We start from the raw sequence: 47,769 nt of genomic DNA, 5'->3' as shown, positions 1-47,769 counted from the left end.
TGCAGAGGCTTTCACCTGCCACACAAAGCCGGTAAGGTCGGCGCGACTGCAACCTCGCGGAGACTCACCCCATGCCTGCTCCCGTACTGACCGGCCCGCAATACCTCAGCGAAGGCCTGAAACTGGTCCTGAGCCCTGGCTTGCGGCTGTTTGTGCTGCTGCCCCTGACGATCAACCTGATCCTGTTTATTGGCCTGATTTACCTGGCCTTGCAGCAGTTTGGCGGCTGGGTCGATACCTTTATGCCCAACCTGCCGAGCTGGCTGAGCTTTCTCGAATATGTGCTGTGGCCGCTATTCGTGGTGCTGGTACTGCTGATGGTATTTTTCACCTTTACCCTGCTGGCCAATATCATCGCCGCGCCGTTTAACGGCTTTCTCGCGGAGAAGGTCGAGGTGGTGGTGCGCGGCCAGGACGACTTTCCGCCGTTCAGCTGGGCTGAACTGATGGCCATGGTGCCGCGCACCCTCGGCCGCGAGCTGCGCAAGCTGGGCTACTTTCTGCCGCGCGCCATCGCCCTGCTGATCCTGAGCTTTATCCCGGTGCTCAACCTGATCGCCGCACCGCTGTGGCTGCTGTTTGGCATATGGATGATGGCGATTCAGTACATCGACTACCCCGCGGACAACAACAAGATGAGCTGGCAGGACATGCTCGCCTGGTTGCGCGAGAAACGCTGGCAGAGCCTGGGCTTTGGCGGCATCACCTACGCCGCCTTGCTGGTGCCGGGGCTGAATATCCTGATGATGCCGGCGGCCGTGGCCGGCGCCACGCTGTTCTGGGTGCGCGAGCGCCAGGAGCAGGCGCTCACATCCACTTCCTAAGTAGTCACCCCGCAGGCTCGCTGCGCTCCAGCACCGCGCGTAGCGCCTGCATCGAGGCCTGGGATTCGCGCTCGATACGCCGGTTCAGCAGCAAGTGGTTGGCCAGGCGCATCAGCACACCGTCGAAGCCGTATTCCAGGGTACGGACGAACGCGCAACCGCCCTCCACTTCTATGCACTCGTAGGTCAGCAGCAGCCCCAGACCGTGATCGCCACGGGCGCTGGCCTGCCAGCGGCGTGCCGGTTGATAGTCGAGCACATCCCAGCACAGATGCCCGGCGCGGCCACCGGCGTGAATGTCTTCTTCAAAAACTTCCCCGGCGAGCAACGCGCCCTCGCGGCCGTAGATGCGCAACGACGATGGGTGCCACTCGGGCCAGTGCGCTGGCGCGGCGGCATAGCTCAGCACCTCGTCGGCCGAACGGGCGATATGCACGCGATGCTGCTGGCGGTTCTGCTGATAAGTCGGCTCAGGTTCCCAATGCAGGGTGCCGTAGAGCCAGTCCATCAGCGGATGGACGATGCCGAAGTTGCGCGCATGCATCAGCTCACGGCGGTGATGCAACGCATGCAGGCGGCGCATCTGGCGAATCCACGGCAGTCGCGCAACCGGGTGCTCGGCCGGCAGATGCTCGCAGGCGTGCACCAGCTCGTAGCTCATATAACCCAGCAGCATGCTGGCGGCGAACAGCGCGGCGAGGTTGCCGTCGAGTTGCGCCAGCAACCACCAGATACCCAGCAGCGGCAGGCTGTAGAGCACGATCAGCCAGGCGGGAAAGAGGATCACCCGCCAGTCGCGCGGGGTCTCGTAGCGCATCTGCCCTTCGACGAAAAAGCTGTGGTGATCACCGGTGTGGCGCTTGTAGAACAGCTGGCCGAAGCGCGTCTTGTTGTGCCCCAGGCGCTTGTGCACCTGATACTCGCCCCAGCTGAAAAACACCAGACTCAGCGGTACCAGCAGCCACTGCCAGAGCGCCACCGCATCCAGGGTGCGCCACAGCAGGCTGATGCAGGTCAGGCCGTAGGCCAGCACGAAGGCGGCATGCAGCCAGGGGTTGTACAGCGGGTGGATGGCCTCCCGATAACGTGCGCGGAAAGCCTGGGCACTGTCGTTGTTATAGGCCACGGCATGACTCCTGTGCGGATTGACAGCAGTCTAGGCGCGACCGGATCATTCGAATAATGGATATTTAAAAAGAGCATTATTCTTGATAACGAATTTGCGTCAGCTCGACCTCAATCTGCTGCTGGTCTTCGATGCGCTGATGCAGGAAGGCAACCTGACCCGCGCCGCCGAGCGCCTGCACCTGAGCCAGTCGACCGTGAGCAATGCCCTCGCCCGCCTGCGCCAGCAACTGGGCGAAGAGCTGTTCCTGCGCACCGCCCGTGGTCTGACCCCCACCGCCCGCGCCCAGACCCTGTATGTGACGGTGCGCCAGGCCCTGCGCCTGCTGCAGACCGGCCTGGGCCCGACCGAGCCGTTCGACCCGCAGACGCCGCACGCCTTCAGCCTGTCGCTGAATGACTACGCCCAGGCCGCGCTGCTGCCCATGTTGCAGGCGAATCTGGCGCACAGCGCCGCGCAGGTCGAGCTGCTGGTGCAAGCCGATGATGCCGACAGCCTGGTGCAACGCCTGGAAAGCGGCGCGCTGGACCTGGCCATCGACTACCTGCATTTCGATTCGCCCGACCTGCATTACGCGCCGCTGCGTGAAGAACCGCTGGTGGCCATCGGCCGTGCCGGCCATCCGGCCTTTATCGGCGGACTGAGCCTGGAGGATTACCAGCAGGCGCGGCATATCACGGTAACCCCGCGCGCCGGGCGTGGCTCGCCGCTGGAAATCGTTCTGGGCTCGGCCAGGGTGCGCCGGCAGGCGGCGCTGCATCTGCCCAACTACCTGCCGATTCCAGCCATCGTCGCCCAGACCGATCTGCTCGGCAGCGTGCCCGCGCGCCTGGCCGAAGCGTTTGCCCCGCTGCATGCGTTGGAAATTGCGCCGCTGCCCTTCGATATGCCGCCGGTGCAGGTCAGCCTGATCTGGCACCACCAGCAGCACCACGACCCGGCGCACGCCTGGTTGCGCCAACAACTGATCGAGCTGCTCGACTGAAACGTACGCGTAACCAAAGCGTCACAGTCATTACATAGCCGCAGCGGACACTGCGACCATGAGCACAGCTTCCCTGCATATCGCGCTGATCAGCGAAACCTTCCCGCCGGAAATCAACGGCGTAGCCAACACCCTCGGTCGCCTGGTCGATGGCCTGCGTGGTCGTGGCCATCGCGTGCAACTGGTACGTCCGCGGCAAAGCATCGACCCACGCGGCGCGGCCGATCAGGACCTGCTGCTGACCCGAGGCTGGCCGTTGCCCGGCTACCCCGGCTTGCAGTGGGGCCAATCGTCCATGCATAAGCTGTTGCGCCGCTGGCAACGGCAGCGCCCGGATGTGCTGTATATCGCCACCGAAGGCCCGCTGGGGCTGTCCGCCCTGCGCGCCGCGCGGCGCTTGCAAATCCCGGTGGTCAGCGGCTTTCACACCAATTTCCAGCAATACAGCGGGCACTACGGCTTTGGCCTGCTGACGCGAGTACTGACTAACTACCTGCGCTGGTTCCATAACCGTTCGCAGATGACCCTGGTGCCCAGCCACAGCCAGCAGATCGAATTGCAGCGGCGCGGCTTCGACAACCTGGAACTGCTGTCGCGCGGCGTTGACAGCCAGCTGTTCCACCCGGCCAAACGCTGCGCGGCCTTGCGCGAGCGCTGGGGCCTGGCCGAGCAGGACATCGCCATCCTGCATGTCGGTCGCCTGGCGGCGGAAAAGAACCTGGCCCTGCTCAGCAAGGGCTTTCAGGCGCTGCAACAGGCGCACCCGCAGCGGCGACTGAAACTGATTCTGGTCGGCGATGGTCCGCTGCGCGCCAGCCTCCAACAACAACTGCCTGACGCGCTGTTCTGCGGGCTGCAGCGCGGTGAAGCGCTGGCGGCGCATTACGCCTCGGGTGACCTGTTCCTGTTTCCCAGCCTGTCGGAAACCTTCGGCAATGTGCTGCTCGAAGCGCTGGCCTCCGGGCTTGGCGTGGTGGCCTTCGATCAGGCGGCGGCCGCACAACATATCCGCCACGGGCATAACGGCGCGCTGGCGCTGGCCGAGGATGAACAAGGTTTTATCGAGGCGGCCAGCTGGCTGCTGGAAGATGGCGAAGCGCTGCGTCGGGTGCGTCTGAATGCCCGGCTACATGCCTCACGCCAGGGCTGGCCGGCGATTGTCGAACTGTTCGAGGTGCATTTGCGCAGCGCTATGCAGCCTGCGCAGGAGTTGCCGGCCGGCAGAACACAGCACTAAACAGCCGTGGCAGGCACTTTAGCGGCGAGCTTTAAACCGCTGCCCTCTCACGCAGATAACTGCCCGCATCCCCGTGCGCTTACGCGCACCGCTGTAACACTTTACGGCGCGCTGGGCCTGCACCATCACCCTGCCAACCTCCTGCCTGCCCATGCCCCTCAAGATCGCTACTTGGTCGCCACATGCGAGGAAAATGCATTTACATACTCAAATGATAAATACTATCATTTGATAAAGAATTAGCTTACGGAAGAATTTATGTTCCGCACTCCCTCGTTCGCGCCCACCTGGACCGCAGCGAAGAGGTCTACGGCTTGCTCAACTCGGGCCCCTCGCCGCTGCTCAGCGCAATGCTCGGCCATACCGGTTGCCACTTCATGATCCTGAATATGGAGCACCTGCTGCGTGGCCATGATGAGCGGATGGATGACCTGCGGCTCTGCACTCGGTTTCGCCCCGCTACACCCCGATGCCTGATAAGCCCTCCAAGACATGGCCACCTGCAGCGCCGCGCACATCCCCGTCTGCGCCAACCCGCGCGCGCTGGAACAACACCAGTACAACCGCACCCAGGGCATTCGCAGCTTTCCCGCCGGCGAACTGCACACCGCCCTGAAGGCGCGTTTGCGCGACCTGAAACCCAACCCTAAACCTTGATGAAGCGCCCATGACCCCTACCACTCGATTGTTTTCTCTGCCACTCAGCCTCCTGACGCTGGCCATCAGCCACGCAGCCTATGCCGAAGAGGCCAGCCCACAGAAAGTCCTCGCCCCGATGGTGATCAAGGGCGATGTATTGGGTAGCGCCAGCGATAAAGAAGTGCGCACCTATGCCGGCAGCCGCAGCGTGGTCGACAGCGCAGACCTGAGCAAAGCCAGCGTACGCGGTCTCGACGACGCCTTGCAGCGCGTCCCCGGGATCAAGGTGTTCGACGAGACCGGCACCGGTGCCCTGCCGCAGATTTCCGTGCGCGGCCTCTACGAGAGCCGCAGCGGCCGCGCCCAGGTGCTCTCCGACGGCATCCCGCTGTCACTCGCACCTTATGGCCAGACCAGCCTGTCGCTGTTTCCGCAAACCCTGGCCACCGTCGAGCGCATCGACATTGTGCGCGGCGGCGCGGCGGTGCAGTACGGGCCGAACAACGTCGGCGGGGTGATCAACCTGATCAGCAAACCGATCCCGCGCCAATGGGAGACCACCCTGCAGGAAAAGGCCACCTTCGCTCCCGGCGGGCGCAGCCTGTGGGACAGTTACATCGGCACCGGCGGCTACCTGACCGATAACTTCGGCCTGCAACTGGACCTCAACACCGTCAGCGGCGAATACGGCCGCGAACATTCCGACAGCGAGGTACAGAACTATCGCCTGCGCGGCCTGTGGGATATCGACGACACCCGCAGCCTGAGCTTCGGCGTGCAACGCTATATTGCCGACCTGGACCTGGCCGGTGCCCTCAGCGTTGCCGATTACAAAGACGACCCGCGTCAGTCGACCCGCGATCTCGACCGTTTCGAAGGCGATACCGACCGCGTATGGGCCACCTACAACCAGTATCTCGGCGCCATCGGCCCCTTCGATGCGGTGGAATTCAGCTGGACCAACTTCGCCCATCACAGCTACCGCAACTTCCTGATTGGCCTGCCGTTCACCCCGGACGCCGATCCGACCACCTTTCAGGACGCGCCGCGCGACTTTCGCGTCTGGGGCAGCGAGCCGCGCCTGAGCATGAGCATCGACGGCGATAGCCTCAGCCAGACCTGGCTGCTCGGCGCGCGCCTGGTCAAGGAAGACGTCGACTTCAAGGTCAACCGCGAGAACCTCAGCAGCGGCGCGTACAGCGTGCTCCGCGACTGGACCTTCGACGACGAGGCCAAAGCCGTCTACCTGAGCAATGAACTGAAACTGCTCGACGGCCGCCTGACCCTGACCCCTGGCGTGCGTTACGAACACGCGCGCATGGAGTATGCCGACGGCGTCAGCGGGGTCGAACGCGAAACCGTCGCCGAGGAGTGGCTGCCCGGCCTGAGCGCCGGCTACCAGCTCACGGACGAGTGGTTCGTTTACGCCAACGCCCAGCGCTCGCTGCGCGTGCCGCAGATCACCTCGATCGTCAAGGACGGCGACGTCGCCGCCGAGCTGGCCTGGAACTACGAGAGCGGCGTGCGCTATACGCCCTGGAACGGCCTGCGGGTCGACCTCGGCCTGTACCGTATCGATTTCGAGGATCAGATCGAATACAACCGCAGCAACGACCGCTTCGAGAACCTCGGCAGCACCCGCCACCAGGGCCTCGAAACCGAAGTGTTCTGGACCCCGGCCGCCCTACCGACCCTCGATCTGCACGCCGGCTATGCCTACCTCGACAGCGAGCAGCGCAGCGGCACCTTCAAGGGCAACGAAGTGCCCTTCGCCTCCAAGCATCAGCTGACCGTCGATGGCCGCTACCGCTTCGCCGAACACTGGACCTATACCCTTGACGGCCTCTACGTCAGCAGCGCCTACACCGACGCGGCCAATAGCCATGAAGAGGACGCCAATGCCACCGTCGGCGAGTTGCCCGCCTACTGGCTGTGGAACACCGCCATCGAGCGCGAGTTCAAGCTCGACGACGGCAGTCTGCTGACCACCTCGGCCGGGGTCAGCAACCTGTTCGACCGCGAGTATTACTTCCGCGGTATCGACACCAGCCCCTGGGGCCGTCAGCCAGCACCCGGCCGCACCCTGACCCTGGGCGTCAACTACCGCTTCTGATTCCCCCTCGGCCCCTTGTCCCAGGGGCCATCCTCCCAACGTCTGCCACCCGCCCCGGTCGTCATCGACGGCCCGGACGGGCGGTGCCTGACGCCCATCAAGCCCCTGCCGCCACGGGGCAGATATTTAAAGCAGCACATCCAGACGCTTGATCAACCGCACCTCCTGCGCGCTGATCGCCGCGCCATAAGCCAATACTTCAACTCCGGCGCTCACCGCCTCGCACAGGGCAGCAGCATAGGCCGGGTCGATTTCCTCGGCCGGGCGTACCGCATCGATATCCGTCAGGTTGACGCAATACAGCTGCACCGCACGGGTACCGGCACGGGCCAGCACGGCCAGTTCGCGCAGGTGCTTGCTGCCGCGCTCGGTGCGCGCATCGGGAAAGGCCGCGACGCGACTGTCGGCAAAGCCCAGGGTGACACTCTTCACTTCGACAAACGCCGCGCCTGTCGGGTAGTCCAGACGGAAGTCGATCCGGCTGCGTTCCTGGCCGTAAGGCACTTCGCGCTTGAGGTGGGTAAAGCCGTTCAGCTCGCTGATCAGCCCGGCGCGCAGGGCTTCTTCCACCAGGGCATTGGCGCGCCCGGTGTTGATCACCGCCAAACGCCCGTGCGGTGTTTCACCGATCTCCCAGGTGCCCGGCAGCTTGCGCTTGGGGTCGTTGCTGCGGCTAAACCAGACTTGCGAATTTTCGGCCATGCAATTAAGCATCGAGCCGGTATTGGCGCAGTGGATGGTCAATAGCTCGCCGCTGGCGGTCTCGATATCAGCGAGAAAGCGCTTGTAGCGGCGCAGCAGCCGCCCTTCTTCCAGCGGCGGCTCAAACTGCATGGGCCTGCCAACTGATCAGGCCACGTTTGATGCGGTCAACCGCCTGTTGTAGGCGCGGCAGGTCCTGGGTGTAGGCAAAACGCACATGCTGCGTGGCCTGATAGCGGCCGAAATCCAGGCCCGGGGTAAAGGCCACATGCTCGGTTTCCAGAAAGTGCTGGCAGAAGGCAAAGGCATCGCCGCCGAAGGCGCTGATATCGGCATATAAATAGAAGGCGCCCTCTGGCTCCACGGCAATCTTGAAGCCCAGCTCACGCAGTGCCGGCAGGAGGAAATCACGGCGGCGCTGAAACTCATGGCGGCGCTGCTCGAGGATCGCCAGGGTCTGCGGTGCAAAGCAGGCTAGCGCGGCATGCTGAGCCATGCTCGGCGCGCTGATATAGAGGTTTTGCGCCAGCTTCTCCAGCTCCGCCACCGCCGCCGGTGGTGCCACCAGCCAGCCCAGGCGCCAGCCGGTCATGCCGAAATACTTGGAAAAACTGTTGAGCACAAAGGCCTCGTCATCCACTTCCAGCACGCTGGCGGCGTCTACGCCGTAGGTCAGGCCGTGGTAGATCTCATCCACCAGCAGATGCCCGCCACGCGCTTTCAGCGCTTGGGACAGCCCGGCCAGTTCATCGCGCGACAACAGGGTGCCGGTGGGGTTGGCTGGGGACGCCACCAACGCGCCAACGCTGTCCTGATCCCAATAGCGTGCGACCAGGTCGGGGGTCAGCTGATAACGCACCTCCGGGCCCACCGGAACCAGCTGCGCCGCGCCTTCCACCAGACGCAGAAAGTGCCGATTGCAGGGGTAACCCGGATCGGCCAGCAGCCAGTGCTTGCCTGGGTCGACCAAGAGGCTCGCGGCCAGCAACAAGGCCCCCGAGCCTCCCGGGGTAATCAGGATGCGCTCTGGGTCTATGCTTAATTGATAGCGTTGCGCATAAAAACCGGCAATCGCCTCGCGCAGGGCCGGCAAACCGCGCGCGGCGGTGTAGCGGGTATGGCCATCGGCCAGAGCGGCCTGACCGGCGGCGACAATCGGCGCGGCGGTGGTGAAATCCGGCTCGCCGATTTCCAGGTGAATCACATCATGGCCGTCGGCCTGCAACTGATTGGCACGGGCCAGCAACGCCATCACGTGAAAAGGTTCTATGGCGCGGCTGCGCGCACTGTAGGACGGGACCATGGGACTGCCTGCCTGGAAGATAAGGCGCGGATTCTAAAGCATACCCGGCGCAGCTTCGACAACCGGGAGTGGCGCAGGCCGAGTTGTTCTGGTAAGTTCGCCCGCTTGCAGCCGCAGGGCCAGTTCTACGTGACGTAGAATCGGCAAGGGACACCGTCCTGCGCAGTGGATTAGAGAGAGTGAGAGGCGGTCATCCATGCCCACCAAAGCAAAAGCAAAAAGCAGCCAACTGACTCGTGGTTTCGAGCCCTATAAAGAAGTAAAGGGCGAGGAATATATGGGTGAGCCGATGCGCGCCCACTTCACCGGCATCCTCAACAAGTGGAAGCTTGAGTTGATGCAGGAAGTCGACCGTACTGTGCACCATATGCAGGACGAAGCGGCCAACTTCCCCGATCCAGCGGACCGCGCCAGCCAGGAAGAAGAATTCAGCCTGGAACTGCGTGCCCGTGATCGCGAGCGCAAGCTGATCAAGAAGATCGACGAAACCCTGCAGCTGATCGAAGACAACTACTACGGCTGGTGCGAGTCCTGTGGTGTCGAAATCGGCATCCGCCGTCTCGAAGCCCGCCCCACCGCCACCCTGTGCATCGATTGCAAGACGCTGGCGGAAATCAAGGAAAAGCAGATCGGTTCCTGATCTGACCCAGAGGGTGCTTCGGCACCCTCTGTAGTTTCTGCCTCCCTGTGTGCGCCACAGATGAACACACCCGCCTATATCGGCCGCTTCGCCCCCACCCCGAGCGGTTATCTGCACTTCGGCTCGCTGGTCGCAGCCCTGGCGTCCTACCTCGACGCGCGAGCGGTAAACGGCCGCTGGCTGCTGCGTATGGAAGACCTCGACCCGCCACGGGAAGTGCCGGGGGCGCAAAGTGCCATTCTCAGCACATTGGAACGCTACGGTTTGCAGTGGGATGGCGAACTGGTGCGCCAGAGCGCGCGCCACGAGGAATACGCCGCTTTGGTCGAACGCCTGCTTAGCCAGGGCCTGGCCTACGCCTGCACCTGCTCACGCAAGCAATTGGAAGGCAGTAACGGCATCTACCCCGGCACCTGCCGCAATGCCGGCCATGGCTTTGCCGATGCGGCGATTCGTCTGCGCGTACCGGAGCTGAGCTACCACTTTGTCGACCGGGTGCAGGGTGATTACCGCCAGCACCTGGGCCGCGAGGTCGGCGATTTTGTGATTCGCCGCCGCGATGGCCTGTATGCCTATCAGCTGGCGGTGGTGCTGGATGATGCCTGGCAGGGCGTCACCGATGTGGTGCGCGGCGCCGACCTGCTCGACTCCACCCCGCGCCAGCTGTACCTGCAGGAGCTGCTCGGCTTCGCGCAACCGCGCTACCTGCACGTACCGCTGATTATCCAGCCGGATGGCCACAAGCTCGGCAAGTCCTACCGCTCGCCGCCGCTGCCGGCCGATCAGGCCACGCCATTGCTGATCCGCGCCCTGCGCGCACTGGGCCAGACATTGCCGGACGACGCCAGTTACGGTCAGCCCGTTGAGCTGCTGCGCTGGGCCAGCCAGCACTGGGATGCTTCGCGCATTCCACGCAGCCTGACCCTGGCCGAAGCGCAGCTGCGCTAAGAACGCGGACTCAGCCCTCGGCAGCAGGCTCGGCCAATAGCTCGGCAAGCTCCGCACAGTCGCTCTCAATCGCGGCCGATGCTTGCGCACACAGCGCACGATAGCGCTGCAACACCAGCTCACCAGTTTCGGTCAGTAGCGTCCCACCACCGTGCTTGCCGCCGGCCAGGGTGCTGACCAGCGGCTGTTTGAAGCTGCGGTTCATGGTTTCCACCAGCAGCCAGGCGCGCCGATAGGACATGCCCATGGCGCGTGCGGCGGCGCTGATCGAACCGTGCTGGGCGATGGCCGCCAACAGCTCGGCCTTGCCGGGGCCGATGGCAATATCGCTGCCGTTATGCAGGCGAATTTTCAGATCCAGACGGTGCATGCGACGACCACAGCGGGGGATACGCTGCGCAGACTAACGCCTGACCCGGTCAGGTGGAAGGGACACATCAGGCGAGCCGATCAGTGCTGGCAGGTTCGGCGCTACCTGTAGGAGCGGCCTTGGCCGCGATGCTTTTGCGTCGACATCAATTCGCGGGCAAGCCCGCTCCTCTACGTATGTGGCTATGGCAGTGTTAAATACGGCCCAGTAACAGCAACACCAACAACACCATCACCACTACGCCCAAGCCGCCCGTAGGCCCGTAGCCCCAGCTCCGGCTATGTGGCCAGGCCGGTATGGCGCCGACCAACAGCAGAATCAGCACGATCAATAGAATGGTACCCAGGCTCATGGCGTTCTCCCTGACGAGTCACTGCAGCACGCCGAAACAACAGGTGGCCAAGTGGCACCCAAGCGCACTGTCATTCTGTACGCCACCGTGGCCGCCGTCAGTGCGCTACCGCACCAATGGGTGCAACCCTATTCGGCGACCAGTGCCCCATCAACGATCTGCTGCGCCTCACTGAAGATGCGCTGCAAGTGCGCCGCATCGCGGAAGCTCTCGGCGTAGATCTTGTAGATGTCCTCGGTACCGGATGGCCGCGCGGCAAACCAGCCGCCTTCGCTGATCACCTTGATCCCGCCAATCGCCGCGCCGTTACCCGGCGCCTTGTCGAGCACCTGGATGATGGCGTCGCCGGCCAGTTCGCGGCTCTCGATCTGCGCCGGCGAAAGTTGGCCCAGGGCCTTCTTCTGCGCAGCTGTAGCCGGCGCGTCGACGCGGTCGGCATAAATCGCGCCGAACTCATCACTCAGGCCCTGGTACAGCTCGCCAGGGTCACGCCCGCTCACGGCGGTCATCTCCGCAGCCAGCAGCGCCAGGGCGATACCGTCCTTGTCGGTGGTCCAGACCCGACCATCGCGACGCAGCAAGGTCGCCCCGGCGCTTTCTTCGCCGCCAAAGCCTAAGGAACCGTCGAACAAGCCGCCGGCAAACCATTTGAAGCCCACCGGCACTTCCTGCAGTGGGCGACCCAGGCGTGCCGCGACGCGATCAATCATCGCGCTGCTGACCAGGGTTTTGCCCACCGCCGCCGTGGCACTCCACTGCGGACGGTGCTGGAACAGGTAATCGATGGCCACACTGAGGAAGTGGTTGGCCGGCAGCAGGCCAACGCTCGGCGCGACGATGCCGTGACGGTCGTAGTCGGTGTCGCAGGCAAAGGCGATGTCGTAGCCGTTCTTCAGGCCGATCAGGCGCTGCATGGCATGGCTGGACGATGGGTCCATGCGAATCTGCCCGTCCCAATCCAGGCTCATAAAGGCGAACTGCGGATCGATGATCTCGCTCACCACATGCAGATTGAGGTCGTACTGCTCGGCGATACGCCCCCAGTAATGCACGCCAGCGCCGCCCAATGGGTCGACGGCCATACGCAAGCCGGCAGCGCGAATCGGGGCGAAGTCGATGACCTTGCCCAGGTCATTCACATACGCGCTGAGGTAATCGTATTCCTGCACATTGGCCGCCTGTCGCGCCTGCGCCAGGGGCATGCGTTTGACCTCACGCAGGCCGCCTTCGAGCAATGCATTGGCGCGGTTCTGCACCCAGGTGGTGATATCGCTGTCGGCCGGCCCGCCATTGCTGGGGTTGTACTTGAAGCCGCCGCTGTCCGGCGGATTGTGCGAGGGGGTGATGACAATGCCATCGGCAAGGCCAGAACTGCGGCCCTGGTTATGCACCAGGATGGCCTGGCTGATCGCCGGCGTCGGGGTGAGCTCACCGCCAGCGGAAATCATGGTCTGCACGCCATTGGCCGCCAGCACTTCAATCGCACTGTCCAGCGCCGGCTGCGACAGCGCATGGGTATCGGCACCGATAAACAGCGGGCCGCTGATGCCCTGACTACTGCGGTAATCACAGATCGCCTGGCTGATCGCCAGCACATGCGCCTGGTTGAAGCTGCGGGCCAGGGAGCTGCCACGATGTCCAGAGGTGCCGAAGGCCACGCGCTGGCTGGCCACAGAGAGGTCCGGCTGCAGCTCAAAATAGGCCGCCAACAGCGCAGAAATATCGGTCAACAGGTAAGCAGGCGCCGGCTGACCGGCCAAAGGGTGAATGCGCGGGCTCACAAGGGGCTCCAGAAAATGATCGGGCGGTGAAAAGTGCGCTAGTCTAGCAGCCCGACCGGGTAATCCCGACAGGCTTTAAGCGCCACCAGCCGGCGCGCTTAAGTGCGATAGCGCACTGACAGGGCCTGAGCAATCCCTATATTTGAAGCTACGCCTGCGTATTTGCGCCCGCATGGGATTCGCAAGGTTCTCTACGAAAAGTCGTCGTGCAAAACACCGGCACAGTTCGTACAGAACCTATAGAGGTAATTATGAGCATACCTGCCCAGCGCCACCCCATAACCACGCCCAAACGGCCAGGTTTAGCCACGGCTGCGCGGCGCCTTTTTAACCACTGATACCCGCCCTTTAATGGGCCGTCACCATGTTGCAGTTGTCGACGTTAGCGCGGGCAAATCGCCGCGGCAGGACGTTGTGCGTTGGAAAAGGCACTTGGTAAACGTTCACTAGCGTCGAGAAATAACATGCACAGGCCTAGATACAGCCACGCGATAGCCCGCAGCAGCGCCATGATCCTGGCAGCACTCTTGACCGGCAACGCCTATGCCGAGGTGTTTGCACCTGGCGTGTTCAGCCATGAGCCGCAACAGGCGCCAACCACCAAGCCTGCAGAGCGCAACGATCTGTATAACGCGAGGCTGCGCCCCACAGCAGAAGAGCCTGAGCGCACCAGCAGCATACCGCTGCCAAGCAACCGCTGGATCAGCCCGACAGAAAAGGCAGAGCAGCCCGATGAGCAGCCTCGGCCAAAGCTGCGGTTCTAGGCGCGCACACCACTTACCCACGAGGCTTACCGCCATATCGGCAACACGCTGCCTGAGGGCCCTGCGCACTGTTGCGCAAAGAGGACTGAGATCATGACTGGCAATGCGGACGATGCCGCCACCGTGGAGGACGTGCTGGAAAGGGCGCAAGACGGCCCCTTCTCGATTGGGTGGTTTACCCGCCTGGGGTAAGCCCTGCAGGGCTGAATACAGCGCAAGGCGCCTACGGACGCGATCACCGTCGACCTGAACCCGCCGGACCGCCAAGGCCTGGTCAGCTTCGATCTGCGATTCACCCTGCTCCCGGCATTCCGACCCTCATCCCGAGTCCCCTGGATGATGATCAGCAAACCCGAAAACCATCCAGCATCGAGCCTAAGCTTGCCTGCCCCGGGCGATTATCGCAGTTACCCGACACCGCAATCCGCGCCCCATCATCCAGCGCAAAGCCGTGCAAGAAGCCCTGAGAGACGCGGGTAATCTGATCATTTTTGATCGAGTTGCCGCTTGCAACATCAGCCCAGGCTGAAGGCAACCAGACCTGCCGGGCTACGTCAGAAGCCCCTTAGCAGGCCGTTGAAAAACTACCTGCGCCGGCAATACTGCGTTAAAAACGGCCTGTTTGGCGAGCTTCAGGGTTGCCCTCAATTAAGGCGTTTTAAGCGTCGCCGTGGGGATGGTATCGGGATTCTTGATCACCTGGCGCTGCGGAACGTAATCAAGCAGCAGATCCGTTTCCCTTTTCACAGTGGCGTAGCACTCGCAACTCAGCGATTCAAGCCTCGGCCGGTCGAGGACTTTGATCAGGCCGCGCGAATAGGAAATCACCCCGAGTTGCTGCAACTTCAACGCGGCCTGGGTGACGCCCTCGCGGCGAACGCCGAGCATGTTGGCGATAAATTCCTGGGTCATGGTCAAGCGCTCATGGGATAGACGATCCATGGACAGCAAGAGCCAGCGACAGAGTTGCTGATCGATTGAGTGGTGTCGGTTGCACACAGCGGTCTGCGAAACTTGCGTAATAAGCGCCTGCGTATAACGCAGCATCAGCAACAACAGCTGCCCGTGTCGGTTGAACTCCTCCTTCACCCGTACCCTGGGGAGTCGATAGGCATAACCGGCACTCTGTACCAGTGAGCGACTCGGCGTGCTTTCGCCGCCCAGAAACAGCGTGATGCCGAGCAACCCCTCGTTGCCCACTACGGAAATCGCAGTAGACGCCCCGTTTTCCATCAAGTATTGCAACGAGACGATCGAGTCAGTAGGAAAGTAAACGTGGCGCATCGGGCGCCGAGACTCATATAAAACTGCACGCAAGGGCAATTGCACCAATTCCAGGTGCGGGAACAAACGCCGTTGAACATCGGGTAACAACGCCGCCAGCAGGTGATTCTGCTGGGGCTCGGACGAGGTTTTAGTGGGCATGGTGGCGCTCATGGAACAGGAGCTTTGGAGGATACTCCGCCACAGACCCTTGGGTATGTTTTTCCACGGATAATAGGTACGGCTGCCAGAGCAAGTCAGAGCGTTGCTCAACTACAAGGGCGCTGCTATGCATGGCCTTAACGGCGCCAGCAGGGGCGCCCAAATACACAGGGCGAATCGGCTGATTAGCCTTATGCAACACGCTGCCAAAAAACCAGCTCCACCGGCTCGCTACATTTGAGGAGTTGTTTGCGTTGTTTACTCGCCGCCCTTCGATCAGACGGCTAAGGCTCTGTGCTCTGCGGCACTCAAGCCTGGGCATTAACCTGTTAACTGCGCCCAACAGATCAACGCTCTGAGTGCGCCACTTTATAAGGCAGTAAACGGTCAGTTTCACGTTTGACCGCGGCGTAGCACTCACAGCACAAGCTCTCCAGCTTGTCACGATCAAGCACGCTAATCAGCCCGCGGCTGTAGTCGATCACACCCTGGCGATGCAGCTTGCCGGCAGCCTCGTTGACGCCCTCGCGGCGCACGCCAAGCATATTGGCGATCAACTCCTGGGTCATGGCCAATTGGCTGCCCGACAACCGATCAAGCGATAGCAGCAGCCAGCGGCACAGCTGTTGATCAATCGCGTGATGACGGTTGCACACTGCCGTCTGCGCCATCTGGGTAATCAGCGCCTGGCTGTAGCGCAACATCAGGTAGAGCATCTCGCCATGGCGGTTGAACTCTTCCTTGAAGCGTTTACCAGAGACCCTATAGGCGCTGCCGGCGCTGCGCACAATGGCGCGACTGGTGGTGCTTTCACCGCCCATAAACAGCGCCACGCCAATCACCCCGTCATTACCCACCACGGAAATCTCCGCCGATGCGCCGCTTTCCATCACATACAACAAGGAGACGATGGCGTCGGTGGGAAAGTAGACATGGCGCAAGGTGTCGCCCGACTCGTAGAGCACCATGCCGAGCGGCATGTCCACCCATTCAAGGTGCGGCAACAGGCGCTCCAGCACCTCAGTGGGCAGAGCGTAAAGCAGGTGGTTTTGCTGCGGACGGGGCGTTACGGACATCTACATCTCCGATCGAAAACCTGCTGACGATATGCGCGCGCCCCTAACAGAGCCTGGGCTGCATCAACCAGCATATTCCAGGCTGTTTTTATGTCTGTACGCTAGCATACAGATGGCCCCATGCAGCACATCAAAAGAACCCACGCGGCACGCCTGCGAAAAGGCCTAGATGCAGCTTTGACGAGCATTTGCGGCTATCCTTGCAGGCCTTTTGATGCAGCAGGATGACCCAAATGAAAGCCCAGCTCGAAGAACTGATCAGCAAAATAAGCTCGGGCTGCATGCTGGCCGAAGAAGTCGCGCGCATCGCCGATGAAGCGGCGCAAGCCTATGCCGACCCGCAGGCATTCCTCGCCGCCAATCCGGATATCAACTACGACGACAGCTTCCCGATCCCATTGGGCGAGTGGATGGTGGTCGGCAGCCTGCCGGACACCGTGCTGTTCCAGGCCGACAGCTATGACGCGTTGTTCCAGCAGATCAGCGAGTCGTTTGGCCCGCAGGTGAGCTTTGTGCTCAAACCCAAGCAGTTGATGAAAGTCGAGGCGCTGAAAGCGCTAAACCGCATCCAGGTGCAACTTTCCAGCCTCAGCCCGGAAACCCAGGGTTATGTGTTGCTGGACTTCAGCGAGCCGCTGGACGACGCGCTGCAGGCCGTGCTGGTGTACAGCACTGACCTGGCGCGGGTGATGGCGCTGGCGGTGGAAGTCGGCATCTATGCCGCGCCGGCTTATGAGGCGCTAAAAGCGGCGCAGGCCGACGAATAAATCAGTAGTGAGTCAGGCCAGAGCCTGGCGATCAGGAATTATTGCGGCGCAATTCGGCCAGCTTGGCGGCCAAGGCATCCAGCTCGGCGCTCTGCCCGGGCGGCAGCTGGCGTAGTACCAACTGGCTCAGGCGCATCTGCCGGATAAAGCGCCGGCAGTGCTGACACATGGCCAGGTGCAGGCGCACCGACAGGCGCTGGCGCAAGCCCAGCTGGCCATCAAGAAATTCGCTGGAGTGGGCCACCAACTCCTTGCAGCTCAACATTGGCCGGTCTCCTCAAAATGCTCCAGGGTGGCGAATACCTTGAGCCGCGCGCGGTGCAGCAGCACCCGCACATTGGAGAGCGAGACCTGCAAAAGATTACAGATCTCCTCCAACTCCAGCCCTTCGCGCTCACGCAGGTGCAACACGCTGCCCTGTAGCTCGGACAGGCTGGCCAGGGTTTTCTCCAGGCATTGGCGCAATTCATCCTCGGTCAGCAGCGCCTCCGGGGAGTCGTGATGCCAGGCATACGGCGCCAGCAGCCAATGGCCATCCGCACTGAAACGCTCATCGCCAATGCTGCCGTGGGGCGCAGGAATATCGTCGAGCAGCACTTCGCGGCGATTGCCCTTGAGGCGGGTTTTCGCGGTGTTGGCGGTGATGGTCAGCAGCCAGGTTTTCAGGCTGGAACGCGCCTGAAAACCATCCAGGCTGCGCACCACGGCAAGCCAGGCGTCCTGCACCACTTCATCGGCATTGCGGCTGCCGACAATCGCAAAGGCCACCGCGCGCATCGCCCCCTGATAGGTGGCAACCAGCTCGCGATAGGCCTTTTGCTCGCCTGCCCGCAGACGAGTCAGCAGTGCCTGATCGGCCGGGTACTCCATTAATGCTTACGCAGGATCACGCTACCAATCGAGTAGCCGGCACCGAACGAGCTGAGCACGCCCAGGGCACCGCTCGGCAGGTCCTCCTGGTATTTGTGCAGGGCGATCACCGAGCCGGCCGAGCTGGTGTTGGCGTAGGTATCGAGAATCACCGGCGCCTCGCCCGGCTCGGCGTCGCGGCCGAGCAGCTTACGGGCGATCAGCAGGTTCATATTGAGGTTGGCCTGGTGCAGCCAGAAGCGCTTCACGTCGCCGACGTTCAGCTGGTTTTCGGCCAGGTGTGCGGCAATCAGCTCGGCGACCATCGGGCAGACATCCTTGAACACCTTGCGGCCTTCCTGGACGAACAGCTTGTCGCGCGCGCCAACGCCCTCTTCCGCACAGCGGTTGAGGAAGCCGAAGTTATTGCGGATGTTGTTGCTGAACTGGGTGATCAGCTTGGTGCCGACGATATCGAACTGGTAGTTCGAGGTGGCCTGGTCGGCGCGCTCGATGATCACCGCCGTGGCAGCGTCACCGAAAATAAAGTGGCTGTCGCGGTCACGGAAGTTCAGGTGGCCGGTGCAGATTTCCGGGTTGACCATCAGAATCGCCCGGGCCTGGCCCAGTTGCACGCTGTTGGCCGCCGTCTGGATGCCGAAGGTGGCCGAGGAGCAGGCCACGTTCATGTCGTAGCCGAAACCCTGGATGCCCAGCGCGGCCTGCACTTCAATCGCCACGGCCGGGTAGGCGCGCTGCAAATTCGAGCACGCGACTATCACCCCGTCGATATCGGCGGCGCTCTTGCCGGCACGGGCCATGGCATCCTTGGCGGCGCCAACGGCCATTTCGCAGAGGATGCCCCAGTCTTCATTGCTGCGCTCCGGAATGCGCGGCGCCATGCGCTGGGGATCGAGGATGCCGGCCTTGTCCATGACAAAGCGGCTCTTGATGCCCGAGGCCTTTTCGATAAAGCCGCTGCTCGACTCGCTCAGCGCTTCGATTTCACCGTTGGCGATGGCCGCGGCGTTGTCGGCATTGAATAGCTGGACAAAGGCGTTAAACGACTCGACCAGCTCATCGTTGGAAATACTGTTTGCCGGGGTATAGAGGCCGGTACCACTGATGACGACGTTATGCACAGTCATTCCTCTTGTTCTTCGCCGCAGGCAGCGGCCAGTTATGCAATAGGCCCAGGGCAGGCTAGGCCATGGGCAGAAAAACGGCTGACAGGCTCAGCAAACTCGATCCGTGAAACGTCCTGTTACGAGCCACGGAGTTTGCCACAGCCTGGGTGACTTCGTCCGCTCAGCACGTCAGGCCGCCGGCAACAAAGTGACGGCTATTGAGGCAAAGATGCGCACAACGTGGCGCAAGACACATCCCATTAACGCCTGCCAGCCGATGCTTGAAGGGCCTGCAACAGCCTCACCCGTCCGGGTGATGGCTGATTGTCGGACAATCTATATGCTGACCTTTCCCTAATAACAAGAAAGGTTTCCGTCATGCGCAAGCTGCTTTTATTGCTGGTGCTGAGTTTTGCCCCATTGAGCCAGGCTGCCGTTGGCGTGTTCCCCGACAGCACCTTTCAGAATCTCGACCACGGCCTGTACTGGTTCGGCTATGGCGACAGCTGGCAAAAGGCCGTACCCGGCCAGAGCAACGCCTATTACGTGGCCAGCAAACCGACCATGATCTATATCCACGGCTGGCAAAATGGCTCATCGCAGGCTAAAAACCGCGAAACCTTCAACCGCAAGGATGCCGGCGGCCCCGACCTGGACCTGGCCCACGCCTGGCTTGCCGCGGGCTACAACGTTGGCGTGATGTACTGGAACCAGTTTGCCGATGAAGGCGAAGTGAAGGATGCCGAAGCCAAGATCTGGACCGCCAGCGGCCCGCGTGCCATGCGCTGGCGCAACAGCAGCGGCGTTTACAGTAACGGCCCCAGCCAGTCAGTCGGCGATCTGTTCTTCAATAGCTATAAAGACAACCTGGCTGGCTACAGCGGTAGCAATATCCGCATTGCCGGTCACTCCCTGGGTAACCAACTGGCCATCGTGCTGACCAAAAAAATCAGCGATGCCGTCAGCGCCGGCACCCTTAACAGCAAGCTGCTGCCCAAGCGCGTCGCCCTGCTCGACCCCTTCTACTCCAATTACGCCAAGAGCTATTTGGGCAACAAGTGGGTGGGCGAGGTCTCGCGCAACTACGTCAGCGAGTTGAAGAGCAAAGGCGTGATCTTTGAGGCTTACCGCACCTCATCCGTGACCAGCACTGTGTTTGTGGGCGACAGCAACACCGGCCTGATGAACATGACAGCCTTTAGCGAACTCAAGCCTTGGTATTTCAGCTCGGTTCAGCAGGTGGAAAAACACAACGCAGCGGTTTGGCACTACCTGTGGTCGTTCAGCAGCAACCCGCCGCTGATTACCGGCACCAGCAACCAGGCCGCCTCGGCAAAAACCAGTGACAGCCGCATCACCACCCTGATGAATGGCAGCAAGAAACTGGTGCACGATCAGGGCGCCTACACCAAGGAGCCGTCCGACGATAACTTCAAGGAAGCCAACCGCTGATAGCCCCGGTCCTGCCTTCGCGGGCAGGACCTTTGCCTCTGCCTATTCGCCACTGCGACTGAAGGCCGCTTGACTATCCAGTCACCGCATGAAAAAACACAGGCACGCAGGCGCTGCCCTGCACCCTCCCGTTTCTGGATACCGGTCTTATGGCGCTGCATACCTGGCTGCTTTTTGTCACGGCGGTACTTGGCCTGGCACTGACCCCTGGCCCCAACGGCCTGCTCGCGCTCAGCCATGGTGCTTTGTACGGCCATCGCAAAACCCTGTTTACCATCAGCGGCGGGGTACTGGGCTTTACCCTGCTGATGGCCTTGTCGATGCTCGGTATCGGCACCCTGCTGCAAGCCTCGGCGCAGGCCCTGACCCTTCTCAAATGGCTCGGCGGTGCCTACCTGATCTGGCTCGGCATCCAACTCTGGCGTGCGCCGCCCTTGCACCTCGCAGTGGCCGATAAAGCCGCCGCACGCAGCGGTTTCACGCTGTTTCGCCAGGGCCTGCTGTCGGCGCTGTCCAACCCCAAGGTGATCCTGTTTTTCGGCGCATTTTTGCCGCAGTTTCTCGACCCTAGCGGTGATCTCTGGCTGCAGTTCGCCAGCATGGCGCTGACCTTTGCCGTGGTCGAAGGCAGCGTCGAGTACCTGCTGGCGCGCATGGCCCATCGCGTTCGACCCTGGCTGCAACGCAGCGGCAAAGGCTTCAACCGCTGCTGTGGCGGGCTGTTTGCCCTGATGGGCGCCGCCCTGCCGATGACCCGCTGAACCGCCCACACCGCAAAGGATCCGCCCCGGTGCCCAAGCTGTTGCCTGCCCTGCTGTTGCTCACGATGAGCGGCGCTTCATTCGCCAGCGAGCGGGCGCTGCGCTTCTCGATCAACGACAGCTGGGCCATGCCCATGGTGCGTATCGAAAACGGCCAGGCCGTGGAAGGTATTCTGGTCGATTTGCATCAGCGCCTGGCCGCCAAGGTTGGGCGTCAGGCCGAGATGCTGTTGATGCCGCGACTGCGTGTGCAACAGGCCCTGGAAGCCGGCGAGATCGACGTGCGCTGCTACGTCAGCCCCAACTGGGTCAACAGCGGCCACTATCGCTATATCTGGAGCCTGCCCTTTATGACCCAGCGCGATGTGCTGGCAGGGGTTACTCCCGAACGACTGCAACCCGAACAGCTGCTTAATGAACGCCTGGGCACCGTGCTCGGCTTCACCTATCCGCGCCTACAACCGCTGTTTGCCAGCAAGCAGATCCAACGCGAAGACGCCCGCACCCAGCATCAGGTGTTGCTCAAACTCAGCGCCCGACGCTACCGCTACGCCATCAGCAACGAACTCTCGCTGCACTGGTTTAACCGCCAGCAAGCACCCGAGCAGAAACTCCACAGCCTCAGCGAAGTGGCCGCCGAACCGATTGCCTGCATCATCCGTGACGCCCAGGATGTGCCGACCATGGCCCTGTTGCGCGCCATGGTGCAGATGAAACAGGCTGGCGAATTCGACGCCATAGTGGCGCGGTATCGCTAGGTGCCATTGCCAGCTACTTAGGGCTATGCCTCAAGCTGTTTTACGCTCACCCAGCAAGGCTGGCACCTGCGCCCACAGGCCGCGCAGGCCAAGGAAAAGTGCAGGCGAGCGATGCAGTGGCTTACCTGGCGCCTTAAACCCCTTCAGGTCGGCCCCACCAGCCACCCCAAATCACTCGACCGCATAGTAGGAGCTGAAGACTGTGTGGTTTTCCCGTGTTTCCGGGAGCACATAGACAATGCCATTGGTACCACTGAAGGTTGGGCTTACCAGACGGTCGAAAAACGCCACCGGAACATTAATGCAGCCATAGGAAATCCGCTTGTCGTGGATATCCGCCGACGCCAAGCGCTCGGCACGGCGCTCTTTCGCATTGCCGGTGGCGACCCGGTGCAGCGAGATGGCATTTTCATAGTCGATCCAGAGAATTTCCTTGCCCTTGAGGTTGCGTCCCAACGACACCACAAAGCGCCCTGCCGGAGTGGTGCGCTCCTCCGGACGAATGCTGGACAACTTGCGCGATCCGATACCGGGCACCGAGTCATCCCCCACCGCCAGACCAAGCAGCGCGGAGGCCGCACCGCTGAGCTGACCGCTTGCATCAAACAGCAAGACCCGAGCCTGCGCTTTGTCGACAATCATAAAGGGCATGCCAAGGTTGTCGCCGGAGTCGACCACCCAGTTGGCCGTTTGCCGCGCGGACACGGAAACTGGTTCGTCCTTGAAGTTCGCCCGCTTGCGCGTACTACCTGGCACGCCGACTGGTTCCTTGGGCAGAGGCTGCTGCCCCGCCAGCGGATGAGTCAGGGTAAAGGCTTGCCAGGGATCCTCCGCCCAGGCCAGTTGCTGGACGCTAATGCCCGCAATAAGCAGCAGCCCCAGGCAGAGTTGTTGCGCAGCGCCCCTGCTGCTGTATCCGGCGGACCTGCCGTCTGCTGGCGCAGGCAAGGGCAGCAGAGCAATGCTGTGTTGATCTGCTGTCCAGGTGCTGGACAAGCAACCCGCCCATAACCTTCGGCTCATTCTCGACCCCCGCACCATTGCGATTGACTTGGTTGCGCCCATGTAACCAGGGCCCGCTAAGGCCCTGGTTGGATAAAGGAGAATAAACACTACTGCTTAGTTACGATCCTGCCTAGGTGGGTAGATCGGCGCCACATAGCTCGCTGGCGGCTCCTCTTCCTCCGTGGCGACAGGCAGGCTCGTTAACCGATCCAACTGTGCAACCTGCAGATTGATTCCTGCCCCCTCAGTGGTGAAGCTCAAACCAGAGGCCAGGAGGGGCGGCGCAGCAACAAATTCACGACCAGTATCATCGTCATAGGGACTGGTGGTGCTTGGGCTGGTGACCCCAGGCAGTGTCTCGGTCGGCAGCGTTTCAGTCGGCAGATCCGGCGGGGTTGGGTCTGTTGGCGTGGCGTCCGGTGGAGTGGCGTCCGGTGGGGTGGAATCCGGCGGAGTGGCGTCCGGTGGGGTGGAATCCGGCGGAGCGGCACTGATCAACAAGGTGCCATCGACATAGTTGATCGCATAGTTGTCAGGATCGAAGGTGCCGGGCACCGCATCGCTGGGCGTGATGGCATAGGGGTTGCCCTCCACAGTCGCCGTTGCCACTGTCCCAGGGCTGGTCAGGGTAACACCACCAATTTCCTCTCCGAGCACCAGGCCCTCCGAGGTAAAGGCCGTTGTGCCCAAGTCCAGCGTGTCACCGAATACCTTGGTGGCATCGTTAGCCGTTATGGTCAACGGTGCCGGGGTAATCAACAACGAACCGTTGATATAGGTGATGCTGTAGTTACGCGGATCAAAGGTACCCGGGGTCGCATTGCTGGGCGTGATGGCATAGGGATTGCCGCCCACGGAAGCCGTTGCCACCGTCCCTGGGCTGGTCAGGGTCACATCACCGATGGTCTCCCCCGCCACCAGGCCTACCGAGGTGAAGGCCGTCGTCGCCAGAGTAAGGGTTTCGCCATATACCTTGGTGGCATCGTTGGCGGTAATGGTCAGTGGTGCCGGGGTGATATCGGCCCGGGTGACGTAGGTGCCAAGCGCCGTGCCGAACGGCGCGAAGAGCTCAAAGACCGCATCGGAAAAAGTGCTTTCAAAGGTAATGAGCTTTTCAACGCCAACATCCTTGGTGTCAAACAGCGCATTGCTGACTGCGCCCAGGGCGACCGGCGGCGCAGTGTTGGTGACATCGGGTTCGAGACCACTGACCGTTGCATCGCGCAGGCCGTCATACACCTTGTCTTGGCCCAAGCCGAACACCCAGGCCTTGGCATCAAGTACACCGCCACCGGTCAGGTTCAAGCCGTAGGCAAGAATCTCGGCATTGGTCTGGGCGTAGCTTACCGGGTTGAAACGGATGCTCAGATCGCCCGTGCCGATGGTGATGCAGTTGCTGCCGCAGGTGATCAGCACGGTGCCGCCGAGGATGGCCCCCGGCCCGGTACCGTCATTGTCGGCACGCAGGATGACATCGCCGGTGGTGACTGTCATCGCCGCATTCAGGTTGACGTTCTGCCCGGCCACCGCGGTCAGGTTACCGGTGGTAATGGTGGTGGCCGCGTTGACGTTGACATCATTGACCGCGATAAAGCTCAGGTCGCCCGTAGTGGTGGTAATGGCCGCATCGACATTGATGTTGCGCCCGGCGTTGGCCTCCAGGCTGCCCAGGGTGGCCGTGATATCCGCGTTAACGTTGATATCCCGCTCGGCGTTCAGGGTCAGGGTGGTCGGATCCGACCAGGTGATCGCGTCCTGGACAGTGATGTCGCCATTACCGCTGCCGCTGGCACCGGTGTTTTGCGTGGTCACGGTGATGTTGCTACCGCCCAGGGCGGTTACCAGATCAGCGACATTGATATTGGCCACGTTGACCCCGGAATCCGGGGCGAATACGTTGCCGGTTGCCGTGGCGCCTGAGGTAGCCGCGCTGGAGATGGTGATATCGGCCGGGTCGAGCAACCACATGCCGAACAGGCCATTCGCGGCGCTGGTATTGACCCTGATGCCCGACACGTCCAGCCAGCCGCCGGAGGTCTCGATCAGGCCACCGTTACCCGCTTGCGCACCGCCACGGGCAGTGATGGTGCCGTAGGCGCGGGTCGACTCATTGCCCCAGAGCACCACCGTGCCGCCGTCACCAGCGGTGATGGCGTCGGCGTTGATGCTGGAGTCGGCACTCATAAAGGTGGCCCGGGCATTCTCCACGGCGGCATTCTTGCCCTGATAACCGCCGCCGAGCAGCACGCTGCCGCCGCCCGCAGCGCCGGATGCATCGATTTTTGCACCGACCAGGCCAACCTGTTGCGCCGTCGCCGTGATATTGCCGCCCTTCTCCCCAGCGCCACTGCCGGACACATCCAGGGTGCCACCCAGATTAATGGTGCCGCTGTGCATGTCACCCAGCAGGGTGATGGTGCCGTTGCGATTTTCGATGCTCTGCGCGCGGATCACACCCGTGTTATTGACTGCGGACTGCAACAGATCACCGGCCGAACGGGCGGTCATCAAGACCTTGCCGCCATCGGCCTGAATCATCCCGCCGTTCTGCACCAGCGCCTCTACCGCGCCCTGCTGGACCGCGACATTGAGCAGGCCATCGCCGGCCACATCGAGGGTGATGGCATCGCCTGCCGCCAGGGCCACGCTGCCAAGATTGGCCTGAATGGTGCCCTGGTTGCTGACGTTAGCCCCGAGCAGAGCGACATAGCCGCCATCCGCCTTGATCGTGCCCTGGTTGACCACACTAGCGTCACTGCTGCCGGCGAACTGGTAGTTGCCGGCCATAAAGTCGCTGTCGCTGAGGCTCAGGGTCGAGGCCACCAGCCCGCCGACATTGACCGCCGCACTCTGACCGAACAGCACGCCATTGGGGTTGAGCAGAAACACCTTACCGTTGGCGTTGAGGTTACCCAGAATGCTCGAAGGGTCGGAACCCAATACCCGGTTGAGGGCAATGGCGCTGCTGTTGGGCTGGACGAAGTTGACCGTCTCCCCCTCGCCAATATTGAAGCTCTGCCAGTTAATACTGACATTCTGCGTGCTTTGGGTAATGGTCGTGCTACCGGCAGTCCCGGTGATGCTGGCGCTGCCGGCCGACACCTGACCGCCTGTGGGCAGGGCGTAGACATTGCATCCGGCAGCCAGCATGACCGTAACGGCGAGGGATTTGAGCGCAAAAACCATGCCTCGGCTCATATTGCTTTTGCTGACACTGGCGGTTTTCTTGCCGCCGCCCTTGGCGTGCTCGGATGCCGCAACAAAGGTGCCGCTCTTGGCGTTCCAGATCGACTGGTAAATATTATTCATGGTGTCTTCCTACTCTGTTACAGGCGTTATGCAGGCGTGTTCAGGCCCGTGTTCGTTGCGCAGACTGCATGCAGTAATCAAAAGTATTTGACCAACTGCACCCAGAGGCGGCCGTCCGAATCAGGAGCCGCGGTTGCGTCCTCACTGCCCAGCTTGTGCGCGTAGTAAGCCTTCACAGAGAAGTTGTTGTTGTCGATCCAGTTAACGCCCACACCGGCGCCACTGAGGGTTCGGCTATTGTCCGAACCATCCCAGGGATCCTTGTTGACGGTCACGGAGCCGGCATCGACAAAGCCGATCAGGTGTACTTGGCCGACCTGTTGCTCGGAGAACTGCGGCAGCAACAATCTGGCCTCCAGGGTCGCCAGATAACCTTCATCGCCAAAGGCCTCACCCTGGGGATAGGCGCGCACGCCATACATGCCGCCAAGGGACATCTGTTCCGAACTGTCGAGGTTTTTCGAGGCGATTTGCCCGCTCAGCGCGCCATACAGCGAAACCCTGTCGGTGATGTATTGCAGACGCGAGATCTGCCCAGCCAGCTTGTCGTAATGACCATTGGTGCGCGCCGTGGCCGCATCGAAGTCATGCGCCGCGGGGGTTTCGATATCGAGCACACCGCTCGACCAGGTCAGCGAGGCTGCCGTCAGGCCGCCACCCCCCAGATCATCGCGGTGGTTGCCGTGCAGGCTGGCCATCAGCACGTGGATATTTTTGTCAGTCACCAGTGGAATCGCGTCGATACGGTCTTCGAAGGTTTTGTAGTCATAGCCCACCTGGGCATACAGGTTGCTTCGGCGCGAACGGATCAGCGGGTAGCTGGCAAATACGCTGGCAACGTCGGCCGTGCCGTTGGCGTCCAGGCCACTGAAGTCCTTGCCCAGCTCATATTCCATGCGGCTGTAGGCCACCCCAGCGGTCGCCTTGCCAAACTGCATCTGGTAGGCCGCACGGCCATAGTTCAAGCCATCGAACGTAGTCAGCGCACGCAGTGTGGCAACGTCGCCCTGGCCCGCCAGGTTGTTGATGTTCAGGGTCGCGCCGAGGCGATATTCACCGGTGTAATAGTTGCCGGCGTTATCGGCGTCGACGCTGCCGGTTAGGGTTTGCCCCGGGGTGACATCGACGATCAGATCGGCGGCACCGACAGAGGCTCCAGGCACCAGGGTCGACCTGACATTCACGCCGGGGGTGTCCGAGAGCAGCAGCAGTCGGCTCTCGAGCGGCGCCGAGTCGATTACATCACCCCTATTCAGGCCATCGAGGGCGCTATTGGCCTGGCGATCGGAGAGATTGCTCTGGTTGCGCAGGCTGACATCGCCGTAGCGACCCTCAACCACCGCGATGGTCACGGCGCCCTGCTGGATCTCTTGAGCAGGCAGATAGGCCTGAGCGACGAAATAACCATTCTGATGATAGAACGCGGCAATTCGCGCAGCCATCTGCTGCAATTGTCCCAAACTTAATTCTTCACCGGCGGTAAACCCGGTATGACTGAGTAGTTCACTTTCGGAATACAGACTCTGACCGGTCAAATGTAGCGAATTGACCTGTATTTTCGCCGATTCATCTGCGGGGGTGGCAGGCACCTGAGTTTGTTCAACACGAATCTCGGGCTCTACTTTTTGCAAGCTAGGGGATGGGGGAATTTGTTGTAACTGACTACCACCGCTGGGAAACTGAGCGGCAAAAACACCCGAACTCAGTGTCATTAGCGCAACCGTCATGAGTTTTTTCTGCATCGTTATATGCCCCTTGGCATGCCCTGATTTTTTAAACGAATCTGTCAATGAACCGCAGACTCTCGTGTCACGCTTCAAAAACGCAACGTTGTAAAATGCGTAAAAATTGATATTTCACCCCAATATGCATGGCATCTTGGGCGGGCTCGCAGATTAATCTGAGCCCGTAAATTGTTCTGTTTGCGTACCGCTGACATTAATTTCAGAGTCGGCCGCATACCTCACCATTCGTAGCCTTTCGCTACAGTCAACGGCCTGCCAGAACGCTCGGCAGCCGGATCGCCTATTTATCTAGCGCACTGAACAGCTGTACAGCTTTTACCTGCCGCCTGTACAATAATGCAAACGCCGTACAACTAACTGGGGCACTTTCAGCCAAGGTGTTGATTGTTATCTTAATTAATCACCACTAAGCGGTAACTAAACGTTAACAACCGCTTTCTGACAGCGCCGTAAATGCCTTAACCGTCGAAAAAACCAGCACAGCACGCATCAATAATCACTGACACACACGCACGAGTTTGACCCGTATTATTTCTGTGCATTTATTGGATTCCAGATAACCAGGCAATCAGATTCTCTAAAACAAGAATCAGCCATGCACTCACTACGCGCCTAGAACATCACACACGTATTAAAACTGCGCCGAACACTCCCATCTGTTCGCCAGCACACATAGCACGCCTGTATTTTCTGCTTTACCAACGAAAGTCGGCCACACGAAGTAATTAAAGAGGGCTGCGGCAATAACACCGCGCACAGGTGGGCCTTCGGGCCTATAGGTAACCGCCATCGCCTCGGAGGCCGTACGCTCTTTAAATAACCGCAGTGGCATCGCCGTTACCGCGCCAGTCGTCGCCTGTAACGGCTCAATATTCAGCCTGCTGGCTGGCCGACAGGGGCACGAAAGTTCTGGGGCACTGCACAGGCCGCAAGCTATCGATCCAATATGCTTGCTTCAGGCGCGATAACGAGCGGCGCTGCCTAGGTAGACGGTCACGAGGCGGGGGAGACGGCGCCCGCACCCAATCAGGTAGTGGCCGCCTGCTTCGTCAAGTGCTAGCGGGTTTCCGGCAGGATGTCGAAGCCACCACGGTTCTGGCTGATGATGCGGAAGTCCTGCTGCGAGCCGGCTTCCACCTTCACCGCCAGTTCACGGCGCAGGCGGCCCATGCCGCATAGGGTGTCGTCCATTTCATCGATGCCGATGCCCAGCACCCGCGTGCCGATCGGCACCTGGAAGTTGGCTTCTTCGCCAACGCCGATGCGCGCCGCCACCTTGCGATCCACCAGCACGGCGACATAACAACCACTGCCCATTCCGCCGAAGTCTCGGGTGACCTTTATCAGTCCGCCCCCGGCCTGGGCGTGCTGATAACCCAGCAGGCGGTCTTCGGGTATCGGACGAATATATTGCGCATCCGGACGCCAGGATGAGCAACCAGCCAGAATCGACAGCGCTAATGCAGCAGAGATCAAACGCATGGGAGCCCTCCATGGGCGCAAGGATGCAACAAGAGACATAACGCAAAACGGCTTGAGTATTGCCCCTGGCGTGCCCAGCCTCAAGTACCGACTGTTGCGCCGCCGCAACCAGGGTTTATCCGCCGGCGATACGCTTGAGCAGACGCGCCTGCAGCGCAGCCAGCTCTTGCGGGGTCGCCTTGCCGCCGGCGTGCACACTGAGCGTCTCGCCGACGTAGCGCGGCACGATATGCATATGAATATGAAACACCGTCTGCCCGGCCGGCGCGCCATTGAATTGCGCCACCTGCACCCCGGCAGGCTCCAACTCATCGATCAGCACGCGGGTCAGCTTCTGCACCACGGCCATCACCTTGCCCAGGCTGCCTTCATCGATATCCAGAATATTGCGCGCCGCAGCACGCTTGGGGATCACCAGGGTATGGCCGCAGGACTGCGGAAACACATCGAGGAAGGCCAGCACATCCTCATCCTCGTACAACTTGTAACAAGGGGCTTCGCCACGGATGATCTGGGCAAAGATATTCTGCTTGTCGTATTCGCCGTGCAGGCTCATTGGGGTTCTCCGGTGCGCGGGGGTTGAGAGGCCCCAACCATACCGATTTCTGCACGCGGGGAAAAATCTGCGACCTGACCAAATGGCCAATTATCGCTATCCTGCGCCTTTTGCCAGCTAATCTGGAGCGCCCATGTCAGCCCTTGCCGCCTACCCGATCACCCAGAAATGGCCCGCCCAGCACCCCGAGCGCTTACAGCTCTATTCGCTGCCCACGCCCAACGGCGTCAAGGCCTCGATCATGCTCGAAGAAATCGGCCTGGCCTATGAAGCGCACCTGGTCAGCTTCGACAGCAACGATCAGCTCAGCGATGAATTCCTCTCGCTCAACCCCAACAACAAGATCCCGGCGATCCTCGACCCCAACGGCCCAGGCGGCAAACCGTTGGCGCTGTTCGAGTCCGGGGCGATTCTGCTCTACCTGGCGGAAAAGACCGGCCAGCTATTGGCCCAGGACCCCGCCACGCGCTACGAAACCCTGCAGTGGCTGATGTGGCAGATGGGCGGTATCGGCCCAATGTTCGGCCAGCTGGGTTTCTTCCATAAGTTCGCCGGCAAGGACTACCCGGACAAACGCCCGCGCGACCGCTACGTGGCCGAATCCCAGCGCCTGCTCGGCGTACTCGAACAACGCCTGCAAGGCCGTAGCTGGATCATGGGCGAGGACTACAGCATCGCCGATATCGCCGTATTCCCCTGGGTACGCAACCTGGTGGGTTTCTACGAGGCCGGCGAGTTGGTGGAGTTCGAGCGCTTCAGCAATGTGCAGCGGGTGTTGCAGGCCTTTGTCGCCCGCCCGGCGGTGGTCAAGGGCCTGGCCACGCCGGCACGCGGCTAAAATAACCGCCAGCAACCCATTCAATGCGTAACAAACAGCGCTCCGAGAACCGATATGATCAACCCCCTTCAACAGCCAGCGGTGACCGCATGATCGAGGTAACCGAGCTTTCCATTGCCCAGCTGCGCGCCGCGCTCGAGGCCGGCCAGACCACGGCGGTCGAGCTGGTGCAGGCCTATCTGGCGCGCATCGACGCCTACGACGGCGCCGACACGCCGACCCAGCTCAACGCCCTAGTGGTGCGCAACCCCGACGCGCTCAAGGAAGCCCAGGCCTCCGATGCACGCCGCGCCCGTGGCGAGGCCCTCGGCCCGCTCGACGGCATCCCCTACACCGCCAAGGACAGCTACCTGGTCAAGGGCCTCACCGCCGCCTCCGGCAGCCCAGCCTTCAAGAACCTGCTCGCCCATCGCGATGCCTTTACCGTCGAGCGCTTGCGCGGCGCCGGGGCCATCTGCCTGGGCAAGACCAATATGCCGCCCATGGCCAACGGCGGCATGCAGCGCGGCGTGTATGGCCGGGCAGAAAGCCCGTACAACGCCGATTACCTCACCGCGCCCTTCGCCTCCGGCTCATCCAACGGCGCGGGCACCGCCACGGCGGCCAGCTTTGCCGCCTTCGGCCTGGCCGAGGAAACCTGGTCGAGCGGTCGCGGCCCGGCCTCGAACAATGGCCTGTGCGCCTACACGCCGTCGCGCGGGGTGATCTCGGTGCGCGGCAACTGGCCGCTGACGCCGACCATGGACGTGGTGGTGCCCTATGCGCGGACCATGAGCGATCTGCTCGAAATACTCGACGTGGTGGTCGCCGATGATCCGGACAACCGTGGTGACCTCTGGCGCCTGCAGCCCTGGGTGCCGATCCCCAAAGCCTCTGAGGTACGCCCAGCCAGCTATGCGGAGCTTGCCGCCAAAGCCGACGCCCTGGCCGGCAAACGCTTTGGCGTGCCGCGCATGTTTATCAACAAGGATGAACAAGCCGGCAGCAGCGAAACCCCCGGCATCGGCGGCCCGACCGGCCAACGCATCCACACCCGCGCCTCGGTGATCGACCTGTGGGAGCAGGCGCGCAAGGCGCTGGAAGCGGCCGGTGCCGAAGTGATCGAAGTCGACTTCCCGCTGGTGTCCAACTGCGAAGGCGACCGCCCCGGCGCGCCGACCGTGTACAACCGCGGCATCGTCACCCCGGCGTTTTTGCATGATGAGCTGTGGGAGCTGAGCGGCTGGGCCTTCGACGACTTCCTGCGGGCCAACGGTGACCCCAAGATGAACAAGCTGGCCGATGTCGATGGTCCGCAGATTTTTCCCCACGACCCCGGCACCCTGCCCAACCGCGAAGGCGAACTGGCCGCCGGCATGGATGAATACGTCAATATGGCCAAACGTGGCCTGAAGAGCTGGGAGCAGATCGAAACCCTGGCCGACGGCCTGCGCGGTCTGGAGTACACCCGCAAGCTCGACCTGGAAGACTGGCTGGACAACCTCGGCCTCGACGCCGTGCTATTCCCCACCGTCGCCGACGTCGGCCCGGCGGATGCCGACGTCAACCCGGCGTCTGCCGATATCGCCTGGAGCAACGGCGTCTGGGTGGCCAACGGCAACCTGGCCATCCGTCACCTGGGCGTGCCCACCGTCACCGTGCCGATGGGCATCATGGCCGACATCGGCATGCCGGTGGGGCTGACCTTCGCCGGCCGCGCTTACGACGACTCGGCCCTGCTGCGCTGCGCCGCGGCATTCGAATCGACGGGTTCCAGGCGTGTGGTACCACCGCGTACGCCGCCTCTGCCGCGCCGATAACCCAGCTAGCACTGCCATACAGTGGTACTACAACAAGAAGGAAATGCCGTTATGTTGGGAAATTTAGGGCTATTTGTTGGGCTTGCGTTACTCATCTGGATGGCGCTACGCGGCGTCAATATCTTAATTGCCGCCCTGCTATGTTCCTTGGTTGTGGCATTAACCAACGACCTGGAAGCCCCCAAGACCCTGCTCGAATATTTTCCCTTCGGGCCTTTGGGGGCGTTCACCTTTGCCGGGAAGTTTTTTGTGCTTTTTCTCTGCGGCGCGGTCTTCGGCAAGGTCATGGCGGCCAGCCAGGCGGCCAGCAGCATTGCTCAAGCCATTACCCGCAGCCTGGGGATCCAGCGCACCCTCTGGGTAAGCATGCTGGTCTGTGCCTTGCTGACCTATGGCGGCGTGGTGGTGTTTGTGGTGATTTTCACCATGTACCCGCTGGGCATTACCCTGATGCGTGAGGCCAACTTGCCCAAGCGGCTGTTCTGCGCCGCGACGGCCCTAGGCTCAGGCACCTTCACCATGACTGCATTACCGGGCTCGCCGTCGATCCACAACGTGATTGCCTCCAGCGCCCTGGGCACCGATCTGTTCGCCGGCGCCTGGCTTGGCCTGCTGGCCAGTGCCGTGATGATCATCCTGGGGATGGCCTATGTGCAGCGTGAGTGGCGTATGGCGCGGGCTCGTGGTGAAGGCTTCGAGAGCAATGCGCAGGATTTGCGCATGCAGCAGATGGCGGGGGAACCCGGTACAGGGCCGCACTGGGGCATGGCGCTGCTGCCGATTCTCGTGGTGCTGGGTGTCATCATGCTGCCGCGCTTGCTGCTGCTCAGCGGTGCGGTAACGGCGGGGGAAGGCATGCTCGGTCAGGTGCTGAGCTTCAGCCAGAGCCAGCCGATTATCTGGCCGAGCCTGGCCCTGGTGATTGCCACGCTGACGGCCATCCTGCTGTTTCCGGCGCTACGACGTAATACCGTGGCGATGCTGGGGCAGGGCGCTGATGACGCCATCATGCCGCTGCTCAATACCGCCGCAGTGATCGGCTTTGGTGGCGTGGTCACTCAGACCGCTGGCTTCGGCCAGTTCGTCAACTGGGTGCTGTCGGTGGACATGCCGCCGCTGCTGTCGATTGTCGCCTCGGTCAGTGTGGTGTCAGGCATTGTCGGTTCATCTTCCGGCGGCTTGCAGATATTTATGCAGACCCTGGCCCCCAAGTACCTGGAAATGGGCGTTGAGCCAGAGGTACTGCACCGCATCGCCACCATTGCCGCAGGCGGCCTGGACTCACTGCCCCATTGCGGCGCAGTGATCGCCATGTTGATGATCATGGGCCTGAGCCATAAACAGGCCTACAAGGATATCTTTGTGGTGACGGTGCTGATCCCCGTGATTGCCGTGCTCATATGCGTAAGCGCATTGAGCTTGATAAGCGGCTGATGATGAAATCGTCGCTGATTTAGCCAGCAGATCAGCCGCCACGGGCTGATCGGGGCGGCACCACGCAGGCCCCTGCCCGCCGGGCCTTCATTGAGGGCGCCGCCGGCGGCCCTACACTGGGCTGGGTTTTGCAGGTCGTGCGCGCTCGCACCTAGGGCATGACATAGCGCTGCACAATCCGCTTATACGTGCCATCCGCGACCAGTTCAGTCAGCGCCTCGGCATAGGCCTGGACAAAAGCCGGATCGGTTGAGGCCTTGCTAAATGCCACTTCCGCCGCATCGCTGGACACCACCACAGGCGTGGCCTTGATCTGCTCGCTCAGACCCAGCTGAGCAATCTCGTGGGCGCCGGTGTTTTCGGCGGCAATCACCCCGTCGATACGCCCTTTAGCGACCATACGCCAGAGGTTGCTGCGCTTGGCGACCAACAAAACCCGCGCGGCAAATGCCGGATCACTCATCAACTGCTCATACTCCGCGCCATAGGCCACATTGATCTGCGCGCCCAGGCGGAACTCACTGTGTTGCAGCTCCAGCAGCCGCTTGACCGGCCAGCGCTGCAGCAGCTGTGCATGCATAAACAGAATATTGCGCGAAGGCGGCAGCACCGGGCCGGAGAAATGCGCATAGACCTCGCGCTCTGGCCGGCGAAAAGCACCAGGCAGAATATCCAGGCGACCCAATTGCAACTCCTTAAGCGCCCGCGCCCAGGGCAGTTTGCGTAACTGGGCCTGACAGCCCAGGCGCTCCAGGGCCGCACGGTTGAGGTCGAGGTAGATGCCGCCCACCGTGCCATCGGCTGCTTGCATGCTGAAGGGCGGATCATCGTCCCAGCGCAGGGTTTTCTCGCACGCAGCTGGCGCCAGACCAGGCAAGCCGAGCAGCAGCAACAGGGCGAGCGATAAGCGCTGGAGTGACCATGCTGAGCGGCGTATATCGACTGCAATCAAGATCATCGCTCACACTGGCCGATAGGGTATGGAGGAGTCTAGCAGCCCTGCCCTGTACTCCAAGCACAGCGGCGGCCCGCACCCATGCTGCATCGCTCGCTTAACCCTCGACGCTGCTCCACTGCTTGCTCAGGCGCTTATCCGATACCGCCAGCTTGGTGCCCAGTTGCTGGGCAAACAGCGACACGCGGTATTCCTCCAGCAGCCAGCGATACAGCACCAGCTGCGGGTCGCGCTTGCCTTCCTGGCTGTGTTTGCTTAGGCGCGCCTGGTACTGCTGCCAATAGCCGGCCAACTCGCCGCTCCACACGCGGTCGCGTTGCACCTGGCCGGCAATCTTGTCCAGACGCTGCTCGATGGCCTTGAGGTAGCGCGGGATTTCCTTGAGCCACTGCGCCGGGGTTTCGCGGACGAAACCGGGGTAGACCAGATGGCTCAGTTGCAGCTTGATATCGTTGAGCGCCATAGCCTGGACCAGGTCGATCTTGCCTTTAAAGCGTTTCTGCAGGCCGTGCCAGAGTTTGAGGATGTCCAGGGTGAGCTTGGCCAGACGTTCGGCCTCGCCCGTCCAGTCGCCGCGCTTGCGCTCGGCCAGGGCGGCCAGGCCGGCACCGTCGCGCGGCAGGCTGGCTTCGCCGTCGAGGATGCAGCTATCGAGGCTGGCCAGCAGAATGTCTTCGACCAGGGCATCGACCCGGCCCAGTTCGCGGTACAGCAGCGCCAACTCGGTCAGCCCCGGCAGCTTGCCGCGGAGAAACTTGGCTTGCTCGGCCAGTTGTTGTAGCAGCAAGCGTTGCAAGGCGCGGCGATGCTGAAATTCGGCTTCGGCCAAGGTTGGGAAGCGCCCTTCCTTGACCACGCCAGCCTCTTCCACCAGCGCCGGGTAGACGGTCATGGACAGGCCAGCGACCTGCTGCTGAGTCTTCGCCGCCACTTCGCTAAAGGCCTTGGCCTCCACCGGCTGCTGGCTCTTGGCGGTTTTCGGCAGGGCCAGGCCGGCCTGGGTTGCCTCACTAAAGCGCGCGGTCAGCTCGGCCAGGTCGCGGCCTTCACCCAGGGGTTTGCCCTGGTTGTCGACCACTTCGATATTTATCCGCAGGTGAGACTCCAGCTGCGCGGCAGACTCCATCCAGGCTTCCTCGCTGACCCGCGTACCGGTCATGCGCGTCAGTTCGCGGCCCAGGGCCTCGGTCAGGCTGCCGTCGGCAAAACTGAGCTTGCCCAGGGCGGCACCGACAAAATCCGGCACCGGCACAAAATTCTTGCGCAGCGCCTTGGGCAGGCCGCGCACCAGGGCCATGCACTTGGCCTCCAGCAGGCCCGGCACCAACCACTGCAGACGCTCCACTTGTAATTGCGGCAACAGCGGCGCGGGCACGCGCAGAGTCACGCCGTCACGCGGGTGATTGGGCTCGAAGTGATAGCTCAGCGGCAGGGTTAGTTCGCCCAGGCGCAGGCTGTCCGGGTACTGCGCGGCGGTGACTTCCTTGGCATTACGAGCGAGCACATCTTCTTCACGCATAAGCAGCAGCTGGGGATTGTTCGCGCTTTCCGTCTTGTACCAACTGTCGAAGGTCGCGCTCTGGTAGATATCCGCCGGCAGACGCGCCTCGTAATAGGCGAACAGGGTTTCATCGTCGGCCAGAATGTCACGGCGGCGCGCCTTGGCTTCCAGCTCGTCAAGCTTTTCCAGCAACTGGCGGTTGGCGCTCAGGCACTTGGCGCGCGAGTTGATCTCGCCAGCGACCAGGCCTTCGCGGATAAACAGCTCGCGGCAGACCAACGGTTCGATGGGGCCGAAATGCACCGGGCGGCGACCGATAACTATCAGGCCGTACAGGCTGATCTGCTCGAAGGCTACCACCTGGCCGCGCTTCTTCTCCCAATGCGGTTCCAGGTGGTTTTTCTTGATCAAGTGACCGGCCAGCGGCTCGATCCAGTCTGGCTCGATCTTCGCTACCATGCGCGCAAACAGCTTGGTGGTTTCCACCAGTTCGGCGGCCATGAGCCATTGCGGCTTCTTGCGACCAATGACGCTCGAGGGATGCACCCAGAAGCGCCGCTGACGGGCGCCCAGGTAGTCGCCGTCTTCGGTCTTCTGGCCGATCTGGCTGAGCAGGCCGGCGAGAATCGCCTTGTGCACCGCGGCGTAGCCTTTGGCGCGCTGGGCGGCCTGGTCTTTTTCGGCCAGCTCTCGCTCCTTGTAGGAGCCAGCTTGCTGGCGATCCCCGGCTATCGCGGTTTGACCTGTAGATTGCTGATCGCGAGCAAGCTCGCTCCTACCCTGTGCGCTGTGACCTGGCGATAGCTGCAGATCACGGACGATCAGCAGCAGCTGGCGGTGCGCGTCGCGCCATTCGCGCAGGCGTAAATAGTTGAGGAAGTTCTTCCGGCACCAGCTGCGCAGCGCGCTGGAACCCAGGGCCTGGCGCTGCTCCTCGAAGCCGCGCCACAGGTTGATCAGCGCGGCAAAGTCGGAGTCGACGTCCTTCCACTGCGCATGGGCCTGGTCGGCGGCCTGCTGGCGGTCAGACGGACGCTCGCGCACATCCTGCACCGACAGCGCACTGGCGATGATCAGTATCTCTTCCAGACTGCCCTGCTTGGCCCCTTCCAGCACCATACGACCTAAGCGGGGATCAACAGGCAGGCGTGCCAATTGACGACCTAACGGCGTCAGCTGGCCCTCGCGGTTAACCGCCGAGAGTTCCTGCAGCAGATTGAAACCGTCGCTGATGGCCTTGCCATCCGGCGGCTCAATAAACGGGAAGGCCTCAATCTCGCCGAGGCGCAGATGGAGCATCTGCAGAATCACCGCCGCCAGGTTGGTACGCAGAATTTCCGGGTCGGTAAAGGCCGGGCGACCGTTGAAATCTTCCTCGCTGTACAGACGAATGCAGATGCCCGGTTCGACCCGCCCGCAACGGCCCTTGCGCTGGTTGGCGCTGGCCTGGGACACGGCCTCGATGGGCAGGCGCTGCACCTTGGCGCGGTAGCTGTAGCGGCTGATCCGCGCCGTGCCGCTGTCGATCACATAGCGGATGCCCGGCACGGTCAGCGAGGTTTCCGCGACGTTGGTGGCCAGGACGATCTTGCGCGCGCCCATGGGCGCGAAAATCTTCTGCTGCTCGGCCGGGGTCAGCCGCGCATAGAGCGGCAGCACCTCGGTCAGGCGCAGGTTGGCCTTGCGCAGCACCTCGGCGGCGTCGCGAATCTCGCGCTCGCCGGGCAGGAATACCAGCACATCGCCGGGGCGTTTGCCCTCGGCCTTCTCGAAGGCGCTGATCTCATCCAGGCTGGCGAGAATCGCCTGATCGACCGAGAGGTCGTCCTCGACCCGATTACCGTCTTCGTCCTGCTCGGCGGTCAGCGGCCGGTACCAGGTGTCCACCGGGAAGGTACGCCCAGACACCTCGACAATCGGCGCGCCACCAAAATGTTCGGAGAAGCGCTGCAAGTCGATGGTCGCCGAGGTGATGATCAGCTTGAGGTCCGGCCGGCGCACCAGCAGGGTTTTCAGAAAGCCCAGCAGGAAGTCGATATTCAGGCTGCGTTCGTGGGCTTCGTCGAAGATGATCGTGTCGTACTTTTCCAGGTAACGGTCGTGCTGGGTTTCCGCCAGCAAGATGCCGTCGGTCATCAGCTTGATCAGGCTGCGCTCGTTGCTCTGATCCTCGAAACGCACCTGATAGCCGACCAGCTCGCCCAGCGGCGTGCCAATTTCCTCGGCCACCCGGGTCGCCACGCTGCGCGCAGCCAGACGCCGCGGCTGGGTGTGACCGATCAGGCCATGCACGCCACGGCCCAGTTCCAGGCAGATCTTCGGCAGCTGAGTGGTCTTGCCCGAACCGGTTTCCCCGGCGATCACCACCACCTGATGCTTGGCGATGGCGGCCTTGATCTCATCGCGCTTGGCGGCAATCGGCAGCGCATCGTCGTAACGCATCACCGGCACGCTGAGGCGGCGCGCCTCAACCTTGGCCCGGGACGCCTCGAAACGCTGCAGCCACTGCGCCAGCTTGGCCTGGTCCACCGGGCTGTGCTTGCGCAACTCATGCAACTGCCGACGCAGGCGATGACGGTCGCCCAGCAGGGTCTGGTCGAGGTTTTTCAGCAGTTGGTCAACGGCGGGCATGGCGTCGGTCATCGGGCAATCGCGGGGGTGGGGTCAAGGGAAAGGCTGGAGGGTGGCGATTGTCGCAGATTTGCCCAGGGGAAAACGATCGAGTGGGTTGGGCAGCCACGCAGGATGGGCACACGCCATCCTGCGCGTTGCGGCTACGGGTCTTAGCCGGCGATCAGCTCTTGGCGCACCTGCGCCTCAAGCTCGGTTTTCAGCGCCGGGTCCAACTTGAGCTGACGAGCCAGCTCTTCCAGGTAGGCGCGCTCCATAAAGTGCTCTTCATCGACCATCAGCACGCTGGCTATATACATCTCGGCCGCCATTTCCGGTGTGCTGGCGGCGCGGGCGATTTCGCCGGGGTCCAGCGGCTTGTTCAGCTCGGCCTGCAGCCAATGCTGCAATTCGGCGTCGCTGGTGAGTTTGACCAGCTCACCTTCAATCAACTGCCGCTCGCGGGCGTCGACATGGCCATCGGCCTTGGCCGCGCCGACCAGCGCCTTGAGAATTGCCTGGCTATGCAGCTCAGCCTGCGGTGCGGGCAAGCGATCGAGGGTTTGCGGTTCGGCCTGCGGCGCATTGGCCTGCTGCGCCTGCCAGTTGCCATAGGCCTTGTAAGCGACCACGCCAAGCGCGGCCAGGCCACCGTAAGCCAGCGCCTTGCCGCCCATCTTGCGCGCACTCTTGTTACCCAGTAGCAGGCCCAGCGCCCCGGCGGCCAGCGCGCCACCACCTGCCCCCTTGAGCAGCGTGCCGAGATCACCGCCCTGGCCACCTTTGCCTGCACCGCCAAGCAAACCGCCCAGCGCGCCCCCCAGGCCACCCGCCGAGCCACCAGCGCTACTGCCAGTGGATTTCTGTTGCATCAGGTCCTGGCCGGATTTCAACAACTGATCAAGCAAGCCACGGCTAATCATCAAGCGCTCTCCCTAAAAATGGTTATGCAGGCACACAGACTGATTCTAGGGACAGAGGTTTACCGCTACCTAACCCCAGAGTGCTTCGAAAGATTGCCAATCGACCGAGACATCCCATAAAACGGTTGTTCGTCGGTTAGCCGGCGCTGAATGAGTCAAATAGTGGTCACCGTCACATAACCGCAATAGCCGTTCACTAATTGACGCCGATAGGATGGCACACCTTATCAGCGGCAAACGGCTACCAAGAGCCGACGCCGGAGACTTCGTGCCATGCCACCACGCGCCAACCGCACCGCCCAGCGTTTATTGCGCAGCCTGCTTGCCAGTTGCTGGCTTTTCAGCCCCGTGCTGGCGGCCGCTGCACCGGCCAGCCAGTACAGCGCTCTGGCGGCAACCCTAAGCGATGCACGCCTGACCAGTTGGCTCAATCTGCTCGACAATCCCAGCCAGGATGACGAGCGCGCCCAGCTGGAACGGGTCAACCATTTCATCAACCGCTCAGTGACCTTCGTCAGCGACCAGCAGGCCTGGGGCGCCGACGATTACTGGGCTACGCCTGCGCAAACGCTGAGCCTCGGCAAAGGTGACTGCGAAGATTTCGCCATCGCCAAATACTTCAGCCTGGTACGTATGGGCGTGCCCAGCGAGAAGCTGCGCCTGACCTTCGTCAAGGCGCTCAAGCAGAACCAGGCGCATATGGTGCTGGCCTATTACCCCAGCGCCAGCGCGCAACCGCTGATTCTCGACAACCTCGACCCGCGCATCCGCCCGGCCAGTGAGCGTGGCGATCTGCTGCCGGTGTATTCCTTCAATAACCACGGCGTGTTTCTCGCCAAGTCGCCACAGCGCGTCAGCCAGCCGCCGCAGTTTCTTGCACGCTGGAATGAGCTGAGCGAACGCGCACTGGCCGATGGTTCGGCCGCGCCCTCACCGCAGGGTTAGATTGCACTCACCGTGGGCTGATATGCGCGATCATCAGCTGCACCGTTTCTTGCCCACGGTATTCATTCACATCCAGCTTGTAGGCCAGCTCGACCCAGCGCACGGTCGGGTTCGGCCAGACTTCGCGGTCCACGCCAAAGGCAATGCCATCGAGCTGCACGCTGCCGCATTCACTTTTCAGCACCACCTTGAGATGACGCTCGCCGACCACGCGCTGCTGCACCAGCTGGAATACGCCATGGAACAGCGGCTCGGGAAAGTGCTGGCCCCAGGGACCGGCGTTGCGCAGCTCCTTGGCCAGCGGCAGGTGGAACTCTTCAATAGACAAGGCGCCGTCGGACAGCAAACGGCCGGTCAGATCGTCTTCACACAGCTGACGACGCACCTCGGCATCGAAGGCGGCGGCAAAGGCGCCGAAATTCGCCTGCGGCAGTGACAAGCCGGCGGCCATGGCATGCCCACCGAACTTGCTGATCAGCTGCGGGTGTTTGGCCGCCACCGCATCCAGCGCATCGCGGATATGCAGGCCAGGCACCGAACGCGCCGAGCCTTTCAGCACGCCATCGCCGGCATCGGCAAAGGCGATGGTCGGGCGGTGATAGCGCTCCTTCATCCGCGAGGCGAGGATGCCGATCACGCCCTGGTGCCAATCGGCCTCGAACAGGCACAGGCCGAACGGCATATCGTCCAGTGGCAGGTCCTTGAGCTGGGCCAGGGCCTCGCGTTGCATGCCTTGCTCGATGGCTTTGCGGTCCTGATTGAGCTGATCCAGCTGCACCGCCATATCACGGGCCAGGGCCTCGTCTTCACAGAGCAGGCATTCGATACCCAGCGCCATATCATCCAGGCGCCCCGCCGCATTCAACCGGGGGCCGAGGATAAAACCCAGGTCGGTGGAGGTGATGCGCCGATGATCACGCCCGGCCACTTCAAGAATCGCGCGCAAGCCCGGCCGCGCACGGCCTGCGCGAATCCGCGCCAGGCCCTGATGCACCAGGATACGGTTGTTGGCATCCAGCGGCACCACGTCGGCGACGCTGCCCAGGGCGACCAGATCAAGCAGCTCGCCCAGATTGGGCTCAGGGCGCTGCACCGTGAACCACCCCATGTCACGCAGCCGCGCACGCAGGGCCAGCAGCACATAGAACATCACCCCAACCCCGGCCAGGGCCTTGCTGGGGAACTCGCAGCCCGGCTGATTGGGATTGACGATGGCATCGGCTGCCGGCAATTCGGCACCGGGTAAATGATGATCGGTGACCAGCACGGTCAAACCCGCCGCCTTGGCCGCTGCCACGCCCTCGACGCTGGAGATGCCGTTATCCACGGTAATCAACAGCTGCGGCGCACGCTCAAGCGCCACCGCGACGATTTCCGGGGTCAGGCCGTAGCCGTACTCGAAGCGATTGGGCACCAGGTAATCGACATGCGCCGCGCCGAGCATGCGCAGACCCAACACCCCTACCGTGCTGGCAGTGGCGCCATCGGCATCGAAATCGCCGACGATCAGCATGCGCTGGCCTTGCTGCAGCCCCTGCACCAGCAGCTCGACCGCCGCATCCATGCCCTTGAGCTGCTGATACGGAATCAGCCGCGCCAGCCCCTTGTCCAGCTCGGCAGCGGACTGCACGCCACGGGCGGCGTACAGGCGGGTCAGCAGCGGCGGTAGAGCGCCCAGATCGGGCAGGGTTTCGGGTAATGGACGGGCTTCAATGCGCATGGGGCGGGTATCTCAGTGTGCAGGTAGACGAACCCTAGGATGGCTCGGGCCTGCGATAGCCATCGTATTGTCGGTATTGATGGGTATCGCTGCGCTCAACCCATCCTACAAATCCGAGCCTCAGCGCTCGCCAGCCAACCACTCAATCGGCAGCTCATGCTGGCCGCGCTCATCGGTGACGAACAGCTCGCCATCGCTGATCATCACGCTCCAGTTCAGCGAACGCGGCATGTCCAGCGCCAGCTTGGCCAGGGCCTCCTGATCGAGGGCGACGACGTTGATGTTCTTCAGGCTGCGCACCGGATCGAGCGCCTTGGTCTGCCATACACGCAGATTGCCGTAGGCCACCAGGCTGAACTTCTCGGTACGTCGCGAACACCAGGTCATGCGCTCGCTGTCCGGCTGACCGACTTCGATCCAGTGCAGCACCCGGTCATCCAGGCTCTTTTCCCACAACGCCGGCTCATCCACATCCGACAGACCACGCCCAAACGCCAGGTGCTCGTGATAGAACAGGCAGTAGGCAACCAGACGCGCCGCCAGGCGTTCTTCGGTTTCCGAAGGGTGTTTGGCCACGGTGAAACGCAGGTTTTCATAGACACTGCGGTCCATGTCGGTGAGGTTCAGCTCGATTTTGTAAGTGGTAGACGGCAGGGCCATGGACGGGGCTTCTTGACTGGTCGAATAAGCCGGCAAGTCTACCCGATGCCGCCTAGTCACGTTAGAGTCGCAGCCATTGCCTGATGGATGGAAACCCGATGCAGCAACCTAGCAAACCCCTCGCCGGCCTGAAAGTGATCGAACTCGGCACCCTGATCGCCGGCCCGTTTGCGTCGCGCATCTGCGCCGAGTTTGGCGCCGAGGTGATCAAGGTCGAGTCGCCAGATGGCGGCGACCCACTGCGCAAGTGGCGCAAGCTGTATGAGGGCACCTCCCTGTGGTGGTTTGTGCAGGCACGCAACAAGCAGTCGATCACCCTCAACCTCAAGCATGAGGCCGGGCGCGAGGTGCTGAAGAAGCTGCTCAGCGAAGCCGATATCCTGATCGAGAACTTCCGTCCCGGCGTGCTGGAGAAACTCGGCCTGGGCTGGGAGGTGCTGCATGCGCTGAACCCCAAGCTGGTGATGGTGCGCCTGTCCGGCTTCGGTCAAACGGGGCCCATGAAGGATCAGCCGGGTTTCGGCGCGGTGGGCGAGTCCATGGGCGGGCTGCGTTACATCACCGGCTTCGAGGATAGGCCGCCGGTGCGCACCGGTATCAGCATTGGCGATTCGATTGCCGCACTGTGGGGCGTGATCGGCGCGCTGATGGCGCTGCGGCAGCGTGAAGTGAATGGCGGCGGCGGGCAGGTGGTGGACGTGGCGCTGTACGAGGCGATCTTCGCCATGATGGAGTCCATGGTGCCGGAGTTCGATGTATTCGGTTTTATCCGCGAGCGCAGCGGCAATATCATGCCCGGTATCACGCCCTCCTCCATTCACACCAGCAGCGATGGCAAACATATCCAGATCGGCGCCAACGGCGATGCGATCTTCAAGCGTTTTATGCAGGCCATCGGCCGTCGGGACCTGGCCGACGACCCGACCCTGGCCAGCAACGACGGCCGCGACGCACGCCGCGATGAGATTTATGGGGTGATCGACCGCTGGGTCGGCGCGCAGCCGCTGGAGCAGGTGCTGGCGACCCTGAACCAGGCCGAAGTGCCAGCCAGCCGCATTTTCAGCGCCGAGGACATGTTCCACGATCCGCAGTTTCTTGCCCGAGAAATGCTCCTCTCGGCCAAACTGCCAGACGGCAAAGCCTTCAAGATGCCCGGTATCGTGCCCAAGCTGAGCGACACACCGGGCGCGGTAAACTGGGTTGGCCCAGAGCTGGGCGAGCACAATGAGCGAGTGCTGAGCCGCCTTGGCTACAGCAGCGAGCAGATCGCCGCCTTGCGCCACGACGGGACAATTTGAATCCAGCGGCAATCGCGCTTACAGCCCACAGAGAAAAGGCCAGCTCCTTGCGGATACTGGCCTTGTTCATTCAATCGCGCAGTTACAGCGGTTTGCCGCGATTACCGTGCTGAGCCACAAAGCTCTGTACGGTTTTCAGGTCATTGGCCAGCACCGTGCAGCGCTCAGGGCGCTCGAACAGGTCTGTCAGATGCGCCGGCAACGCTGGCGCCTGACCGACGCCAGCCTGCTCCACCGCCTCGGGGAACTTGACCGGGTGCGCGGTACCGAGGATCACCATCGGGGTCGCCAGGCTGCGGCGGCATTCGCGCGCGGCACGTACGCCGATGGCGGTGTGCGGGTCGAGCAACTCGCCACACTCATTGAACACCTCGGTGATGGTTTCGCAGGTCTGCGCATCATCCACCGCCAGCGAATCAAACAACTTGCGCGCTTCGGTCCAGCGGTCCTCATCGACGCTGAAACCGCCGCCCTGCTTGAAGGTGGCCATCAGCTCGGCGATGGCCGCGCCGTTGCGACCATGCAGGTCAAACAGCAGACGCTCGAAGTTCGACGACACCATGATGTCCATGGACGGCGACAGGGTCGGGTGCAGGGTGTCTTTCACATACTGATTGCCGCTCATAAAGCGGTGCAGGATGTCGTTACGATTGGTCGCGACGATCAGCTGGCTGATCGGCAGGCCCATGTTGCGCGCCAGGTAGCCGGCGAAGATGTCGCCGAAGTTGCCGGTCGGCACCGAGAACGCAATGGAACGCGCTGGGCCACCGAGCTGCAGCGCTGCATGGAAGTAGTAGACGATCTGGGCCATGATCCGCGCCCAGTTGATCGAGTTGACCGCCACCAGACGCGTGCCCTTGAGAAAGCCCTGGTCGGCGAAGCTGTCCTTGACCATCTCCTGGCAGTCATCGAAGTTGCCTTCGATGGCGATGTTATGGATGTTGTCGCCGAAGATGGTGGTCATCTGCCGGCGCTGCACCTCGGACACCCGGTTGTGCGGGTGCATGATAAAGATATCGACGTTGTCGCAGGCCTTGCAGCCCTCGATGGCCGCCGAACCGGTATCACCGGAGGTGGCGCCCATGATCACCACGCGCTCATTACGCTTGGCCAGCACGTGATCGAGCAGACGGCCGAGCAGTTGCAGGGCGAAATCCTTGAAGGCCAGGGTCGGGCCGTGGAACAGCTCCAGCACCCACTCGTTGCCATTCAGCTGGCGCAGCGGGGCCACGGCGTTATGGGCGAACACCCCGTAGGTTTCTTCGAGAATCTTCTTGAAGTCGGCATCCGGAATGCTGCCGGTGACGAACGGGCGCATCACCCGGAAGGCCAGCTCGTGGTAAGGCAGGCCGGCCCAGGAGGCGATCTCTTCCTGGGTAAAGCGCGGCAGGTTTTCCGGCACATACAGGCCGCCATCGCTGGCCAGGCCGGCGAGCAGCACGTCTTCGAAATTCAGGGCCGGTGCCTGGCCGCGGGTACTGATATAGCGCATAGGGGCAAACCTTCGGTTGAATCTTTAACAGCCGCAGCGGCCCGTTGCCGCTGCGACCAAAGGCGGATTAGTTCAACTGCTCGACGCGGATACGCACAACGCTGCCGACCACGTCTTCGAGCGCTTCAAGGGCACTGATCGCCTCGTTGATCCGCGCTTCGACCACGCGATGGGTGACCAGGATCATCGGCACCAGGCCATCCTGCTCCTCGACTTCCTTCTGCATGATCGACTCGATATTGATCCCACGGGCCGACAGGATGCTCGCCACCTGGGCCAGCACGCCGGGATGATCCTTGGCCTGAATGCGCAGGTAATAGGCGCTCTCGCAGGCTTCGATCGGCAGAATCGGGTGATCGGACAGCGAGTCCGGCTGGAAGGCCAGGTGCGGCACACGGTTGGTCGGGTCGGCGGTCAACGCCCGCACCACGTCCACCAGATCGGCGATGACCGAGGAGGCAGTCGGCTCCATGCCGGCACCGGCGCCGTAGAACAGCGTGCTGCCAGCGGCGTCGCCGTTGACCATCACCGCATTCATCACGCCATTGACGTTGGCGATCAGACGATCGGCCGGGATCAGCGTCGGGTGTACGCGCAACTCGATACCGGCGTCAGTGCGACGCGCCACACCCAGGTGCTTGATGCGATAGCCCAACGCTTCGGCGTAGTTCACGTCAGCGGTGGTCAGCTGGGTGATGCCTTCGGTGTAGGCCTTGTCGAACTGCAGCGGAATACCGAAAGCAATGGAGGCGAGGATGGTCAGCTTGTGCGCGGCATCGATGCCTTCGACGTCGAAAGTCGGATCGGCTTCGGCATACCCCAGCGCCTGCGCCTCGGCCAGCACGTCGTTGAAGGTGCGGCCCTTCTCGCGCATTTCGCTGAGGATAAAGTTGCCAGTGCCGTTGATGATCCCGGCCAGCCAGTTGATACGGTTGGCGGACAGGCCTTCACGGATCGCCTTGATCACCGGGATACCGCCGGCCACTGCCGCTTCGAAAGCGACGATCACACCCTTCTCACGGGCCTTGGCGAAGATTTCATTGCCGTGCACGGCGATCAGTGCCTTGTTCGCGGTGACCACATGCTTGCCGTTTGCAATGGCCTGCAGCACCAGCTCCTTGGCCAGGGTGTAGCCGCCGATCAGCTCGATAACGATATCGATCTCGGGGTTGTTCACCAGCTCGAAGGCATCGCTGGTCATGCTAATACCGGTCGTGTCGTACTGCGGCTTGGGCGAGCGAATAGCGATCTGGGCAACTTCAATACCACGCCCCGCGCGCCGGGTAATTTCCTCGGCATTGCGCTTGAGTACATTCAACGTACCGCCACCGACGGTACCCAGCCCACAGATGCCTACTTTCACCGGTTTCACACTGAACTCCCCATCTGCACTGCGTAAAACGGCCGGAGCAAGCCCCGGCCGTAGAAAAGAGCCGCACCATACGAAGCGGCTGTTTATTAGTCAATCAGGCGCACGCCTCAGATCATTTGGATTCCA

At 62.1% G+C, this 47,769-nt stretch carries 40 protein-coding genes; 17 read left to right on the top strand and 23 right to left on the bottom strand.

Translation table 11 applies throughout. The features are described 5' to 3' along the window. Positions 1-71: 71 nt before the first annotated feature. Entirely contained in the window at positions 72-824 is a 753-nt protein-coding gene (gene cysZ, locus WA145_RS06425) for a sulfate transporter CysZ (RefSeq protein ID WP_422580774.1), read from the top strand. Positions 825-828: 4 nt separating this feature from the next. Here cysZ and WA145_RS06420 read toward each other — a convergent pair whose 3' ends face one another. Beyond that, a complete protein-coding gene (locus tag WA145_RS06420; RefSeq protein ID WP_422580773.1) occupies positions 829-1,950 on the bottom strand; it encodes a sterol desaturase/SRPBCC family protein in 1,122 nt (373 codons plus the stop codon). Between the two features lie 82 nt (positions 1,951-2,032). Between WA145_RS06420 and WA145_RS06415 the strand changes: the two genes are divergently transcribed. The 4 genes from WA145_RS06415 (at position 2,033) to WA145_RS06400 (ending at position 6,924) form a co-directional block, all read left to right on the top strand. Then, positions 2,033-2,935 (top strand): LysR family transcriptional regulator, encoded by a 903-nt coding sequence (locus WA145_RS06415; RefSeq protein ID WP_422580772.1) that lies wholly within the window; start codon positions 2,033-2,035, stop codon positions 2,933-2,935. 58 nt (positions 2,936-2,993) lie between these two features. Then, complete coding sequence (locus WA145_RS06410; RefSeq protein ID WP_422580771.1) at positions 2,994-4,172, top strand: glycosyltransferase family 4 protein; 1,179 nt, start codon at positions 2,994-2,996, stop codon at positions 4,170-4,172. Positions 4,173-4,664: 492 nt separating this feature from the next. Next, complete coding sequence (locus WA145_RS06405) at positions 4,665-4,829, top strand: hypothetical protein (protein WP_422580770.1); 165 nt, start codon at positions 4,665-4,667, stop codon at positions 4,827-4,829. Between the two features lie 10 nt (positions 4,830-4,839). After that, positions 4,840-6,924 carry a TonB-dependent receptor family protein gene (locus tag WA145_RS06400; RefSeq protein ID WP_422580769.1) on the top strand — a complete coding sequence of 695 codons (2,085 nt, stop codon included), beginning with the start codon at positions 4,840-4,842 and terminating at the stop codon, positions 6,922-6,924. Between the two features lie 126 nt (positions 6,925-7,050). On the opposite strand, the gene sfsA is transcribed toward WA145_RS06400, so the two are convergent. Together sfsA and WA145_RS06390 are read right to left on the bottom strand one after the other, a co-directional pair. Next, positions 7,051-7,758, bottom strand: a complete 708-nt coding sequence (sfsA, locus tag WA145_RS06395; RefSeq protein WP_422580768.1) for a DNA/RNA nuclease SfsA — start codon at positions 7,756-7,758, stop codon at positions 7,051-7,053. Continuing rightward, entirely contained in the window at positions 7,748-8,929 is a 1,182-nt protein-coding gene (locus WA145_RS06390) for a pyridoxal phosphate-dependent aminotransferase (protein WP_422580767.1), read from the bottom strand. Before WA145_RS06390 ends, sfsA begins: the two co-directional genes overlap by 11 nt. Positions 8,930-9,125: 196 nt before the next feature. Between WA145_RS06390 and dksA the strand changes: the two genes are divergently transcribed. Further along, positions 9,126-9,569, top strand: coding sequence for an RNA polymerase-binding protein DksA (gene dksA / locus WA145_RS06385; RefSeq protein ID WP_422580766.1), 444 nt, complete (start codon positions 9,126-9,128; stop codon positions 9,567-9,569). Positions 9,570-9,629: 60 nt separating this feature from the next. After that, positions 9,630-10,517 (top strand): tRNA glutamyl-Q(34) synthetase GluQRS, encoded by an 888-nt coding sequence (gene gluQRS / locus WA145_RS06380; protein WP_422580765.1) that lies wholly within the window; start codon positions 9,630-9,632, stop codon positions 10,515-10,517. 10 nt (positions 10,518-10,527) lie between these two features. On the opposite strand, the gene WA145_RS06375 is transcribed toward gluQRS, so the two are convergent. The 3 genes from WA145_RS06375 to pgm form a co-directional block, all read right to left on the bottom strand. Next, positions 10,528-10,887 (bottom strand): winged helix-turn-helix domain-containing protein, encoded by a 360-nt coding sequence (locus WA145_RS06375; RefSeq protein ID WP_422580764.1) that lies wholly within the window; start codon positions 10,885-10,887, stop codon positions 10,528-10,530. A 193-nt stretch (positions 10,888-11,080) separates the two neighbouring features. Then, positions 11,081-11,239, bottom strand: a complete 159-nt coding sequence (locus WA145_RS06370; protein ID WP_422580763.1) for a DUF3309 family protein — start codon at positions 11,237-11,239, stop codon at positions 11,081-11,083. 128 nt (positions 11,240-11,367) lie between these two features. Next, positions 11,368-13,020, bottom strand: a complete 1,653-nt coding sequence (gene pgm / locus WA145_RS06365; protein WP_422580762.1) for a phosphoglucomutase (alpha-D-glucose-1,6-bisphosphate-dependent) — start codon at positions 13,018-13,020, stop codon at positions 11,368-11,370. A gap of 419 nt (positions 13,021-13,439) precedes the next feature. Here pgm and WA145_RS06360 point away from each other — a divergent pair, with 419 nt between their 5' ends. Further along, on the top strand, positions 13,440-13,784 hold the full coding sequence (locus WA145_RS06360; RefSeq protein WP_422580761.1) for a hypothetical protein: 345 nt from the start codon (positions 13,440-13,442) through the stop codon (positions 13,782-13,784). Between the two features lie 648 nt (positions 13,785-14,432). Here the strand turns inward: WA145_RS06360 and WA145_RS06355 are convergent. Continuing rightward, positions 14,433-15,209, bottom strand: a complete 777-nt coding sequence (locus WA145_RS06355; protein WP_422580760.1) for a Crp/Fnr family transcriptional regulator — start codon at positions 15,207-15,209, stop codon at positions 14,433-14,435. 347 nt (positions 15,210-15,556) lie between these two features. Continuing rightward, complete coding sequence (locus WA145_RS06350; RefSeq protein WP_422580759.1) at positions 15,557-16,285, bottom strand: Crp/Fnr family transcriptional regulator; 729 nt, start codon at positions 16,283-16,285, stop codon at positions 15,557-15,559. A 233-nt stretch (positions 16,286-16,518) separates the two neighbouring features. On the opposite strand from WA145_RS06350, the gene WA145_RS06345 reads away from it, so the two are divergent. Next, positions 16,519-17,052, top strand: a complete 534-nt coding sequence (locus WA145_RS06345) for a hypothetical protein (protein ID WP_422580758.1) — start codon at positions 16,519-16,521, stop codon at positions 17,050-17,052. Positions 17,053-17,083: 31 nt separating this feature from the next. Here WA145_RS06345 and WA145_RS06340 read toward each other — a convergent pair whose 3' ends face one another. Genes WA145_RS06340 through WA145_RS06330 form a run of 3 tightly spaced genes read right to left on the bottom strand, consistent with a single transcriptional unit; the run spans position 17,084 to position 19,043 of the window. Further along, positions 17,084-17,317: a zf-HC2 domain-containing protein gene (locus WA145_RS06340; RefSeq protein WP_422580757.1), complete on the bottom strand. Its 234-nt coding sequence runs from the start codon at positions 17,315-17,317 to the stop codon at positions 17,084-17,086. Further along, positions 17,311-17,922: an RNA polymerase sigma factor gene (locus WA145_RS06335; RefSeq protein WP_422580756.1), complete on the bottom strand. Its 612-nt coding sequence runs from the start codon at positions 17,920-17,922 to the stop codon at positions 17,311-17,313. The genes WA145_RS06340 and WA145_RS06335 overlap by 7 nt, the downstream gene beginning before the upstream one ends. After that, the gene (locus WA145_RS06330; protein ID WP_422580755.1) at positions 17,922-19,043 is read right to left on the bottom strand and encodes a beta-ketoacyl-ACP synthase III; all 1,122 of its coding nucleotides are present in this window, start codon (positions 19,041-19,043) and stop codon (positions 17,922-17,924) included. Before WA145_RS06330 ends, WA145_RS06335 begins: the two co-directional genes overlap by 1 nt. Before the next feature lie 363 nt (positions 19,044-19,406). Between WA145_RS06330 and WA145_RS06325 the strand changes: the two genes are divergently transcribed. The 3 genes from WA145_RS06325 to WA145_RS06315 all read left to right on the top strand — a co-directional run bounded on the left by WA145_RS06325 (position 19,407) and on the right by WA145_RS06315 (position 21,999). Continuing rightward, positions 19,407-20,480 carry a hypothetical protein gene (locus WA145_RS06325; protein ID WP_422580754.1) on the top strand — a complete coding sequence of 358 codons (1,074 nt, stop codon included), beginning with the start codon at positions 19,407-19,409 and terminating at the stop codon, positions 20,478-20,480. Positions 20,481-20,629: 149 nt separating this feature from the next. Then, positions 20,630-21,241, top strand: coding sequence for a LysE family translocator (locus tag WA145_RS06320; RefSeq protein ID WP_422580753.1), 612 nt, complete (start codon positions 20,630-20,632; stop codon positions 21,239-21,241). A 29-nt stretch (positions 21,242-21,270) separates the two neighbouring features. Further along, the gene (locus WA145_RS06315; protein WP_422580752.1) at positions 21,271-21,999 is read left to right on the top strand and encodes a substrate-binding periplasmic protein; all 729 of its coding nucleotides are present in this window, start codon (positions 21,271-21,273) and stop codon (positions 21,997-21,999) included. Between the two features lie 171 nt (positions 22,000-22,170). On the opposite strand, the gene WA145_RS06310 is transcribed toward WA145_RS06315, so the two are convergent. The 5 genes from WA145_RS06310 to WA145_RS06290 form a co-directional block, all read right to left on the bottom strand. Further along, positions 22,171-22,755, bottom strand: coding sequence for a hypothetical protein (locus tag WA145_RS06310; protein WP_422580751.1), 585 nt, complete (start codon positions 22,753-22,755; stop codon positions 22,171-22,173). A 363-nt stretch (positions 22,756-23,118) separates the two neighbouring features. Continuing rightward, entirely contained in the window at positions 23,119-26,313 is a 3,195-nt protein-coding gene (locus WA145_RS06305) for a filamentous hemagglutinin N-terminal domain-containing protein (protein ID WP_422580750.1), read from the bottom strand. A gap of 77 nt (positions 26,314-26,390) precedes the next feature. Next, on the bottom strand, positions 26,391-28,025 hold the full coding sequence (locus tag WA145_RS06300; RefSeq protein WP_422580749.1) for a ShlB/FhaC/HecB family hemolysin secretion/activation protein: 1,635 nt from the start codon (positions 28,023-28,025) through the stop codon (positions 26,391-26,393). Between the two features lie 1,089 nt (positions 28,026-29,114). Then, positions 29,115-29,540 (bottom strand): 3-isopropylmalate dehydratase, encoded by a 426-nt coding sequence (locus WA145_RS06295; RefSeq protein ID WP_422580748.1) that lies wholly within the window; start codon positions 29,538-29,540, stop codon positions 29,115-29,117. Positions 29,541-29,655: 115 nt separating this feature from the next. Next, positions 29,656-30,096 carry an HIT family protein gene (locus WA145_RS06290; protein ID WP_422580747.1) on the bottom strand — a complete coding sequence of 147 codons (441 nt, stop codon included), beginning with the start codon at positions 30,094-30,096 and terminating at the stop codon, positions 29,656-29,658. A gap of 133 nt (positions 30,097-30,229) precedes the next feature. Between WA145_RS06290 and WA145_RS06285 the strand changes: the two genes are divergently transcribed. The 3 genes from WA145_RS06285 to WA145_RS06275 all read left to right on the top strand — a co-directional run bounded on the left by WA145_RS06285 (position 30,230) and on the right by WA145_RS06275 (position 34,167). Then, the gene (locus WA145_RS06285) at positions 30,230-30,934 is read left to right on the top strand and encodes a glutathione S-transferase N-terminal domain-containing protein (protein WP_422580746.1); all 705 of its coding nucleotides are present in this window, start codon (positions 30,230-30,232) and stop codon (positions 30,932-30,934) included. An 89-nt stretch (positions 30,935-31,023) separates the two neighbouring features. Continuing rightward, positions 31,024-32,733 (top strand): amidase, encoded by a 1,710-nt coding sequence (locus WA145_RS06280; RefSeq protein ID WP_422580745.1) that lies wholly within the window; start codon positions 31,024-31,026, stop codon positions 32,731-32,733. A gap of 51 nt (positions 32,734-32,784) precedes the next feature. Then, the gene (locus WA145_RS06275; protein ID WP_422580744.1) at positions 32,785-34,167 is read left to right on the top strand and encodes a GntP family permease; all 1,383 of its coding nucleotides are present in this window, start codon (positions 32,785-32,787) and stop codon (positions 34,165-34,167) included. Positions 34,168-34,318: 151 nt separating this feature from the next. Here the strand turns inward: WA145_RS06275 and WA145_RS06270 are convergent, their stop codons facing one another. The 3 genes from WA145_RS06270 to WA145_RS06260 form a co-directional block, all read right to left on the bottom strand. Further along, entirely contained in the window at positions 34,319-35,125 is an 807-nt protein-coding gene (locus WA145_RS06270; protein WP_422580743.1) for a substrate-binding periplasmic protein, read from the bottom strand. A gap of 94 nt (positions 35,126-35,219) precedes the next feature. Continuing rightward, entirely contained in the window at positions 35,220-39,266 is a 4,047-nt protein-coding gene (hrpA, locus tag WA145_RS06265; protein WP_422580742.1) for an ATP-dependent RNA helicase HrpA, read from the bottom strand. 140 nt (positions 39,267-39,406) lie between these two features. After that, a complete protein-coding gene (locus WA145_RS06260) occupies positions 39,407-40,156 on the bottom strand; it encodes a tellurite resistance TerB family protein (RefSeq protein WP_422580741.1) in 750 nt (249 codons plus the stop codon). Between the two features lie 273 nt (positions 40,157-40,429). On the opposite strand from WA145_RS06260, the gene WA145_RS06255 reads away from it, so the two are divergent. Next, on the top strand, positions 40,430-41,101 hold the full coding sequence (locus tag WA145_RS06255; protein ID WP_422580740.1) for a transglutaminase-like cysteine peptidase: 672 nt from the start codon (positions 40,430-40,432) through the stop codon (positions 41,099-41,101). Positions 41,102-41,108: 7 nt separating this feature from the next. Here the strand turns inward: WA145_RS06255 and recJ are convergent, their stop codons facing one another. Then, the gene (gene recJ / locus WA145_RS06250) at positions 41,109-42,821 is read right to left on the bottom strand and encodes a single-stranded-DNA-specific exonuclease RecJ (protein WP_422580739.1); all 1,713 of its coding nucleotides are present in this window, start codon (positions 42,819-42,821) and stop codon (positions 41,109-41,111) included. Between the two features lie 120 nt (positions 42,822-42,941). Beyond that, positions 42,942-43,481, bottom strand: coding sequence for a YaeQ family protein (locus tag WA145_RS06245; protein WP_422580738.1), 540 nt, complete (start codon positions 43,479-43,481; stop codon positions 42,942-42,944). 98 nt (positions 43,482-43,579) lie between these two features. Between WA145_RS06245 and WA145_RS06240 the strand changes: the two genes are divergently transcribed. Next, positions 43,580-44,779 carry a CaiB/BaiF CoA transferase family protein gene (locus tag WA145_RS06240; protein ID WP_422580737.1) on the top strand — a complete coding sequence of 400 codons (1,200 nt, stop codon included), beginning with the start codon at positions 43,580-43,582 and terminating at the stop codon, positions 44,777-44,779. A gap of 82 nt (positions 44,780-44,861) precedes the next feature. Here WA145_RS06240 and thrC read toward each other — a convergent pair whose 3' ends face one another. Together thrC and WA145_RS06230 are read right to left on the bottom strand one after the other, a co-directional pair. After that, complete coding sequence (gene thrC, locus WA145_RS06235) at positions 44,862-46,271, bottom strand: threonine synthase (protein WP_422580736.1); 1,410 nt, start codon at positions 46,269-46,271, stop codon at positions 44,862-44,864. A gap of 67 nt (positions 46,272-46,338) precedes the next feature. Then, complete coding sequence (locus WA145_RS06230) at positions 46,339-47,643, bottom strand: homoserine dehydrogenase (RefSeq protein WP_422580735.1); 1,305 nt, start codon at positions 47,641-47,643, stop codon at positions 46,339-46,341. Positions 47,644-47,769 lie beyond the last annotated feature (126 nt).

This window comes from Pseudomonas sp. (assembly GCF_049301935.1).
Lineage (GTDB): Bacteria > Pseudomonadota > Gammaproteobacteria > Pseudomonadales > Pseudomonadaceae > Aquipseudomonas.
Note: the sequence above shows the minus strand (reverse complement) of the source record. Positions and strands in the feature narration are given on the sequence as shown.

What these genes read in the sequence shown, in the direction of transcription:
- WA145_RS06375 (WP_422580764.1), bottom strand. Translation starts at nt 10,887, where the DNA reads ATGCACCGTCTGGATCTGAAAATTCGCCTGCATAACGGCAGCGATATT.
- WA145_RS06300 (WP_422580749.1), bottom strand. Translation starts at nt 28,025, where the DNA reads ATGACACTGAGTTCGGGTGTTTTTGCCGCTCAGTTTCCCAGCGGTGGT.
- hrpA (WP_422580742.1), bottom strand. Translation starts at nt 39,266, where the DNA reads ATGACCGACGCCATGCCCGCCGTTGACCAACTGCTGAAAAACCTCGAC.
- WA145_RS06255 (WP_422580740.1), top strand. Translation starts at nt 40,430, where the DNA reads ATGCCACCACGCGCCAACCGCACCGCCCAGCGTTTATTGCGCAGCCTG.
- WA145_RS06325 (WP_422580754.1), top strand. Translation starts at nt 19,407, where the DNA reads ATGCGCAAGCTGCTTTTATTGCTGGTGCTGAGTTTTGCCCCATTGAGC.
- WA145_RS06245 (WP_422580738.1), bottom strand. Translation starts at nt 43,481, where the DNA reads ATGGCCCTGCCGTCTACCACTTACAAAATCGAGCTGAACCTCACCGAC.
- WA145_RS06350 (WP_422580759.1), bottom strand. Translation starts at nt 16,285, where the DNA reads ATGTCCGTAACGCCCCGTCCGCAGCAAAACCACCTGCTTTACGCTCTG.
- WA145_RS06410 (WP_422580771.1), top strand. Translation starts at nt 2,994, where the DNA reads ATGAGCACAGCTTCCCTGCATATCGCGCTGATCAGCGAAACCTTCCCG.
- WA145_RS06275 (WP_422580744.1), top strand. Translation starts at nt 32,785, where the DNA reads ATGTTGGGAAATTTAGGGCTATTTGTTGGGCTTGCGTTACTCATCTGG.
- WA145_RS06405 (WP_422580770.1), top strand. Translation starts at nt 4,665, where the DNA reads ATGGCCACCTGCAGCGCCGCGCACATCCCCGTCTGCGCCAACCCGCGC.
- WA145_RS06340 (WP_422580757.1), bottom strand. Translation starts at nt 17,317, where the DNA reads ATGTTGAGCTGCAAGGAGTTGGTGGCCCACTCCAGCGAATTTCTTGAT.
- WA145_RS06390 (WP_422580767.1), bottom strand. Translation starts at nt 8,929, where the DNA reads ATGGTCCCGTCCTACAGTGCGCGCAGCCGCGCCATAGAACCTTTTCAC.
- WA145_RS06270 (WP_422580743.1), bottom strand. Translation starts at nt 35,125, where the DNA reads ATGATCTTGATTGCAGTCGATATACGCCGCTCAGCATGGTCACTCCAG.
- WA145_RS06240 (WP_422580737.1), top strand. Translation starts at nt 43,580, where the DNA reads ATGCAGCAACCTAGCAAACCCCTCGCCGGCCTGAAAGTGATCGAACTC.
- thrC (WP_422580736.1), bottom strand. Translation starts at nt 46,271, where the DNA reads ATGCGCTATATCAGTACCCGCGGCCAGGCACCGGCCCTGAATTTCGAA.
- WA145_RS06320 (WP_422580753.1), top strand. Translation starts at nt 20,630, where the DNA reads ATGGCGCTGCATACCTGGCTGCTTTTTGTCACGGCGGTACTTGGCCTG.
- cysZ (WP_422580774.1), top strand. Translation starts at nt 72, where the DNA reads ATGCCTGCTCCCGTACTGACCGGCCCGCAATACCTCAGCGAAGGCCTG.
- sfsA (WP_422580768.1), bottom strand. Translation starts at nt 7,758, where the DNA reads ATGCAGTTTGAGCCGCCGCTGGAAGAAGGGCGGCTGCTGCGCCGCTAC.
- recJ (WP_422580739.1), bottom strand. Translation starts at nt 42,821, where the DNA reads ATGCGCATTGAAGCCCGTCCATTACCCGAAACCCTGCCCGATCTGGGC.
- gluQRS (WP_422580765.1), top strand. Translation starts at nt 9,630, where the DNA reads ATGAACACACCCGCCTATATCGGCCGCTTCGCCCCCACCCCGAGCGGT.
- WA145_RS06345 (WP_422580758.1), top strand. Translation starts at nt 16,519, where the DNA reads ATGAAAGCCCAGCTCGAAGAACTGATCAGCAAAATAAGCTCGGGCTGC.
- WA145_RS06260 (WP_422580741.1), bottom strand. Translation starts at nt 40,156, where the DNA reads ATGATTAGCCGTGGCTTGCTTGATCAGTTGTTGAAATCCGGCCAGGAC.
- WA145_RS06400 (WP_422580769.1), top strand. Translation starts at nt 4,840, where the DNA reads ATGACCCCTACCACTCGATTGTTTTCTCTGCCACTCAGCCTCCTGACG.
- WA145_RS06355 (WP_422580760.1), bottom strand. Translation starts at nt 15,209, where the DNA reads ATGCCCACTAAAACCTCGTCCGAGCCCCAGCAGAATCACCTGCTGGCG.
- WA145_RS06335 (WP_422580756.1), bottom strand. Translation starts at nt 17,922, where the DNA reads ATGGAGTACCCGGCCGATCAGGCACTGCTGACTCGTCTGCGGGCAGGC.
- WA145_RS06305 (WP_422580750.1), bottom strand. Translation starts at nt 26,313, where the DNA reads ATGAATAATATTTACCAGTCGATCTGGAACGCCAAGAGCGGCACCTTT.
- WA145_RS06290 (WP_422580747.1), bottom strand. Translation starts at nt 30,096, where the DNA reads ATGAGCCTGCACGGCGAATACGACAAGCAGAATATCTTTGCCCAGATC.
- dksA (WP_422580766.1), top strand. Translation starts at nt 9,126, where the DNA reads ATGCCCACCAAAGCAAAAGCAAAAAGCAGCCAACTGACTCGTGGTTTC.
- WA145_RS06370 (WP_422580763.1), bottom strand. Translation starts at nt 11,239, where the DNA reads ATGAGCCTGGGTACCATTCTATTGATCGTGCTGATTCTGCTGTTGGTC.
- WA145_RS06295 (WP_422580748.1), bottom strand. Translation starts at nt 29,540, where the DNA reads ATGCGTTTGATCTCTGCTGCATTAGCGCTGTCGATTCTGGCTGGTTGC.
- WA145_RS06280 (WP_422580745.1), top strand. Translation starts at nt 31,024, where the DNA reads ATGATCGAGGTAACCGAGCTTTCCATTGCCCAGCTGCGCGCCGCGCTC.
- WA145_RS06285 (WP_422580746.1), top strand. Translation starts at nt 30,230, where the DNA reads ATGTCAGCCCTTGCCGCCTACCCGATCACCCAGAAATGGCCCGCCCAG.